Annotated in this window: 49 protein-coding genes, 2 tRNA genes, 1 other RNA gene and 2 pseudogenes (2 of these 54 running past the window's edge); 19 read left to right on the top strand and 35 right to left on the bottom strand. The window is 73.4% G+C overall.

From position 1 onward, the window contains the following. Positions 1-1,679, bottom strand: partial view of a heavy metal translocating P-type ATPase gene (locus tag EDD32_RS08080; RefSeq protein WP_123920352.1) — the 5' portion only. It extends 310 nt beyond the left edge of the window; only the first 1,679 of its 1,989 coding nucleotides appear in the window; its start codon is at positions 1,677-1,679; the stop codon falls past the left edge of the window. Between the two features lie 11 nt (positions 1,680-1,690). Continuing rightward, positions 1,691-2,119 carry an ArsR/SmtB family transcription factor gene (locus EDD32_RS08075; RefSeq protein WP_123920350.1) on the bottom strand — a complete coding sequence of 143 codons (429 nt, stop codon included), beginning with the start codon at positions 2,117-2,119 and terminating at the stop codon, positions 1,691-1,693. A gap of 254 nt (positions 2,120-2,373) precedes the next feature. Here EDD32_RS08075 and mobF point away from each other — a divergent pair, with 254 nt between their 5' ends. The 4 genes from mobF (at position 2,374) to EDD32_RS08055 (ending at position 7,810) form a co-directional block, all read left to right on the top strand. Beyond that, positions 2,374-5,910 (top strand): MobF family relaxase, encoded by a 3,537-nt coding sequence (mobF, locus tag EDD32_RS08070; RefSeq protein WP_246006262.1) that lies wholly within the window; start codon positions 2,374-2,376, stop codon positions 5,908-5,910. Between the two features lie 92 nt (positions 5,911-6,002). Next, positions 6,003-6,449 (top strand): hypothetical protein, encoded by a 447-nt coding sequence (locus tag EDD32_RS08065; protein ID WP_123916493.1) that lies wholly within the window; start codon positions 6,003-6,005, stop codon positions 6,447-6,449. Positions 6,450-6,665: 216 nt separating this feature from the next. Further along, positions 6,666-6,983 (top strand): hypothetical protein, encoded by a 318-nt coding sequence (locus EDD32_RS08060; protein WP_123916491.1) that lies wholly within the window; start codon positions 6,666-6,668, stop codon positions 6,981-6,983. Between the two features lie 341 nt (positions 6,984-7,324). Continuing rightward, on the top strand, positions 7,325-7,810 hold the full coding sequence (locus tag EDD32_RS08055) for an NUDIX hydrolase (protein WP_123916489.1): 486 nt from the start codon (positions 7,325-7,327) through the stop codon (positions 7,808-7,810). Between the two features lie 255 nt (positions 7,811-8,065). On the opposite strand, the gene EDD32_RS08050 is transcribed toward EDD32_RS08055, so the two are convergent. The 9 genes and pseudogenes from EDD32_RS08050 to trxA form a co-directional block, all read right to left on the bottom strand. Then, a complete protein-coding gene (locus tag EDD32_RS08050) occupies positions 8,066-8,602 on the bottom strand; it encodes a DsrE/DsrF/DrsH-like family protein (protein WP_123916487.1) in 537 nt (178 codons plus the stop codon). Between the two features lie 16 nt (positions 8,603-8,618). Further along, positions 8,619-8,933, bottom strand: coding sequence for a TusE/DsrC/DsvC family sulfur relay protein (locus EDD32_RS08045; RefSeq protein ID WP_123916486.1), 315 nt, complete (start codon positions 8,931-8,933; stop codon positions 8,619-8,621). 14 nt (positions 8,934-8,947) lie between these two features. Continuing rightward, complete coding sequence (gene sqr / locus EDD32_RS08040; protein WP_123916484.1) at positions 8,948-10,192, bottom strand: type III sulfide quinone reductase, selenoprotein subtype; 1,245 nt, start codon at positions 10,190-10,192, stop codon at positions 8,948-8,950. 435 nt (positions 10,193-10,627) lie between these two features. Then, entirely contained in the window at positions 10,628-11,749 is a 1,122-nt protein-coding gene (locus EDD32_RS08035; protein ID WP_211338770.1) for a sensor histidine kinase, read from the bottom strand. Continuing rightward, complete coding sequence (locus EDD32_RS08030) at positions 11,746-12,435, bottom strand: response regulator transcription factor (RefSeq protein ID WP_123916482.1); 690 nt, start codon at positions 12,433-12,435, stop codon at positions 11,746-11,748. Before EDD32_RS08030 ends, EDD32_RS08035 begins: the two co-directional genes overlap by 4 nt. A gap of 410 nt (positions 12,436-12,845) precedes the next feature. Then, positions 12,846-13,112: pseudogene (locus EDD32_RS20010) on the bottom strand (class I SAM-dependent methyltransferase); the annotation flags it as partial. 101 nt (positions 13,113-13,213) lie between these two features. Further along, a complete protein-coding gene (locus EDD32_RS08020) occupies positions 13,214-13,477 on the bottom strand; it encodes a metal-sensitive transcriptional regulator (RefSeq protein WP_123916480.1) in 264 nt (87 codons plus the stop codon). A gap of 74 nt (positions 13,478-13,551) precedes the next feature. Then, a complete protein-coding gene (locus EDD32_RS08015; protein WP_123916478.1) occupies positions 13,552-13,938 on the bottom strand; it encodes a DUF302 domain-containing protein in 387 nt (128 codons plus the stop codon). Positions 13,939-14,020: 82 nt separating this feature from the next. Then, positions 14,021-14,401, bottom strand: a complete 381-nt coding sequence (trxA, locus tag EDD32_RS08010) for a thioredoxin (RefSeq protein WP_123916476.1) — start codon at positions 14,399-14,401, stop codon at positions 14,021-14,023. Between the two features lie 291 nt (positions 14,402-14,692). Here trxA and EDD32_RS08005 point away from each other — a divergent pair, with 291 nt between their 5' ends. After that, entirely contained in the window at positions 14,693-15,079 is a 387-nt protein-coding gene (locus EDD32_RS08005) for a rhodanese-like domain-containing protein (protein WP_123916474.1), read from the top strand. Continuing rightward, a complete protein-coding gene (locus EDD32_RS08000; protein ID WP_211338769.1) occupies positions 15,079-16,803 on the top strand; it encodes an FAD-dependent oxidoreductase in 1,725 nt (574 codons plus the stop codon). Before EDD32_RS08005 ends, EDD32_RS08000 begins: the two co-directional genes overlap by 1 nt. 3 nt (positions 16,804-16,806) lie before the next feature. Here the strand turns inward: EDD32_RS08000 and EDD32_RS07995 are convergent, their stop codons facing one another. From EDD32_RS07995 to EDD32_RS07980, 4 genes are all read right to left on the bottom strand, one after another. Continuing rightward, the gene (locus EDD32_RS07995; RefSeq protein ID WP_123916472.1) at positions 16,807-17,406 is read right to left on the bottom strand and encodes a copper resistance CopC family protein; all 600 of its coding nucleotides are present in this window, start codon (positions 17,404-17,406) and stop codon (positions 16,807-16,809) included. An 8-nt stretch (positions 17,407-17,414) separates the two neighbouring features. After that, complete coding sequence (gene lepB / locus EDD32_RS07990; RefSeq protein WP_123920342.1) at positions 17,415-17,957, bottom strand: signal peptidase I; 543 nt, start codon at positions 17,955-17,957, stop codon at positions 17,415-17,417. Positions 17,958-17,959: 2 nt separating this feature from the next. Next, positions 17,960-19,591, bottom strand: coding sequence for a multicopper oxidase family protein (locus EDD32_RS07985; protein WP_123916470.1), 1,632 nt, complete (start codon positions 19,589-19,591; stop codon positions 17,960-17,962). A gap of 462 nt (positions 19,592-20,053) precedes the next feature. Then, entirely contained in the window at positions 20,054-21,136 is a 1,083-nt protein-coding gene (locus tag EDD32_RS07980) for a copper resistance D family protein (protein WP_123916468.1), read from the bottom strand. A gap of 87 nt (positions 21,137-21,223) precedes the next feature. Between EDD32_RS07980 and EDD32_RS07975 the strand changes: the two genes are divergently transcribed. Further along, a complete protein-coding gene (locus tag EDD32_RS07975; RefSeq protein WP_123916466.1) occupies positions 21,224-23,059 on the top strand; it encodes a S9 family peptidase in 1,836 nt (611 codons plus the stop codon). Continuing rightward, positions 23,056-23,685 (top strand): trimeric intracellular cation channel family protein, encoded by a 630-nt coding sequence (locus tag EDD32_RS07970; RefSeq protein WP_123916464.1) that lies wholly within the window; start codon positions 23,056-23,058, stop codon positions 23,683-23,685. Before EDD32_RS07975 ends, EDD32_RS07970 begins: the two co-directional genes overlap by 4 nt. A gap of 8 nt (positions 23,686-23,693) precedes the next feature. On the opposite strand, the gene EDD32_RS07965 is transcribed toward EDD32_RS07970, so the two are convergent. From EDD32_RS07965 to ffs, 8 genes are all read right to left on the bottom strand, one after another. Next, positions 23,694-25,199, bottom strand: coding sequence for an MFS transporter (locus tag EDD32_RS07965; RefSeq protein ID WP_123916462.1), 1,506 nt, complete (start codon positions 25,197-25,199; stop codon positions 23,694-23,696). Further along, positions 25,196-26,419 carry an amidohydrolase gene (locus EDD32_RS07960; protein WP_123916460.1) on the bottom strand — a complete coding sequence of 408 codons (1,224 nt, stop codon included), beginning with the start codon at positions 26,417-26,419 and terminating at the stop codon, positions 25,196-25,198. The genes EDD32_RS07965 and EDD32_RS07960 overlap by 4 nt, the downstream gene beginning before the upstream one ends. Positions 26,420-26,540: 121 nt before the next feature. Beyond that, the gene (locus EDD32_RS07955) at positions 26,541-27,635 is read right to left on the bottom strand and encodes an aspartate-semialdehyde dehydrogenase (RefSeq protein ID WP_123916458.1); all 1,095 of its coding nucleotides are present in this window, start codon (positions 27,633-27,635) and stop codon (positions 26,541-26,543) included. Next, the gene (locus EDD32_RS07950) at positions 27,632-28,909 is read right to left on the bottom strand and encodes an aspartate kinase (protein ID WP_123916456.1); all 1,278 of its coding nucleotides are present in this window, start codon (positions 28,907-28,909) and stop codon (positions 27,632-27,634) included. The genes EDD32_RS07955 and EDD32_RS07950 overlap by 4 nt, the downstream gene beginning before the upstream one ends. Positions 28,910-29,031: 122 nt before the next feature. Beyond that, complete coding sequence (locus EDD32_RS07945; protein ID WP_123916454.1) at positions 29,032-29,811, bottom strand: TSUP family transporter; 780 nt, start codon at positions 29,809-29,811, stop codon at positions 29,032-29,034. A gap of 1 nt (position 29,812) precedes the next feature. After that, positions 29,813-30,412 (bottom strand): recombination mediator RecR, encoded by a 600-nt coding sequence (gene recR, locus EDD32_RS07940; RefSeq protein ID WP_123916452.1) that lies wholly within the window; start codon positions 30,410-30,412, stop codon positions 29,813-29,815. Positions 30,413-30,422: 10 nt separating this feature from the next. After that, a complete protein-coding gene (locus EDD32_RS07935) occupies positions 30,423-33,074 on the bottom strand; it encodes a DNA polymerase III subunit gamma and tau (protein ID WP_123916450.1) in 2,652 nt (883 codons plus the stop codon). 62 nt (positions 33,075-33,136) lie between these two features. Next, positions 33,137-33,233, bottom strand: an RNA gene (gene ffs, locus EDD32_RS07930) — signal recognition particle sRNA small type. 170 nt (positions 33,234-33,403) lie between these two features. Between ffs and EDD32_RS07925 the strand changes: the two genes are divergently transcribed. The 5 genes and pseudogenes from EDD32_RS07925 to EDD32_RS19905 all read left to right on the top strand — a co-directional run bounded on the left by EDD32_RS07925 (position 33,404) and on the right by EDD32_RS19905 (position 37,739). After that, a tRNA-Ser gene (locus tag EDD32_RS07925) sits at positions 33,404-33,491 on the top strand. Between the two features lie 656 nt (positions 33,492-34,147). Continuing rightward, entirely contained in the window at positions 34,148-34,789 is a 642-nt protein-coding gene (locus tag EDD32_RS07920; RefSeq protein WP_123916448.1) for a phosphatase PAP2 family protein, read from the top strand. Positions 34,790-34,991: 202 nt separating this feature from the next. Further along, on the top strand, positions 34,992-35,219 hold the full coding sequence (locus tag EDD32_RS07915; protein WP_123916446.1) for a phosphatase PAP2 family protein: 228 nt from the start codon (positions 34,992-34,994) through the stop codon (positions 35,217-35,219). A 212-nt stretch (positions 35,220-35,431) separates the two neighbouring features. Further along, positions 35,432-36,419, top strand: a pseudogene (locus EDD32_RS07910) (HAD-IC family P-type ATPase); the annotation flags it as partial. 126 nt (positions 36,420-36,545) lie between these two features. Then, on the top strand, positions 36,546-37,739 hold the full coding sequence (locus EDD32_RS19905) for a peptidoglycan DD-metalloendopeptidase family protein (protein ID WP_123920340.1): 1,194 nt from the start codon (positions 36,546-36,548) through the stop codon (positions 37,737-37,739). On the opposite strand, the gene EDD32_RS07900 is transcribed toward EDD32_RS19905, so the two are convergent. From EDD32_RS07900 to EDD32_RS07890, 3 genes are all read right to left on the bottom strand, one after another. Continuing rightward, positions 37,736-39,079, bottom strand: coding sequence for a sensor histidine kinase (locus EDD32_RS07900; protein ID WP_123916444.1), 1,344 nt, complete (start codon positions 39,077-39,079; stop codon positions 37,736-37,738). The genes EDD32_RS19905 and EDD32_RS07900 overlap by 4 nt on opposite strands. Position 39,080: 1 nt before the next feature. Beyond that, a complete protein-coding gene (locus EDD32_RS07895) occupies positions 39,081-39,749 on the bottom strand; it encodes a response regulator transcription factor (protein ID WP_123916442.1) in 669 nt (222 codons plus the stop codon). Between the two features lie 177 nt (positions 39,750-39,926). After that, positions 39,927-40,898, bottom strand: coding sequence for an AfsR/SARP family transcriptional regulator (locus EDD32_RS07890; RefSeq protein ID WP_123916440.1), 972 nt, complete (start codon positions 40,896-40,898; stop codon positions 39,927-39,929). A gap of 366 nt (positions 40,899-41,264) precedes the next feature. Between EDD32_RS07890 and EDD32_RS07885 the strand changes: the two genes are divergently transcribed. After that, positions 41,265-41,588 (top strand): type II toxin-antitoxin system VapB family antitoxin, encoded by a 324-nt coding sequence (locus tag EDD32_RS07885; RefSeq protein ID WP_123916438.1) that lies wholly within the window; start codon positions 41,265-41,267, stop codon positions 41,586-41,588. A gap of 20 nt (positions 41,589-41,608) precedes the next feature. Then, positions 41,609-42,223 carry a LytR C-terminal domain-containing protein gene (locus tag EDD32_RS07880; protein ID WP_170175246.1) on the top strand — a complete coding sequence of 205 codons (615 nt, stop codon included), beginning with the start codon at positions 41,609-41,611 and terminating at the stop codon, positions 42,221-42,223. An 83-nt stretch (positions 42,224-42,306) separates the two neighbouring features. On the opposite strand, the gene EDD32_RS07875 is transcribed toward EDD32_RS07880, so the two are convergent. After that, a complete protein-coding gene (locus tag EDD32_RS07875) occupies positions 42,307-43,647 on the bottom strand; it encodes a uracil-xanthine permease family protein (protein ID WP_123916434.1) in 1,341 nt (446 codons plus the stop codon). 120 nt (positions 43,648-43,767) lie between these two features. On the opposite strand from EDD32_RS07875, the gene EDD32_RS07870 reads away from it, so the two are divergent. After that, complete coding sequence (locus EDD32_RS07870; protein ID WP_123916432.1) at positions 43,768-44,502, top strand: glutamine amidotransferase; 735 nt, start codon at positions 43,768-43,770, stop codon at positions 44,500-44,502. Between the two features lie 116 nt (positions 44,503-44,618). Further along, a complete protein-coding gene (locus EDD32_RS07865; RefSeq protein ID WP_123916430.1) occupies positions 44,619-45,611 on the top strand; it encodes a bile acid:sodium symporter family protein in 993 nt (330 codons plus the stop codon). 134 nt (positions 45,612-45,745) lie between these two features. On the opposite strand, the gene EDD32_RS07860 is transcribed toward EDD32_RS07865, so the two are convergent. After that, positions 45,746-47,569, bottom strand: coding sequence for a choice-of-anchor I family protein (locus EDD32_RS07860; protein ID WP_123916428.1), 1,824 nt, complete (start codon positions 47,567-47,569; stop codon positions 45,746-45,748). A 180-nt stretch (positions 47,570-47,749) separates the two neighbouring features. Here EDD32_RS07860 and ribA point away from each other — a divergent pair, with 180 nt between their 5' ends. Beyond that, positions 47,750-49,117 carry a GTP cyclohydrolase II gene (ribA, locus tag EDD32_RS07855; protein WP_123916426.1) on the top strand — a complete coding sequence of 456 codons (1,368 nt, stop codon included), beginning with the start codon at positions 47,750-47,752 and terminating at the stop codon, positions 49,115-49,117. 185 nt (positions 49,118-49,302) lie between these two features. On the opposite strand, the gene EDD32_RS19785 is transcribed toward ribA, so the two are convergent. Genes EDD32_RS19785 through EDD32_RS07840 form a run of 3 tightly spaced genes read right to left on the bottom strand, consistent with a single transcriptional unit; the run spans position 49,303 to position 51,864 of the window. Beyond that, positions 49,303-50,514 carry a glycosyltransferase family 4 protein gene (locus EDD32_RS19785; RefSeq protein WP_123916424.1) on the bottom strand — a complete coding sequence of 404 codons (1,212 nt, stop codon included), beginning with the start codon at positions 50,512-50,514 and terminating at the stop codon, positions 49,303-49,305. Then, on the bottom strand, positions 50,511-50,891 hold the full coding sequence (locus EDD32_RS07845; protein WP_123916422.1) for a 6-pyruvoyl trahydropterin synthase family protein: 381 nt from the start codon (positions 50,889-50,891) through the stop codon (positions 50,511-50,513). Before EDD32_RS07845 ends, EDD32_RS19785 begins: the two co-directional genes overlap by 4 nt. A gap of 13 nt (positions 50,892-50,904) precedes the next feature. Continuing rightward, the gene (locus EDD32_RS07840) at positions 50,905-51,864 is read right to left on the bottom strand and encodes a zinc-dependent alcohol dehydrogenase (protein WP_123916420.1); all 960 of its coding nucleotides are present in this window, start codon (positions 51,862-51,864) and stop codon (positions 50,905-50,907) included. Positions 51,865-51,963: 99 nt separating this feature from the next. Between EDD32_RS07840 and EDD32_RS07835 the strand changes: the two genes are divergently transcribed. Then, entirely contained in the window at positions 51,964-52,794 is an 831-nt protein-coding gene (locus EDD32_RS07835) for an HAD hydrolase family protein (RefSeq protein ID WP_123916418.1), read from the top strand. Positions 52,795-52,801: 7 nt separating this feature from the next. Here EDD32_RS07835 and EDD32_RS07830 read toward each other — a convergent pair whose 3' ends face one another. From EDD32_RS07830 to EDD32_RS07815, 4 genes are all read right to left on the bottom strand, one after another. Next, positions 52,802-54,178 (bottom strand): MBL fold metallo-hydrolase, encoded by a 1,377-nt coding sequence (locus tag EDD32_RS07830; protein WP_123916416.1) that lies wholly within the window; start codon positions 54,176-54,178, stop codon positions 52,802-52,804. 145 nt (positions 54,179-54,323) lie between these two features. Further along, a complete protein-coding gene (locus EDD32_RS07825; RefSeq protein WP_123916414.1) occupies positions 54,324-55,646 on the bottom strand; it encodes a DUF2252 domain-containing protein in 1,323 nt (440 codons plus the stop codon). A gap of 62 nt (positions 55,647-55,708) precedes the next feature. Next, complete coding sequence (locus tag EDD32_RS07820; protein ID WP_123916412.1) at positions 55,709-56,209, bottom strand: CarD family transcriptional regulator; 501 nt, start codon at positions 56,207-56,209, stop codon at positions 55,709-55,711. A 301-nt stretch (positions 56,210-56,510) separates the two neighbouring features. Beyond that, positions 56,511-56,519: transfer RNA gene (locus EDD32_RS07815), tRNA-Ser, on the bottom strand (it continues 80 nt past the right edge of the window).

The following is a 56,519-nucleotide window of genomic DNA, read 5'->3' as shown; positions in this document are numbered from 1 at the left end:
ACGTCGGCGCCCATCGCACCCATTGCCACGCCCAGGTCCGCGGTGGCCAGGGCCGGGGCGTCGTTGACGCCGTCGCCGACCATCGCGGTGGCCCTGCCCGAGTCGCGGAGCTGGCCCACCAGGCGGGACTTGTCCTCCGGGCGCAGGTCGGCGTGGACCTGGGTGACGCCGGCATCGGCCGCCAGGGCCTTGGCGGTGGTGGCGTTGTCGCCGGTGAGCATCGCGACGGTGTACCCCTGCGCGCGCAGGTCGGCGACGACGTCGGCGGCCTCGGGCCGTAGCTCATCGCGCACGCCGATCGCGCCGATCACGGCGCCGTCGACCTCGAGGAGCACGGCGGTGGCGCCGGCCTGCTGCATGCGGGTGACGTCCGCGGCCAGCGTCCCGGGCTCGACCCAGCCCGGGCGGCCCAGCCGCAGTACCTGGCCGGTGATCGTGCCGGTCAGGCCGGCGCCGGTCACGGCCTCGACGGCCTCGGCGGCGGGGACGGTGTCGGCGGCGGCCAGGATGGCGCGGGCGAGCGGGTGCTCGCTGCGCGCCTCCAGGGCGGCGGCCAGGGACAACACCTCCTCGCGGGTGTGGCCCGGCGCCGCGGCGACGTCGATGACCACCGGCTCGTTGCGGGTCAGCGTGCCGGTCTTGTCCAGGGCGATGGTGCGCACCGTGCCCAGTGTCTCCAGCGCGGCGCCGCCCTTGACCAGCACCCCGTGCTTACTGGCGGCCCCGATGGAGGCCACGACCGTGACGGGCACGGAGATGGCCAGCGCGCACGGGGAGGCGGCGACGACCACGACCAGGGCCCGCTGCAGCCACAGGCCGGGGTCGCCGACAATGGCGCCGAGGACGGCGATGAGGACCGCGGCGATGAGGATGCCGGGCACCAGCGGCTTGGCGATCTTGTCGGCCAGGCGCTGGGTGGCGCCCTTGCGGGACTGCTCGGACTCGACGATGTGGACGATGCGGGCCAGGGAGTTGTTCTCGGCCGTGGTGGTGACCTCGACCTCCAGGGCGCCGGTGCCGTTGATGGCGCCGGCGAAGACCTCATCGCCGGGGCCGGCCTCGACCGGCATCGACTCCCCGGTGATCGCTGAGGTGTCCAGGGCCGTGCGGCCGGCCCGGACGATGCCGTCGGTGGCCAGGCGCTCACCGGGCTTGACGAGCATCCGGTCCCCGACCACGAGCTCGGCGGGATCGACCACCAGCTCGGTGCCGTCGCGGCGGACGGTGGCCTCGCGCGGGACCAGGTCGAGCAGGGCGCGCAGGCCCTTGCGGGTCTTGGCGACGGAGTACTCCTCCAGGCCCTCGCTCAGGGAGTACAGGAAGGCCAGCGTCGCTGCCTCCTCGACCTGGCCCAGGACGGTGGCGCCGGCGGCGCCGATGGTCATGAGCAGGTCGACGCCGATCTTGCCCTTGAACAGCTTCTCGAAGGTCTCCGGCACGAACGTCGCCCCACCGGCGACCAGGGCGGCGATGCTCAGGCCGAGCTCCCACCCCTCTTGACCCGCCCGGCCCAGCAGGAATCCCGCGAGCAGCAGCACCCCGGACAGCACACCGAGGCGGATCTCCCGGACCTGCCAGATGTGGTCGACGTCCTCGTCGTCGTCGTCATCGTCGTCGTCGTCACGGGCGGCGTTGACGTCGTCGACGTGGTCCTCGTCCTCCGCGTCCCGCCGGGTCATCTTGGTATCGCTCACTGCTCACTCTCATCCGCGCGGTGGGACTTCAGGTCTTCCGGCGCCGGGTTCCCGGAGGTGCCGATGCCGTAGTTGGGGCACAGCGCGACGACGTACCCCGTGGCGGCCAGCAGCTGCTCCGCGGCCGCCAGCACCTCGAGCAGCTCGGGGGCGGTGGTCAGCGAGAACATCGACGCCCGGCCCTGCGGGCGCGAGTCCACCAGGCCGCACTCGCGCAGACACGCCAGGTGCGCGCTCACCGTCGACTGCGCCAGCCCCAGGTGCTCGGTCAGGTCCCGCACCCGGTGCTCCCCCACCGTCAGGTGCTGCAAGATCGCCAACCTGGTCGGATCCGACAGGCCATGGAACAGCGCGGCGGCCGGCGCCAAGGTTGCCGGGTCCACCGCACCCCGCTCCTGCTTTACATCAAGCCTTTGCGTTGGCATCGACACGGCACGATGTTAGCGCCGTACGGCATTCGGGAGCAAGTTGACCCGCCTGTAGCCCAATCGGAGGTCCATATCAGGGGCGGCTTCTACGGAACCGCGCCCGCAGGTGAACCCCTCGGTGAGAGTCGCAGTACCCGTGTCCAGCGCTTCTGGTCGGCTCAAGGCGCTAACTGAGCGGTGCGCACCTGTTTCCGAGCTCGCCGGGCAGGGCGTTTGCTCCGTGCACCTGCGCTTACTGGCGGTTGCTGCGCGTGCCGTCGCCAATTCGCAGTTCTCCCTACTGCCCGCTGTCCCGCGCGAATGGACGTATGCTACCTTCGGTAGTTGCAAGTACACGCGACGAGGGGGTCGGCGTGCGCGGCGGAGTGATCCTGTTCCGAGGGACGGGGACTGCCGCGCGTCGTTACCTCGAGGCGGACCGCTCGCGGGCGGACGAGTACTACCTGGAGGCCGGCGCCGCGCAAGCGGAGTTCTCCGTGGTCGACGGCACCGGGATGGCGATGGATGATCGCCCGCTGACACCCGTGGAGTATGCGGGCTGGGTCGATTGGGTCGACCCGATTAGCGGGGAGGCGATGGGTATGGCCCGCCAGGCTGGCGGTGGCCGGCAAGGGTCTCCGCGGTTCGCGGAGATGGTCGTGAACACTCCCAAGTCGCTGTCGATCGCCGCGGCGCTGCATCCGGAGGTGTCGGCGGCGCTGGATGCCGCGCAGCGCGACGCCGTGGTCGCGATCCGCTCGTGGCTCGGGCAGCACTCGGTCACCCGCGTCGGCCCGCGCGGGAACCAGGAGGTCGTGCCGGTCGAGCGGCTGCAGACGGTGGGCATCTCGCACCGGACGTCTCGCGCCGGTGACCCGCACCGGCACATCCACCTGCAGATCGGCACCCGGGTGTGGGCCCGTGGCGCGTGGCGCGGCCTGGACACCGCGGCCCTGTTCCGCCAGCTAGGGGCGATCCGGGCGCTGGGCACCGCGGTGCTGGCGGCCCACCCGCAGTTGGCCGCAGTGCTCGACGCCCACGGCCTGACACTCGATCCGGTCTCCGGCGAGGTGGCGGAGCTGGAACCGTTCAACGCGGTGATGAGCAAGCGCGCTGGCCAGGTCGCACGCAACCTCGCGGTGTTCATTGCGCAGTGGGAGGCCGCCCACCCCGGCCGGGAGCCCGGCCCGGGGGTCAGTGCCCGATTACAGGCGATGGCCTGGGATCACCAGCGCCCGAGCAAGAAGCCGTCACGGCTCGGCAGCGAGGCCGGCTGGCGGCGCGAGCTAGACGAGGCCGGTTACACCGCGGACCTCCCACGCGTGCACTGCCGCCCACCGCGCGAGCTGGACGAGCTGCGGGTGCAGCAGGTCGCGAACCGCGCGCTGGACCGGTGCGCGGCCGCGGCGTCGACGTGGACCCGGCACACCGTCCAGGAGCACGTCACGCGCCTCATCACCGAGGCCGAGGTCCGCGCGACCCCGCAGGCGGTGTCCGAGCTGATCACGATCACCACCCGGCTCGCCGTTCAGGATTGCCTGTCGGTGCTGCCGCCCGGCGCCGCGGCGCCGGACCATGTCGCGCACCTGACGAGCCTGCGCGTGATCGCGGTCGAGACGCACCTGCGCGACCTGCTGGCCGCCCGCACCACCGCCGACGCACCCCCGCCGCCCAACATGATCCGGGTGGCGCACGGGCGCGGCCTGGACGCGGAACAGGTCCGCGCGGCCGCCGCTATCGCCTCCGACGCTGCGCTCGTGGTCGTGGAGGGCGCGGCCGGGGCGGGTAAGACCACCATGCTCGGCGCCGCGATCCGCGCCGCCGCCGTTCAGGGCCGCCCGACCCGCATCGTGACCCCGACGAAGAAGGCCGCAGCCGTCGCCGCGCAGGAGCTCGGCGTCCCGGCCGGCAGCGTGGCCAAGCTCGTCCACGCCAACGGGTGGCGGTGGAACGCCGACGGCGTCTGGACCCGCCTCGATGTTAGTGACACCGACCCGGACACCGGCACCGCCTACCCCGGCCCACCACCGGCGGCGCGACTGCATCCGGGCGAGCGGATCGTGGTCGACGAGGCCGGGATGCTCGACCAGGACACCGCCCTGGCCCTGCTGACCATCGCCGGCGAGGCCGGCGCGACCCTCGCCCTGGTCGGTGACCGCGCCCAGCTGCCCGCCGTCGGCCGGGGCGGCGTGCTCGACCTGGCCGCCCAGCTCGCCGGCACGACCTACGACATGGCAAGCGTCCACCGCTTCACCGACCCCGCCTACGCCGACCTCACGGTGCGCATGCGCGCCGGTGAGCACCCCGCGGAGCTGTTCGACCACCTGGACGCGCTCGGCCTCGTCCGCGTGCACGAGAGCACCGATGCCGTGCAGGAGACCATCGCCGCCACCGCGCGGGACGGCGAGGCGATCACGACCGCGACGAACGAGGAGGCGCGCGAGCTGAACGCGCGAATCCGCGGCGAGCGGGTGCGCCGGGGCCTGGTCGATGACGCACGTACCACGGCCGGGTCCGACGGATTGTCGATCGGCATTGGAGACGTGATCCAGACCCGTCGCAACGACAGCGTCCTGAAGATCGCCAACCGGCAGACCTGGACCGTGAGCCGCGTCGAGGACGACGGCGCGGCCTGGGTGACCGAGCACGGGAGCGGGCGCAGGCACCCGCCCGCCGTGCGGCTACCGGCGGAGTATCTGGCCGAGCACGCGCACCTGGCCTACGCCGCCACCGCCTACGGGGTGCAGGGCGTGACTGTGACTGCGGCGCACACGGTGCTGTCCGACGCCCTCGACGCCGCCGGGGTCTACGTCGGCATGACCCGCGGCCGCGCTCAGAACATGCTCCATGTAGTCGCTGCGGATCTGGATGACGCCCGGGAGCAGTTCGTTGCCGCGCTTGAGCGTGACCGCGCTGACCGCGGCCTGTGGGAGGCGACCCGCGCTGCGCAGGACGCCGTCACGGGCCTGACCGCCGACGGGCCGGTGCTGCTTGTCGCCGCCGAGCGGGCCCGGCTCACCCAGCAGATCGCGCACGCCGATGAGCAGGCCGCCGCCTGGAAGGACGCTGTTGCCGCGCTCGCCCGGCAGACCGCCGCCCACCAGACCGAGTACGCACGTCACGCCCAGATCCTCGCCGCCGCCGACGCACACGCTTCTCGGGTCCGGGACCAGGTAGCCGCGCGGCTGCTCGCCGAGGCCAGCGCAGACGCCACCGACTACCAGACCGCCCAAGAGCGCATGTGGCATGCCAGCCGCGCCTTGCAGGGCTCAGGCCGGTTCGGTCGGCGGGCCGCAGCCCGAACCGCGCGTGAGGCCGACCTGGCACACCAGGCGGCCGAGGACGTGATGCTGCGACGTTGGGGGGCGGTGCCGCCCGCGATGGTCGATACCCACTCCTGGGCCGAGGCCGTCGCCGCGCGGCGAGCCGACGCCCACCCCCGAGTCGTCGAAGCGCGGCAGGACGCCGCCCACGCACACCGGCAGCTACAGGAACTCACCGCCCGCCACGCGGACGCACGGGCGGCGCTGTGGCGCAGCATCGGCAACGGCCAGCCGCCGAGCACCGTCGACGCTCGCGCCGCTGAGTGGCGCCGCCGCGCGGACGAAGCACGCCACCTACTCGCCGCGACCGACGCCCTACCCGTCACCGCGGCCGCGCAACTCCTCCTCCAGACTGCCAGACCCGCCGCTTCCAAACGGATGCCCGGAGCCACGCTGAAGGCACGAGCGCTCGAAGCCCACGGCCAGGCATCGCCGCCTCCCGCGCGTCGGCTCGGTCCTCGCCGTGACCTCGGGCCGCGCCTGTAGGCACTGGCAGAGCCTCACGTTTGGTGTATCGCCACCGATGAGTCCACTAGGGCAGACGTCCTGTCCAAACCCACTCTCGGGAGGGGATGCTCATGAACATCGGCCCCATCGTCGCGTCGAACAGCACAACCCACGCCCAACCCTTGGCACATGTGCGCCCCACGCTGCACGGCGACATGAAGAGTGGATACCTCACCACCGCCGACATTGCTCTGATCAAGGCCGGCACAAACACCGAGTTCAACTGGCCCCCTGGCGAGGGCGAGGGAGCTCCCGAAGCGGCCTTCGAGCTAGCGATGCTGCGCCACCGGCAAATGCTGAACGGATCAGTCCTCGCAGAACTCAAGGCCACCGACCTCGTGGCGCTACGTCGCGCGGGGATCATTAACCAAGAGTTCCTCACCAACGGGCTGGAATATCTCCGCTCCGGCGACAAGAGCACGGACACCACCGAGCGCACGGACTTGACCCGCCGGGACGGACACGGCCCGAGCATCCAGTCCGGCACAATCGCCGCCGACGGATCTGTCTACCTGTGACGCCGGAGGTTCGTCCGCGCTAGCGGCGGAGGGAGCGCCGGGGTCTACGACTTCGCCTGGCTTCCGGCCAACGCGGTCTCTCGCTTCACTCTGGGAACCTCGGGCCATGGCCCCCTTGCCGGCTGAGACACTCGAGGAAGCAGTGCGTGGCTTTCTCGCCAATATTGATCCCGAGACGGGGTACCTGAGCGACTCGTGAAGGGCTGGAGGTTCGGGATGACGGACGAGTGGCTCGAGCCTGCTCGTGACCTCGAGGAGGAGCAGCGGGAGGCACTTGAGGGGGGGCTCCTCTCACTGACCAAGTCCGCACAGGCGGGTGGTGACTGGTCGACAGAGCGGGTCGGAAGCGCCGTGCAGGCCGCGCACAGTGCCGGTCTCTCGCCCGACCACATTGCGGTCGAGGCTCGTATGTCGATCAACGAGGTGCGCAGCTTCCTCAACCTGCCGCTGGGGCGCCGAGGGCCCCACGACTGGAGAATTCGCCTCTCCGATCAGCTAGAGGCGCCGGTGGCCGGGTCACCCGACGGCAAGTAGGCACACAGTCGCTCAAGGTGTTGCCGTGCGCCGCCACCGGCGTCGAACCTCTCCGCAGAGGCTTCCAACCACGCCGAGCCGCTCACCCAGGAATCACCCCGAGGGCGCACCGGACGGCCCAGCAGACACCCTGCGGGCCCGTGGGACCAGCGGAAACACCGCACACGGCACGTTCGGGACGAAGAGGTCGTGGGTTCGAATCCCGCCACCCCGACAGACGGAAGGGCCGCAGATCCGCGCACGCGTGGGTCTGCGGCCCTTCCTCTTCCCCGCCGGAGGGTTGACCCAGGGGACCTCCGCGCGCAGGGAGTCCGGGGGTGCAGGCCACTAGGCTCGGTGCCGTGCCCGTCCCGCCCTTCGTCGCCCACCTCCGCTCCCACATCGGTCACGACCTCCTGTGGCTGCCCGGGGTGACGGGCGTCGTCCTGGACGACGACGACCGGCTCCTGCTCGGCCGTCGCGCCGACAACGGGCTGTGGGCCCTCGTCTCGGGCATCCTCGAGCCCGGCGAGGAGCCCGCCGTGGGCCTCGTGCGCGAGGTGGAGGAGGAGACCGGCGTCGTCGCCGAGGTGGTCGCGCTGGCCCACCTGTCCTCGACCCACCGCGTGACCTACCCCAACGGGGACGAGTCGCAGTACCTGGACCTGACGTTCCTGTGCCGCTACGTCGACGGCGAGGCCCGCGTGGGCGACGACGAGTCCACCGAGGTGGGCTGGTTCCCGCTCGGGGCGCTTCCCGACGACGTCACCGCGACCTCCCGCGAGCGACTGGCGCGCACCCTGGCGTTCCGCGAGGACCCCGCTCGCGGGCCGTTCTTCGCCCGCTGAGCCACATCCCGCCGCAGGCAGGGCTCCACTCGGCCCGCCGTCCCGGCCCGGGCGTCCCGGCCCGGGCGTCGGGGACCCGTCGCACCCCGCCGGGCACGACGAAGCGGGGGTCCCCGTCGTCGTCGCCGCCCCTGAAGGCGTACCCCCGGCCCACACCGGTGACGACGAGGGAACCCCCGCCCCTGCGCCGGCGGCGGTGAGGCCCGCAGGCCCGCCGGCGTCGGACCGGGCGGCTGGGCCGCCCGGTCCGGGTCCTCAGATGAACAGCAGCTGGGCGCCGCCCGTCATCTCGATGAAGTCCGCGGCCGTGATGATCCCCTCGATGTCGTCCCGGAAGTCCGAGGCGTCGAGCTTGTTCATGTCGGCCGAGAGCTGGCACGCCCAGAGGTGACCCCCGGCGGCGACGATCTGGTCGAGGAAGTCCGGCACCGTGGGGATGCCGAGGTCGTCCATCTGCTTCTTCATCATCTTCGTCGTCATGCGGCTGATGCCGGGCGCCGGCGCGAGGGCCTGCGGCAGCTTCATGTCCCGGATGGGCAGGTGCATGGCGGTGTTGGCGACCGGGGAGAACGTCAGGTCGTTCATCCGGGACTTCATGATCATGTCGAAGCCCCAGAAGGTGAAGAAGAAGTGAGTCTCGATGCCCTCACCGAGGGCGGCGTTGCCGAGGATGAGCCCCGGGTAGGCCATGTCGAGGTTGCCCTTGGAGCAGATGATCGCAAGCTTCCGGTCGGTCTCCTCGTCGTCGAAGTTCGGGACGATCGCCGGTGCGGTGACAGGTGTGGTGGTCATGGTCGGTGTGCCTCTCTCAGACGCAGCCGTGCGGCTTGGGCAGCCCGGCGATGTAGGACATCTTGCGGCCCGGCTTCTTGGGGAACAGGGCGAACTGCTCCTTGACCGGGATGCCGCCGACGGTGTTGATCCGGCGGGTCGTGGCGGTCTCGCCCTGGGCCTTGAAGTCGTCGCGCAGGAAGTGGACGACCTTCCAGTGCTGGTCGGTCATGTCGATGCCGATCTGCTGGGCGAGCGTGCGGGCGATGTCCTCGTCCCACTCGTCGTACTCGGTGAGGAAGCCCTCGTCGTTGACGTGGACGGGCTTACCGGAGATCTCGATGACGGGCATGGTTGTCGTACCTCTCAGACGTTCGTGCCGGCGGTCTCCTTGCCGGCCATGGACATGTGGGGGGAGACGGGCATGGGCAGACCGCGCATGAGCACGTTCCAGTACAGGTGGCGGAACGCGAGCTTGCCCCAGTGGTTGGCTCGGGTCTCCTTCAGCAGGCTGAGGGGTCCGACCTTGGGGTAGGGGTAGACCCCGGTCAGCGGCTCGGTGTCGTAGTTGAAGTCGATGAGCAGGCCCTTGCCGTGGCCGGACTCGATGAAGCAGTTCGCGTGACCGTCGAAGAGGTCGGTCATGGGCCGGCCGTGGACGTGGTCGACGAAGTTCTCGGTGAACCCGTCCACCGCGAAGTGGGCTACCGAGCCGGCCTTCGAGGCGGGGATGTTGCTGGCGTCGCCGACCGCGAAGATGTTCTGGTACCTCGTCGAGAGCAGGGTGCCCTTGTCGACCGGGACGTAGTTGAGGTCGTCACCCAGGCCGGAGCGGGCCACGAAGTCGGCGCCCATGTTGAGCGGGATCGTGACGAGGAGGTCGAAGGGGATCTCCCGCTCGTCCATCGAGACCATGGTCTTCGTCTCGGGGTCGATGTGCTCGATGTAGAAGTCGGGCTCCATGTGGATGTTTCGGTCCTCGAACATCGTGCCGAGATGGGCGGAGGCGACCGGCTTCGTGAACGCGCCCTCGAGCGGGGTGGCGTAGACGATCTCGACCTTGTCGCGCATGCCCTTCTCCTCGAAGAAGGCGTCGGCGAGGAAGGTGAACTCCAGCGGCGCGACCGGGCACTTGATGGGCATCTCGGTGATGTGGACCACCAGGCGGCCGCCCGTGAAGTCGGCCAGCGCCTCCCGCAGGGCGATCGCGCCCTCGAGGGTGAAGAACTCGTGGATGCTCTTGCGCCACTCGCCCTCCTCCATGCCGGGGGTCTGGTCCGGCCGGGGGGTGGTGCCCGTGGCGATGACGAGGTAGTCATAGTCGAGGGTGCGGCCGTCCATGAGGTCCACGCGCTGCGCCTCGGGGTCGACCTTGTCGATCTCCCCCATCACGAGGTCGACCCCGCGCGGCAGGTACTTGTCGCGCGGCCTGACCAGCTCGTGCGGCTCGTAGACGCCGAACGGGAGCAGGAGCAGCCCCGGCTGGTAGAGGTGCTGCAGGTCCTGGTCGACGACCGTGATCTGCCACTTCTCCTTCTTGAGCTTGCGGCGGAGCTTCACCGCGACCATCGTCCCGGCGGTTCCGCCGCCGAGAATGACCAGACGCTTCATCGTCGTCCTCCAGGAGTGGTGTGGCCTTTCGGGGTGACATGATGATCATGCGCGCCCGGTTTGCCGGTTTACCGGGCCGTACGTCCTACCCCCGGGGGTATTTGGCCGAAGCGAGCGAAAGGTCCCTTCTGTGACGTGGCTCACGCCAGGGACGGCTGGCGCTGCCGCCGCGCTGCCGCCCGCGCCGTCACCGCGCGCACGCTGACGGTGAGCCCCTCCGGGGCGACGATCGGCCACGGCCATCACGTCGGACGACGGCGACCGCAGGGACGGCGACCGCAGGGACGGCGACCGCGGCGAGTCAGCGGCTCCCGGGTCACTCAGCACCTCCGACCCTGCGCGCTCACCGCAGACCCACTCGCTCACCGCAGACCCACTCGCTCACCGCAGACCCGCGCGCTCCGGCAGACCCACTCGCTCACCGGAGCCGGACCGCTACCCGCCCAGCGGCACCCGCAGCTCGAACGTGGAGCCTCGCCCGGGCCCTCCGGACGACGCCGTGACGTTGCCCCCGTGGGCGCGGGCGATGCCGCGGGCGATGGTCAGACCGATGCCCGAGCCGGTGTGCCGGCCCGCACGGGCGTCCGCGCCGCCCGGCACCCGGTAGAAGCGCTCGAAGACCCGCTCGAGGTCGCCGGCCGCGAGTCCGGTGCCGGTGTCGCGCACGCTGACGACGGCCTCGCCCCCCGCCCGCCGGGAGGTCACCTCGACCACCCCGCCCGCAGGGGTCGCGGCGAGGGCGTTACCGACGAGGTTGGTGACGACCTGGGCGAGGCGGTCGGCGTCGGCGGTCACCGGCAGCGGGCCGCTCGGTGCGGGCACCTCCAGGCGCACCCCGGCGTCGTCGAGCTGGGCGCGCAGGCGTTCGGCCGCACGCACGGCGAGCCCGGCCAGGTCCACCTCCGCCGCCCGCAGCTCCAGCCGCCCCTCCTCCGCCCGGGACAGGGCGCTGAGGTCGTCGGCGAGACGACGCAGACGACGCACCTCCGCGCCGAGTTCGGTGAGGACCTCCGGACCCGGCTCGAAGACGCCGTCGACCATGCCCTCGACGTACCCGTCGAGCACGGTCAGCGGGGTGCGCATCTCGTGGGCGACCTCCCCGAGCAGCCGCACCCGGCGGGCCTCGGTCTCGGCCAGCCGCTCACCGAGGGCGTTCACGTCCTCGGCGACGGCGGCGAGCTCGAGCTCGCGCGGGACGGTGACCCGCCGGTCGTAGCGGCCCTGGGCGAGGGTGTGCGTCGCTGCACTCACCGCACGCAGCGGCCGCATGACCCGGCTCGAGGAGTAGGCGCCCGCCAGGACGGCCGTGACGATGCCGGCGAGCACCCCGACGAGGACGGCGTTGTTCATCGCCGAGACGGTGACCTCCCGCAGCCCGGCTCCGCCGACGCCCGGCCCGCCGGCGGGCCCACCGGCCCCACCGGGCCCGCCCATCATCCGTACGTCTCGGTCGTACATCTGCGGGGCGAGGAACCGCACCAGCAGGTACGTGGTGAGCCCGCCGATCGCGGCGACGAGCGCGTGGCTCAGGAGGAGCCGGACGGAGAGCCGGTTCACGTCGGCTCCAGGAGGAGCTTGTACCCCACGCCGCGCACGGTGCCGATGATCCGGGGCGAGGCGGCGTCGTCACCGAGCTCCTTGCGCAGGCTCCGGACGTGGACGTCGACCACGCGCTCGTCGCCGTAGAAGTCGTAGCCCCAGACGCGCTCGAGGAGCTGACGGCGTGAGAAGACGCGGCCCGGGGAGCCGGCGAGTGCGGCGAGGAGGTCGAACTCGAGGGCCGAGAGGCTCACGGCCCGGCCGTCGACGTGGACCTCGTGCGCCACGGGGTCCACGACCAGGCCGTCGAGCACGAGCCGGGCGCCCTCCTCGGTACCGCCACGACCGCGGCGGAGCACCGCCTTGACCCGGGCGACGACCTCGCGGGGGCTGAAGGGCTTGGTCACGTAGTCGTCCGCCCCGACTGCGAGGCCGACGAGCTTGTCCGTCTCCTCGGCGCGGGCGGTGACGAGGACGACGTAGACGTCGGAGAAGGTGCGGATCCGCCGGAGGACCTCGATGCCGTCCACGTCGGGCAGCATGACGTCGAGCAGGACGAGGTCGGGTCCGGTGCGGCGCACGCGGGCGACCGCCTCCTCACCGGTGGCCGCCTCGGCCACCTCCAGGCCCTCGCCCTCGAGGTAGCCGCGCAGGACCCGCCGGATGCCCGGCTCGTCGTCGACGACGAGCACCTGCCTGCCCATGTGAGCCCTCCTGACCCGCCGACCACGCACCGCGGCCCTCCTAGCGTGCCAGCCCGGGAACCGGCCGGGGGCGGCGTGGTGCCCACGAGCCTGCGCCGCGCGCGTGTCACCCGTGGGGGCCCGCGCGTGAAGGGTCGGTGAAGGGCGGGGCGGGCGCGCCGGCGGGGCTCAGGTTCGCAGGACGACGTGCAGGACGGTGTCCAGGGCGACGGCGTCGCCCACGGCCCGCTCGGCCCGTTCGGCGCGGACGACGTCGAGCCCCTCGAGGCCTCGAGATCGGCGAGGAGGTCCGCGACGGTGAAGAGGACGTCGGGGTCCTGCGGACCGCCCCGCCCGGCGGTGAGGTTGGCCAGGTCGTGCCCCGCGAGGAGGAGCGAGCCGCCCGGCGCGAGGGCCTGGGCGGCACCGCGCAGCAGGGTTCGGTGCTGCGCCCGCGGCAGGTGGAGGTACATCAGCAGCACCGCGTCGAAGGCGGCCCGCGGCGGCGGGTCGGCGAGGACGTCCGCCTGACGCCAGTCGATGGGCGCCCCCGGCAGGTGGGCCTGTTGGAGCGCGCGGGCCTTGCGGATCGCCTCCCCGGAGAAGTCGACCGCGGTGACGCGCCAGCCCCGGCGCGCGAGCCAGACGGCGTGCCGGCCCTCGCCGGTGCCGAGGTCGAGGGCGGCGCCGGGCGGCAGGTCGCCGAGGACCTCGACCGCCCAGCGGCTCGGCGCGGCCGACCAGACCAGGTCGGCCGCGGCGTACCGCGCGTCCCAGGCCGCGGCGCCGTCGGTGGGCGTCAGGCGAGCGAGAGAAAGAGCTTCTCGAGCTTCTGGACGTCCACCGACTCCTCACCGTCGGAGTCCACGAGGCACTGCCGCATGCTCGTGGCGATGATGGCGAAGCCGGCACGGTCCAGCGCTCGGGAGACCGCGGAGAGCTGGGTCACGACGTCCTCGCAGTCGCGGCCCTCCTCGAGCATGCGGAGCACGCCCGCGAGCTGGCCCTGCGCGCGCTTGAGGCGGTTGATGACCTTGCCCATCTCGGTGGGATCGAGCTCCATGACCGCCCCCTTCTGCGTCCCGGGACCCCAGGATACCCCTGTGGGTACGGCCGGTCCGGCCGTGACGGGCTGCGTCATCCCAGCGTGCCCAGCGCGGCCCGCAGCCGGGTCGCGGCGTCGTCCGCCACCGCGGCGAGGTCGTCGTTGCCGGTGACGCCGACCATGATCTGCGGGTCGAGCGCCTCGACGACCGTCGCCCCGTCCCTCTCCCGCACGACGACGTTGCACGGCAGGAGCAGTCCGACGGACTCCTCCACCTGGAGCGCACGGTGCGCGAGCGGCGGGTTGCACGCCCCGAGGATGACCTGCGGCGGGATGTCCGCGTCGATCTTCTTCTTGAGGGTGGCGGCCATGTCGATCTCGGTGAGGATGCCGAAGCCCTGGGCCCCGAGGGCCTCCCGGACGGCGGCGACCGCCTCGTCGAACGGCATGGCGGTGGTCACGGTGATGCCGTAGCTCATGGTGGGTCCTCTCGTCGTTCGGTCGTGGGCGCCGGCCGGTGTGGCCGGCGTTCGTCCGGTCCGGGGACCGGCGTCCGTCCGGTCAGGAGACCGGCTGCTCGGCGGTCTGCTGCGCCGCGATCTGCGCGCGCACGTCGTCCATGTCCAGCCCCTCGACGGCGTCGATGAGCTGCTCGAGCGCGGGCGCGGGCAGCGCGCCGGCCTGGGAGAAGACCAGGATGCCGTCACGGAAGGCCATGAGGGTGGGGATGGAGGTGATCGACGCCTGGGCGGCGAGCATCTGCTCGGCCTCCGTGTCGACCTTGCCGAAGACGATGTCGGGGTGGTCCTCGGACGCCTTCTCGAAGACAGGCGCGAACATGCGACACGGGCCGCACCACGCCGCCCAGAAGTCGACGAGGACGATGCCCCCGTCCAGGACGGTCTTCTCGAAGCTCTCGGCGGTCAGGTTGACGGTGGACATGTGTTCTCCTTCATGATCAGTCGATACCCTACGGGGTATAACGCACCGGCGCCCGCCATATTCCGTCCTCCCGATCGTGCCGTCCGGGTCCTCTGCCCGCACCCCGGCGGCCGGTGCCATAGTGGTGGCACACAGGGGTCGACAGCGGTGGGGCGCACGGGTCGCCCCCGCCGGCCGGAGCGGCCCAGCGGCGGGACCTCGGTCCCGGTGGGGCCGTGAGGGTCCTCACCGCCGCGAGCCGGAATTTGTCATACCCCCCTGGGTATTGTCGATGGTGACGAAAGGACAACCATGACCACTCCTCCTCCCTCCTCCCCCGGCCTCCTCGCACGCCTCAAGAGCCTTTTCGGCGCAGGCGCTGACGACGGGCGGCTGCCCTCCACCGTCGACGCCGCCCGCGCGCTGGAGCTCGTCGGTGACGGCGCGTCCCTCCTCGACGTCCGCGAGCGCCAGGAGTGGCGCAGCGGTCACGCGCCGCAGGCGGTCCACGTGCCCCTGGCCGAGGTCGGTGAGAAGGCCCCGCGGCGCCTGGCCAAGGACAAGCCGGTCGTGGTCGTGTGCGCCTCCGGTGCACGCTCGCGCTCGGGCGCCAAGCAGCTGCGCGGCCTCGGGTTCGACGCCACCAGCCTCAGCGGCGGCATGGCGGCGTGGCAGCGTGCCGGCGGGGCGGTCCGCTGATGTCCGCGCCCCCCGTGCGGCTCGTCGTCGTCGGTGGCGTGGCCGGCGGCATGAGCGCCGCCGCGCGCGCCCGCCGCCTCGACGAGCACGCCGACATCGTCGTGCTCGAGCAGAGCGACTACGTCTCGTTCGCCAACTGCGGCCTGCCGTACCACCTCTCGGGGGAGATCGCGCGCCGCGACGCGCTCCTCCTGCACACCCCCGCGACCCTCGCGGCCAGCCTCGACCTCGACGTCCGCACCGGGCACCGCGTCACCGGGGTGGACCGCGACGCCCACCGCGTGAGCGTCGTCGGGCCGGAGGGCACCTACGACCTGCCCTACGACGCCCTCGTCCTCGCCCCCGGTGCCGTGCCGGTCCGACCCCCGATCGCGGGCCTGGACCACCCGGCCGTGCACTCCCTGCGCACCGTCCCCGACGTCGACGGGCTGCGCGCCGCCGTGGACTCCGTCCTGGCCGGACGGGCAGAGGGCGACGCGCCCTCCGCCGTCGTCATCGGGGCAGGCTTCATCGGCCTCGAGGCCGTCGAGGCGCTGGCCGCCCGCGGCCTGGAGGTCCACCTCGTCGAGCTGGCCGACCACGTCCTGACCCCGCTGGACGCCGAGCTGGCACCGCTGCTCGCGGACGAGCTCACCCGTCACGGCGTGAGGCTGCACCTGGGTGTCTCCGCACAGTCGGTGGCCGCCACGGACGAGCCGACCGAGTACGGCGACGAGCTCGCGGGCACCCTCGGCCAGGTCACCGTCACCCTCTCCGACGGCACCGCCCTGCCCGCCGACCTCGTCGTCGTCAACGTCGGGGTCCGGCCGGCCTCGGCGCTGGCCAAGCAGGCCGGTCTGGACCTCGGCCCTAGCGGCGCCATCCGCGTCGACGCCGACCAGCGCACGTCCGACCCGCACATCTGGGCCGTCGGGGACGCAGTGGAGGTCGTCCAGGCCGGGACGGGCGCCGGGGTCCCGGTGCCGCTGGCCGGTCCGGCGAACCGGCAGGGCCGGCGAGCCGCGGACTCCGTCCTCGGGCGGCGCACCACCCCGCAGAAGGACGTCCTGGCCACCTCGATCGTGCGGGTCTTCGGCCTGACCGCCGCCACCACCGGCCTGAACCAGGCGACGCTGCGCCGCGCAGGGATCGACCACGAGGTCATGCACATCCACCCCGGCCACCACGCGGGGTACTACCCGGGCTCGGAGCAGATCCACCTCGTGGCCAGCTTCGCCCCGGACGGCACCCTGCTCGGCGCCCAGGCGGTCGGCCGCGCCGGTGTGGACAAGCGCATCGACGTCCTCGCCACGGCGATCCGCGCCGGCATGACGGCCGACGACCTCGCCGAGCTCGAGCTCGCGTACGCCCCGCCGTTCGGCTCGGCCAAGGACCCGGTCAACATGCTCGGCTTCGTCGCGCAGAACGTCCTCGACGGGACGATGCCGCAGTGGCAGGCCTGGGACCTCGAGGACGTGCGGCGCGACACGCTCGTCCTCGACGTCCGCTCCCACAAGGAGTACGGGAGCGGTCACCTCGAGGGAGCCCTCAACATCCCCCACACCGAGCTGCGCGACCACCTGGAGCAGGTGCGCGAGGCCGCCGCGGGGCGGCCCGTGAGCGTGCACTGCGCCAGCGGTGTCCGCTCGTACCTCGCCACCCGGGTGCTGCTCGGTGAGGGCTTCGACGCCCGCACCCTCTCCGGGGGCTGGCTCACGCTGGCGGCGGTCCACCCGGGCCTGTGAGGCTCAGGGGCGCCGGACCACCAGCCACCCGGCGACGACGGCGCCCACCGCCACGATCCCGGCCACGAACGGGGTGACGGGGGTGCCGTCGGCCGGCCCGTCGACCGGGCCGGGGCCCACGGCTGCGTCCTCTGCGACCGGCGCCGTCGGGCGGGTGGGCTGCGGCGGCGGGTCGGGCTCCGCGGTACCGGCCGGGGACGGGGCCACCGTGAACCCGAGCTCCCCCGTCACCGGGTGCCCGTCCGCTGCGGTGACCTGCCAGGCCATGCGGTACTTCCCGGGGGGCAGCCGCTCGGGGAGGGCCGCGGAGAGCCGGGCACCCTCGACGACCGGCGGTGCGGAGGTGACCGGTCCCGCCGGACCGCTGACCACCACCTGGGCGCCGACGGCCAGCGGCGGTGCGGTGAGCACGAGCTCCACGGCCGCCGGGACGAGCTCCACGGCCGCCGGGGTGGGGCCGGCGCTGCCGTCCGCCGGGACCGAGGAGCGCAGGTCCTCGTGGGCGTACGCCCCCGTGAGCGGCCCGAGGACGAGGAGGACGAGGACGGCGGCCGCGGCCAGGGCGCGCGCGGGCCACGCCGTCCGCCTCGTGCGTGCGCGCACCGGTGCCCCTACCCGAGGGTGTGGACGACCCGGCCGGTCACGTCCTCGAGGTCGACGGGACCGAAGACCCGCGAGTCGATCGAGCCGAACCGGTTGTCCCCCAGGACGAACACGTGCCCGGCGGGCACCCGCACCGGACCGAAGTACGTCGCGTCGATGCGCGCGTGGTCGACGTAGGGCTCGTCCACCACGGCGCCGTTGACCACGAGGAGCGCGTCGTCGATGCGCACCTCGTCGCCACCCACAGCCACGACCCGCTTGAGCAGCGCGGTCCCGTCCTCAGGACTGACGAAGGTCACGAGGTCACCGCGGTCCGGGCCCCCCAGGCGCCAGGTCACCCGGTCGACCACCACGTGGTCCCCCGAGGCGACGGTCGGTGCCATCGAGTCCGACAGCACCGGGTACCACCCCACCACGAAGACCCGGAGCAGCAGGGCGGTCCCGACGACGACGACGACGGTGACGAGCAGGCCTCGCCGTGCCCCCGGCCCGGCAGGTCGCGCTGGGCCGGCCGGAGCCGGCCCCGCGCCTGTCAGCGGCTGGGCGTGCATCGTCACGCGTCGTCGTCGGGGACGCACTGGGCGGCCTCGATCGGGTCGTTGGGGTCGGGGTAGCCGGGGTTGCCCACCTGGAACTGGGCCATCATGTCGTGGTCCTCGTGCGGCAGGTTGTGGCAGTGGACCATGTACCGGCCCTCGTGCGGCCCGAACTTGATGAGCAGCCGGACGGTCTCGCCCTCACCGAGGTAGACGGTGTCCTTCGGGCCCTGCTCGTAGTCGAAGGCCGGTCGCCCGTTGCGGGAGAGGATCTTGAAGTCCACGAGGTGGATGTGCACCGGGTGGAACCATCCGCCCGAGGAGTTCTCCAGCGTCCAGACCTCGGTGTCGTTCAGGCCCGGGTTGGCCAGGACCTGGGTGAAGCCCGACGCGATGACGTCGTCCCACCGCTGGTCGCCGATCGTCCACACGCCGAGGTCGTTCTTCTTGAGCCGGAAGTGGCGCTTCTTCACCGACCACGACTCCTGGAGGTCCATCGTCTCGCTGCTCACCAGCGTGGTGGGCAGGGTGTCCCACGTCGGGTCGGGACCGAGCACCCCCTGGGCGTCGTAGCGGGTCTTGGTCGGCTCGACGTTGAGGACGTCGAAGGCCATGATCCGGTCGGTGTAGTCGTAGTCGACGTTGTTCTCGTTGGAGGAGTTGCGCAGCTCGACCCGGCGCCCGCGGTGGCGCCGGAAGTCGATGAGCACCTCGTAGCGCTCGGCCGGTGCGTGGCGCCAGGAGGTCACCTGCCTCGCCGTCGGCACGAGTCCGCCGTCGGTCGCGACGACGGTCACGGGGTCCCCCGTGCTGAGCCGGAAGCGGTACGAGCGCGAGATCGAGGCGTTGAGCACCCGGAAGCGGTAGATGCGCGGCTGGACCTTCATGACCGGCCAGGCCACACCGTTGACGAGGATGACGTCGCCCCACAGCCCCGAGGTGGAGTTGTCGTCGAACGCCAGACGCCCGGACTCCTCGAACATCGCGTCGCCGATGGTCAGCGGCACGTCGAAGTCGCCCTGCGGGAGGAGCTCGCGCTCCGCCTCGTCGTGGATGTGGTACTGCGCGGCCAGGCCCGAGTAGACGTTGTGCGCCGTGTGGTGCGAGGCGTGGTCGTGGTACCAGATCGTCCGCGCGGGCTGGTGGTTGGGGAACTGGTAGTACTTCTTGTACGCCGGGTAGGTGAGGTCGTTGGCGTAGCCGTCGAACTGCGGCAGCGAGGCCGAGCCGTGCAGGTGGGTGGACGTGTCCAGGGTGTGGCCCCACTGCGGGTGGACGAGCGGGAGCTTGTTCCGGACCCGGAGGTTGACCCGCACGCCCCGGTCGACGCTGATCGTCGGTCCGGGCACCGTGCCGTTGTAGGTCAGGACCGGCGTGAGCAGGCCGCCGCGGACGAGGCGGGCCAGGCCGGTGGTCTGGCTCACCTCGTACTTGTGCAGCGGGGCCCCCTCGGCGTCGACCGTCCGCTCGTACGGCGTCAGCACCGGGGGCCGGTAGAACGCCGAGGCGTAGCGTGCGGGGAAGTTGCGGTCCCGCAGCTTGCTGGCCGACTTGCCCTGGAGGGTTCCGCCCCAGGGGCCGGCGAGTGCGACCGCGCCCAGGCCGCCGACGGCACCGATCTTGAAGAGGTCTCGCCTCGTCACTTCCATCGGATGACTCCTTGTCCTTCCCCCCCACAGAGATGGACGCCCCCGCGCCGGCACACTGTCCGGCGGTCGTGGAAACCGTAGGTCGGCCAGACTGGGAAAACCTTGGGAACCACTGGTGAAACGGTCGCGCAACGTCCCGCAAGGTCCCGCAACGAACCGTCCCCGGCGACGGGCGCACGGCGCCCCCTGAGACTGCGGCACGGTGCCCCCCGCGACTGCTGCAGGGTGTCCCCCCGCGACTGCTGCAGGGTGTCCCCCGCGACTGCTGCACGCCGTCGGGTGCGGAGGAGAAGCCAGGCGGGGTGGGTGGGGCCCGTGGGACTGCCGCCCCGCGGGCGCGCCGGGCCGGCCGGGCGGCGCGACGGTGGCACCGACGGGCGGTGCCCGTCGGTGCCACCCGACCTCTCCCTCACCAGTCACGGTCTGCCCCGGCGGCCCCTGCGCGGCCGGGAACCGTGCGTGTCAGACCGGTGGTGCGGTGGTGGAGAGCCCGACGGCGACGCCGACGGTCGCGGCCATGACCACGACCTCCAGCGACGCCAGCCTCAGGAGCGTCCGGGGACGCCCGTCCTGGAGCGCGGGGAGGGTCCGCACCCGGTGCATGGCCCCGAAGGCGCCGAGCACGCCCAGGGCCGCGAGCTTGACGACGACCAGGCTGCCGTAGGGCGTGGACCACAGGTCGTCCAGCCCGGTGAGGCGCCCCGCGGCGGTCACGGCCCCCGAGAGCGCCACGAGGGCGAGACACACCCCCGCCATCGGGCTGAACCGCCTCATCGCCGGGCCCAGTGCCGGGCCCCGCCCGTGCAGCACCAGGGCCAGCAGCCCGCCCACCCACAGAGCGACGGCCGGGACGTGGACGACCAGAGCCGCCAGCGCCAGACCCGGTTCCTCCCCGTGGCCGAGGTGGCTCGTGAGCAGCGGCGGGACCAGGCCGACCAGGGCGAGGAGCAGCAGTGCCTGCGCGACGAGGCGGCTCGCCCCGTGCGCGCCCACGGCGACGACGAGCGCGACCGCGGTGGTCGAGACGAGGGCGCGCGCGGCGGGCACGGCGACGAGGTCGGGCAGCCCGCCCGAGCGGACCAGCTCGACCACCCCCACCCCGACGATCTCCGCGCACGTCACCAGCAGCAGGACGGACGAGGCCGCCGCCCACACCGCCGCCCACCGGCCGGCCAGGGTGCCGAGCCGGCCCAGGCGGTCCCGGGCCAGGTCGGCCGGCAGGAGGGCCGCCATGACGAGCAGGACCCCGACGGTGCCCACCGCCGCCACCTCCGAGACGGCCCGGGCCAGCAGCAGGACGGACTCGTTGAGCGGGCCGGCGTCCCGGATCCCCGGGACCGGGACGTCCCGCTCCCCCAGGAGGAGGGCCGCCGCTGCAGCGACGACCAGCGGGACCACCGACAGGAGCGTGCGCCGGGCCGCACGGCCCCGGGCCGAACGGGGCCGGGGGCCGCCCTCGCTCGGCCCGGGGCCGCTCCGGTCCGGGCTGAGTTCGTGGCGCGCGCGGAGGGGGCGGTGCGCCGGCACCTGGGTGCTGGTCCTCATCGCTGTCCCCCGACTTCTGGCCCGTCCCCCTTGCGGCGCACGCTAGGGCAGCGAGGTTGGGGAAACCTTTGGACCTACCCTGACCACATGACCGCCGACCCCGATGCCTGGCCCCGCCCCGTCTGGGAGATGCGCCTGCGCGCCGCCCAGGTCGAGCTGCCCGAGTGGGCCGAGCACGCACCCGACCGGGCCGTCGTCGTGGCCACCCACCGCGGGATCCTCCAGGTACACTCGTGGGACGTCACGACCGGACGGCTCGTCGTCGCCACCGACCGTGACCAGGGCACCACCGAGTGCGCGATCGACCCGTACGGGACGTGGGTCTGGTGGTTCGACGACACCGCCGGGGACGAGTGGGGCCGCTGGCGCCGCCAGCCCTTCGGCTCCCCGCCCGGGCACGGGGTGGAGACCCCCGTCGACCTGCCCGAGGCCTACGACGCCGGACTCCTCCTCGCCCGCGACGGCACGGTCGTCGTCGGGCGCACGGACGAGCGCGGGACCCACGTCCACCAGCTCGTCGTCGGCGCCGGGGAGGCCGGCACCGCGCCCGTGCTGCTCTACTCCCACCCGAACGACGCCGGCGCAGCGGCCCTGTCCCACGACGGCAACCTCGTCGCGATCGAGCACTCCGAGCGCGGCGACAACCGCCACCCCGCGCTGCGGGTGGTCCGCACCGACACCGGCGCGGTGGTGGCGGACCTCGACGACGGCCCCGGCATGGCCCTGACCGCCCACGACTTCGCCCCCCGCGACGGCGACCTGCGCCTGCTCGTCGGGCACGAGCGCCGCGGCCGCGCCGAGCTCGCGGTGTGGGACCTCGGCACGGGCGACGTGCACGACGTCCACCTCACCGGTGACGACGGACGACCGCTCCCCGGCGAGGTCACCGCCGCCTGGTGGTACCCCGACGGGCGGACCGTCCTGGCCGCCGTCGACCACCGCGCGCGCTCCCGGCTGTACCGCCACCCGCTGGGCACCCGCACGACCACCCCCGTCGGACCGGTGGACGGGTCCGTCTCGGAGGCGGCACCCCGGCCCGACGGCGACGTCTGGCTGCGCTGGTCCTCGGCGGCCACCCCCCGCACCGTGCTCTCGGCCCGCACGGGCCGCGAGGTCCTGGCGCCCGCGGGGCTGCGCGCGGCGCCGTCCGTCCCCGTCCAGGAGGTCAGCGCGCCCGGCCCGGGCGGGCCGGTCCACGCCCTGCTGCGCCTCCCCGCGGGCGAGGGGCCCTTCCCGGTCGTGGTGGACGTCCACGGCGGACCGGCGTGGCACCGCTCGGACGCGTTCTCCCCGCACCTGGCGGCGTGGGTCGACCACGGCTTCGCCGTCGTCAGCGTCAACTACCGCGGCTCGACCGGTTACGGCTCGGCCTGGCGCGACGCCCTCGAGGGACGCGTGGGGCTCACCGAGCTCGAGGACGTCGCGGCCGTGCACGACCACCTCGTGGACCGCGGGCTGGTCGACCCCGCCCGGTCGGTCCTGGCGGGGGCGTCGTGGGGCGGCTACCTCACGCTCCTGGGCCTGGGCACCCAGCCGGACCGCTGGACCCTGGGCCTGGCGGACGTGCCGGTGGCCGACTACGTCGCCGCCTACCACGAGGAGATGCCCGACCTGCAGGCCTTCGACCGGTCGCTCTTCGGCGGCTCGCCGGAGCAGGTGCCCGAGGCCTACCGGGTGGCCAGCCCGATCACCTACGCCGGCCGGGTCCGCGCGCCCATCCTCATCACCGCCGGCGAGAACGACCCCCGCTGCCCGATCGGCCAGATCGACAACTACGTCCGAGCGGTGCGCTCGCGCGAGGACTACGCCGGCCCGGTCGAGCTGTACACCTACGGCTCGGGCCACGGCTCGGTCGTGGACGACGAGGAGGTCGAGCAGCTGCGCCGCCAGCTCCGGTTCGTCGCGGCCCACCTCAACCCATGAGCCCCACCGACATGGTCCTCGCGCTCGACGTGCTCGGGACGTTCGCGTTCGCGGTCAACGGCGCGTTCACCGCGTCCCGGAAGGTCCGGCTCGACATCGTCGGCATCCTCGCGCTGGGGATCATCACCGCGGTCGGCGGCGGCATGATCCGCGACGTCGTCATCGGCGACGTCCCGCCCGCCGCCTTCACCCGGTGGTACTACCTCGCCGTCGCCGCGGTCGGCGCCCTCGTCGCCTTCTTCATCAGCCGGCCGCCCCGCCTGCTCTACCGGTCGATGCTCGTCCTCGACGCGGTCGGGCTGAGCCTCTTCTGCGTCGTCGGCGCCCTCAAGGCCGTCGAGTTCGGCCTCTCCCCAGCGCCGGCCATCGCGCTCGGCGCGGTGACCGCCGTCGGCGGCGGCACCATCCGCGACGTGCTCATCGGCGAGATCCCCTCGGTCCTGACCAGCGGGCTCTACGCGATCCCCGCCCTGCTGGGCGCCTCGGTCGCGGTGGCGACGGTCGGCACGGGGGTCGGCGCAGCCGGCGCGGTGGCGGGCGCCGTGCTCTGCTTCGGCATCCGCATGGTGGGGCTCCGGTACCGGCTCAACGCCCCGGCGGCCAGGCACCACCGGGACGGCGACTGACCGCGCGCTCAGTCGTGGTACTTCTTGCCCTTCGGGACGGTGACGGTGATGGAGATGATCGCGATCAGCGCCAGGACGACGTTGAACATGAAGGTGACCATGCCGGCCTGACGGACGGCCGCGTTCTCCTGGATGCCCTGGGTGTGGAGGAGCTCGCCGACGATCGTGACGCCGTCGCCGAGGAAGGAGGTGAAGATCGTGAGCGACAGGGCCGCCCCGATCGCACCGCCCAGCGACGAGGCCATCTTGTAGATGCCGGCGCCCGCACCGGCCTGGGCCGGTGGGAGGTTGGACAGGGCCGCATCGGTCGACGGGGTGGCGTAGAACGCCAGCCCGAGCCCGAAGAGGGTGTACGCGATGACCGCGAGGACGGTGTACGGCCCGACGAGGATGTTGGTGGGGATGAGGAGCGCGCTCGCTATGGCGACGATCGTCGCCCCCCAGATCATCGGCTTGCGGGGCCCGAAGGCCCGCAGGAGACGCTCACCGACCCGGATGAAGGCGATGATCGCGACGGCGTAGCCGAGGGTGAGCAGGCCGGCCTTCCACGGGTCGAACAGCTCGGGGCGGGCGATCTGCAGCATCTGCTGGCTCACGATGAGCATGCCTATCGTGGCGTTGAGGACGAAGTTGGAGATCGTGGCGCCCGTGAAGGTGACGTTCCTGAACAGGGCGAAGTCGATGAACGGGTTGTCCTGCCTGCGCTCGAAGACGACGAAGGCGGTCACTCCCACCACGGCGACCGCCGCGAGCGCGAGGGTGGTGGGCTCGGTCCAGCCGAGCTGTCGGCCGAAGATGAGCAGGATCATCAGGGCCAGCACGGACACCATGAAGATGGCGAGCCCGGGGACGTCGAACCTCTTGTGCTCCTGCTCCGTGGCCTTGCTCTCCGGTGTCCCCCAGATGAGGACGATGGCCAGGACCGAGATGACGACGGAGGCGTAGAAGATGATGCGCCAGCTGAAGTTGGAGGCGACGAAGCCGCCGAAGATCGCGGCGAGGCCGGAGCCGCCCCACGAGCCGATCGACCACATCGACACGGCCCGCTGGCGGCCGGGCCCGTCCCAGTAGGCCTTCACCAGCGCCATCGTCGCGGGCATGATGCAGGCGGCCGACAGGCCCTGGACCGCACGACCGGTCAGCAGCAGGGGAAGCGCGAGCCCACCGTCGGCGAAGATGATGAGGACCGAGCCGACGATGCCGAGGACGTTGCCGACGACGGCGATGCGCACACGTCCGACCCGGTCCGCGAGACCGCCCATGAACACGATGAACAAACCCGAGAACAGCGCCGTGATCGACACGGCCAGGTTCATCTGGTCCAGGGTGACGACGGGGTTGGCGACCTGGTCGATCGGGGCGCCGTTGATGTCGGTGAGGATGGAGCGGGCGACGGTGCCGACGGTGCCCGCGAACATCCAGAAGGTGAGGACGCCGAGAACGATGCCGGTCAGCAGGCGGTCGTTCCCCTTGAAGCCCTGTGCCGCCCTGGGGACGGCTGGAGCGGTGGTCATGGCTCGTCCTTTCCGAGGTACGCCAGGGTCGCGACGACGATGGCTTCGGTGCCGGCGCTCAGCGTGGGCTGGATGACAGGCGCGAACATCGGCGAGTGGTTGGGCGGCCCGGGGCGTTCCGGTGGGAAGCCCCCGACCCCCCAGTACGTGTAGGGCGTCCCGAACGCGTCCGGGACCCGGCTGAAGTCCTCGCTCGCGGTGATCCGGCCGAGGTCGACGACGCGGTCGTCGCCGAAGTGGGCCCGGAACGCCGCGGTGACGGCGGCGGTCACCTCGGGGTCGTTGTCGGTCAGCGGGAACTGGTCGTAGTACTCGAAGGTCGGCGGCTCGGGCGAGCCCGCGGCCTCGCACTCCGCCCGGACGATCCGCTCGACGGCGTCCACCACCTGCTGCCGCACGCCCATGTCGTAGGTGCGCAGGTTGACGAGCAGGACGGCGCGGTCCGGGATGATGTTGCTCTTCGACCCTGCGACGCTGCTGCCGACCGTCACCACGGCGAACTCCCCGGGCCTGACCTCGCGCGAGACGATCGTCTGCAGCCGCAGCACGATCGAGGCGGCGAGCACCACCGGGTCGACGCCGAGGTGCGGCATCGACCCGTGCGAGCCCTTCCCGAACACCGTGACCCGGATGCTGTCACCTGCTGAGAGGACCGGTCCGGCGCGTGTGCCGAGGACCCCGGCCGCGTGGTTGAGGACGTGCTGACCGAAGGCGACGTCGGGTCGCGGGACCTTGCTGGTGAGGCCGTCGTCGACCATGGCGCGCGCCCCGGCCGCCGTCTCCTCGGCCGGTTGGAAGAGGGCGACGAACGTGCCGTGCCAGGCGCCCGGGCGCGCGGCGAGGAGCTCGGCCGCCCCGAGCAGGCAGGTGATGTGGACGTCGTGACCGCAGGCGTGCATGAGGCCGACGGTGGCCCCGGAGGGGTCCACGGTCGTCGCCGTCGACGCGTAGGGCAGGCCGGTCTGCTCCGTGACCGGCAGGGCGTCGATGTCGGCCCGCGCGAGCACCGTGGGCCCCTCGCCGGTCGTCAGCACACCGACCACCCCGCCGCCGACCCGCTGGACCACGTAGCCGAAGGACTCGAGCCGGCGGGCGATCTCCGCCCCGGTCTCGACCTCCTGCGAGCTGAGCTCAGGACGGGCGTGGAGGAACCTGTAGAGGTTCTCCTGCCACGCCGTCGTGGTGGCGAGGCCCTCGAGGACTTCAGTGGCACGACCCATGGCCGATCATCTCCCCGGAGCGAGCTGGCCCCTATGACGCTAGTCCCGCCGCGACGGGTCGGACAGGGACGTCCGTCTCGGTCAGCGGGTCAGCGGGTCAGCGGGTCAGCGGGTCAGCGAGTCAGCGGGTCAGGATCTCCTGGGCCAGCAGCTCGGCGATCTGCACCGTGTTGAGCGCGGCGCCCTTGCGCAGGTTGTCGTTGGCCACGAACATCGCCAGGCCGCGACCGTCCGGCACGGACCGGTCCTCGCGGATCCGTCCGACGAAGCTGGGGTCTGCGCCCGCCGCCTGCAGCGGTGTCGGGACGTCGGAGAGCTCGACCCCGGGGGCCGTGGCGAGCAGCTCCGTGGCGCGCGCCGCGGTGATCGGCCGCGCGAACTCGGCGTTGATCGACAGCGCGTGGCCGGTGAAGACCGGCACCCGCACGCAGGTCCCCGCGACCGCGAGGTCGGGGAGCTCGAGGATCTTGCGGGACTCGTTGCGCAGCTTCTGCTCCTCGTCCGTCTCCCCGGAGCCGTCGTCCACGAGGGACCCGGCGAGGGCGACGACGTCGAACGCTATCGGTGCGACGTACTTCTCCGGCGCCGGCATGGTCACGGCGGAGCCGTCCAGCGCCAGGGCGGAGATGTCCTGCTCGACGGCGGCGCGGACCTGGCCCTCGAGCTCGCGGACCCCGGCGAGGCCGGACCCGGAGACCGCCTGGTAGGTGGAGACGACGAGGCGGCGCAGGCCGGCCTCGGCGTCGAGCACCTTGAGGATCGGCATCGCGGCCATCGTCGTGCAGTTGGGGTTGGCGATGATGCCCCTCGGGCGCTGCGCCAGCGCGTGCGGGTTGACCTCGGAGACGACCAGCGGGACGTCGGGGTCCTTGCGCCAGGCGGAGGAGTTGTCCACGACGACGGCGCCGGCGGCGGCGAACCGGGGGGCGTGCTCGCGCGAGGCGGTGGCCCCGGCGGAGAAGATCGCGATGTCGATGCCGGTGAGGTCCGCCGTCGCGACGTCCTCGACGACGACCTCGCCGTCCTGCCACGGCAGGACCTTCCCCGCCGAGCGGGCGGAGGAGAAGAACCGCACGGTCGCGGCGGGGAAGCCGCGCTCGGCCAGGAGGGTGCGCATGACGGCACCGACCTGCCCGGTGGCGCCGACGACGGCGACGCTCACGCCCGCTCGGGCGCCGCTCGCGGTGGGGGCGGCGTCGGTCTGCTGGACGCTCATCGGCCGGTCCCTCCGTAGACGACCGCCTCGGACTCCTCGGTGTCGAGGTCGAAGGCGGTGTGGACCGCCCGGACCGCGACGTCGAGGTCCTCGGCGCGGGTGACGACGGAGATGCGGATCTCCGAGGTCGAGATCATCTCGATGTTGATGCCGGCGGCCGACAGCGCACCGAAGAGCTGGGCCGAGACGCCCGGGTGGGAGCGCATGCCCGCCCCGATGAGCGAGAGCTTGCCGATCTGGTCGTCGTAGCGGACCTCGGCGTACTGCAGGTCGTCCGCCGCCGCCTCGATCGCCCGGAGGGTGGCGGGGCCGTCGGACTCGGGCAGCGTGAAGGAGATGTCGGTCAGCCCGGTCGCCTGGGAGGAGACGTTCTGGACGATCATGTCGATGTTGGCGTCCGCGGCGGCGACGATCTCGAACAGCCGGGCGGCGATGCCGGGGACGTCGGGCACGCCGACGACCGTGATCTTGCCCTGGCTGCGGTCGTGGGCGACGCCGGAGATGATCGGGGCTTCCATGGCTTCCTCCTCCTGGTCGCCGACGGTGGTGTCGGTGACCCAGGTGCCTTCCTTGGTCGAGAACGAGGAGCGCACGTGCAGCGGCACGCCGTAGCGGCGGGCGTACTCCACGGCGCGCAGGTGCAGGATCTTCGCACCCTGGGCGGCCAGCTCGAGGGTCTCCTCGTAGGTGATCCGGCTGATCTGGCGGGCGCTGGGGACGATGCGCGGGTCGGCGGTGAACAGCCCGTCGACGTCGGTGTAGATCTCGCACACGTCGGCGTGCAGCGCCGCGGCGAGCGCCACGGCGGTGGTGTCCGAGCCGCCGCGGCCGAGGGTGGTGACGTCGTTGAGCTCGTTGACGCCCTGGAACCCGGCGACGATGGCGACCTGGCCGTCGCCGACCGCCCGGTTGATCCGCTCCGGGACGACGCCGACGATCGAGGCGCGCCCGTAGCGGGTGTCGGTGCGCAGTCCCGCCTGCTGGCCCGTGTAGGAGCGCGCCTTGACGCCGAGCTCGTTGATGGCCATCGCGAGCAGCGCCATGGAGATGCGCTCCCCGGCGGTGAGGAGGATGTCCAGCTCGCGCGCGGGCGGCTCGTCGGTGACGCGGGCGGCGAGGTCGAGGAGGTCGTCGGTGGTGTCGCCCATGGCCGAGACGACGACGACGACGTCGTTGCCCGCCGTCCTGGTCTCGACGACACGGCGGGCGACGCGCTTGATGCTCTCAGCGTCGGCGACGGACGAGCCGCCGAACTTCTGCACGACGAGGGCCACTGGGTCTCCGGACGGGTCGGGGCGGGCGCCCCGTCGGGGGCGCTCCGGTGCGTTCCGGGCAAGTCTAGAGCCGTCTCACGCTCCGGTCATCGCCCGATCCGCATGGTGAGCAGTGCCGTGACTCACCCCAGATCCTGCACCGTCTGCCACCCCAGACGCACGACCAGGAGCGACACGACGACGATGAACACGACCCGGACGAAGGCGCTGCCGCCGGACACCGCCATCCGCGCCCCGAGGTACGCGCCGAGGAGGTTGGCGGTCCCGACCGCCAGGCCCAAGCCCCAGATCACCGCCCCGTGCGGGACGAAGAAGATGAGGGCGCCGGCGTTGGTGGCGAAGTTGACGATCTTCGCGATTGCGGACGCCGGCAGGAACGCGTAGCCCAGCACGCCGACGAGGGCGATGACGAGGAAGCTCCCGGTGCCCGGGCCCAGGACGCCGTCGTAGGCGCCGATCGCGACCCCGAGGCCGAGCGCGGCCCCGACGTGCCGGTTGCCCTCCCACCGCAGGTCCGTGGTGCGCCCGACCTTCGGCCGGGCCAAGGTCCAGGCCGCGACGGCCACGCACGCGAGCAGGATGATCGGCGTGAAGGCCTCGGCGGGGATCCGGCTGGCCGCCGCGGCGCCCCCGACGGCCGCGACGAGCGCGGCCAGCGCCATCGGGGCGGCCGTGCGCAGGTCCGGGCCGACCCGGCGGTAGAACGTCGCCGCACTGACCGACGTCCCCATGATCGAGCCGACCTTGTTGGTCGCCAGCGCCTGGACCGGCGTGATCCCCGGGACGAGGAGGAGCGCGGGGAGCTGGATGAGCCCGCCACCACCGACGACCGCGTCCACCCAGCCGGCGGTCAGGCCCGCGAGGACCAGGAGCGCCAGCGCGAGCAGGTCGATCTCGGGCACGTCAGCTCTCGACCCGGCGACGCCCCTCGAAGGCCCGGCCGAGCGTGACCTCGTCGGCGTACTCCAGGTCACCGCCCACGGGCAGGCCCGAGGCGAGCCGGGAGACGGCGATCCCCATGCCCCGCAGCATCCGCGAGAGGTAGGTGGCGGTGGCCTCGCCCTCGATGTTCGGGTCGGTGGCGAGGATGACCTCCTCGATCTCGTCGCTGGCGAGCCGGGTCATGAGCTCACGGATGCGCAGGTCGTCCGGGCCGACGCCGTCGATGGGGTTGATGGCCCCGCCGAGCACGTGGTAGCGGCCGCGGAACTCCCGGGTGCGCTCGATCGCGACGACGTCCTTGGCCTCCTCCACCACGCACAGGACGGTGGGGTTGCGCCGCGGGTCCTGGCAGATCCGGCACGTCGCCTGCTCCGCGACGTTGCCGCAGATGTCGCAGAACCGGACCTTGTCCTTGACCTGGGTGAGGGCGGCGACCAGCCGCGCGACGTCGTCCTTGTCCGAGGACAGGATGTGGAACGCGATGCGCTGGGCGCTCTTGGGCCCCACACCGGGCAGGCGGCCGAGCTCGTCGATGAGGTCCTGGACCGCGCCCTCGTACATCCCGGCCACGCTACGGCGCACCCGTCTCGGGGTTCAGGGTGATCTCGTCGATGATGCGCCCGCCCAGCAGCTTGGCGAGCAGGGGGGCCCCGACGAGACCGGAACCCTCGGCGTCGGGGTCATCGAGGGACGCGACGTCGTCGGCTGGAGAGACCACGGCCGTGCGCGCAGTGGGGACGCGGGTGGCCGTCGCCGTGGCGGGCCGAGCCCCCGTCGGACCACGCCGGGGGTCCTCGGGCGGGGGCGCGTCGTAGTCGTCCTCCGGCGGCTCGGGCGGGAAGTCCTCGTCGGCCGCTGACGGCGCCGGGGCGGCTGTCGACGCGCCGGCCGGTCCACCGGAGGCGGGGCGACCCCCGACTGCGGGAGCCGTGGCTCCGGGCGGAGCGGTCCCGGGCGCCGCGGTCCCGGGCGCCGCGGACGACCGGGGCTCACCACCGGTTCCGGTGCCCAGGGCGCGCCCACTCGTCGCGGGGCCACCGTCAGGCGCCTGCCCACCGGCGGGCCCGTGGCCGTGGCCGTGGGCCACCGTCCCGTCGGCCGGCGCCGCGGCCCGCGGGCCGCCGGGAGCCGCCGCGGGCTGCGCCGGACCCGCCCAGCTCGAGCGGGCCGCGTCCACCGCGTCCGGGCGCGACGGCGTGGGCGGTGCCGGCGTGGACCCCCGCGGCCCACGGGGGGCGTCCCGGACGACCGGCTCGACCCGGAGCGTCAGCCCGAGCGTCTCGGCGAGGGCCTGCTGGACGTGCTCGGCGTGGGGGCCACCTCGGAAGGCGGTGGCCAGGCCCGCGGTGTCGAAGACCAGTCGGAGCGCGCCGCCGGAGATGTCGCCCACCTGGGCGTTCTGCGAGACGAGCGCCCACGTGGTGCGCTTGAGCCGGGCGAGTGTGGCGACGACCTCGCTCCAGCGGTGCCGGACCATCTCGGTGTCCGGCGCCTCATTCTCCTGTGCCGTCGGGGCGACCGGTGCAGGCGGCGCCACGGCCCGGGCGGACCGGCCCTCGTCGGGACGGCTCGCACCGGCCTGCCGCGACGGGTCCGCCGAGCCGGTCCCTGCAGCGGCGGCCGCAGCGCCGGCGCCACGGACCTCGGCGCCAGGGACCTCGGCGCCAGGGACCTCGGCGCCAGGGACCTCGGCGCCAGGGACCTCGGCGCGCGCGCGGGCCTCGGTACGACCCTCGGCGGGGGGCCGGCCCCCAGCGCCGGCAGGCCCCGCGGAGCGGTTCTCGGCCTCGGTGCGCGTCCGGGGAGCGCCCGGTGCGGTGGGGGCGGGCGCGGTTGGGGCGGGTGTTGGGGCTGCGGGTGCGGCCGGGGCGTCCGCGCGGACGTCGCGCTCGGCGTCCGCGGGTCGGGTCCCGGACGGCGCCGGTTCCTGCGGTGCCGCACCGGCGGTCGACGGCCGTGCCGCCGGGCCGGGCTCGGCGGTGGGGCCGGGCTGCGCCGGGGCCGGCACCGGCACCGTCGCGACGGGCCCGGTTGAGGTCAGGGGGGCGGGGAGGGGGGTAGCTGCCGGCGCCCCGCGCTCGAGCCGGTCGAGCCGGGCGGCGAACCCGGCGTCGCCCGCGTCGGCGCCGGGCAGGAGGATGCGTGCGCACAGCAGCTCGAGCTGCAGGCGCGGTGACGTCGCCCCACTCATCTCCGTGAGGGCGTCGTTCGTGAGGTCGGCGGCCCGCGTGACCTGTCCGGCACCGAGGTGCTGGGCCTGGGCGCGCATCCGCTCGAGCTGGTCCGCCGGGACACCACGCAGGGCTGCGGCCGCGTGCTCCCCCGCCATAGCGATGACGACGAGGTCGCGCAGACGCTGCAGGAGGTCCTCGACGAAGCGCCGCGGGTCGTGGCCTGTGCCGATCACCCGGTCGACCACCCGGAACAGGCTCGCGCCGTCCCGGGCGGCGATGGCGTCCACGACGTCGTCGAGCAGTGCAGCGTCGGTGTAGCCGAGGAGGGCCACGGCACGCTCGTACTCCAGGCGGCCGTCCTGCGCGCCACCGATGAGCTGGTCGAGCACGGAGAGGGTGTCGCGCACCGAGCCGCCGCCGGCCCGCACGACCATCGGCAGCACCCCGCCGCCGACCTGCACCCGCTCGGCGGTGACAAGCTCCTCGAGGTAGGCGAGGAGGACGTCCGGCGGCACCAGCCGGAAGGGGTAGTGGTGGGTGCGCGAGCGGATCGTGCCGATGACCTTGTCCGGCTCGGTGGTCGCGAAGATGAACTTCACGTGCTCCGGGGGCTCCTCGACGAGCTTGAGCAGGGCGTTGAAGCCCTGCGGCGTGACCATGTGGGCCTCGTCGAGGATGAAGATCTTGTACCGGTCCCGGGCCGGCGCGAAGCTCGCCCGCTCGCGCAGCTCGCGCGCGTCGTCGACGCCGTTGTGGCTCGCGGCGTCAATCTCGACGACGTCGAGCGAGCCGGAGCCCGAGCGCGCGAGCTCGACGCACGAGTCGCACGTCCCGCACGGTGTGTCGGTGGGGCCCTGCGCGCAGTTGAGGCAGCGGGCGAGGATGCGCGCCGACGTCGTCTTGCCGCAGCCACGGGGGCCGGAGAAGAGGTAGGCGTGGGTGACGCGGTCCGCCCGCAGCGCCGCCATCAGCGGTTCGGTCACGTGCTCCTGGCCGATGACCTCCTGGAAGGTCTCGGGCCGGTAGCGGCGGTACAGCGCGGTCGTCACGGGTCGACACTAGCCGGGCCGACCCACACCCGGCACACCTGCCTGCCGCACCGGTGGAGGACGCAAGGGACCCCCCGTGCACCCGCCAGAGCTCACCTACCCTTGCTGCCTTCCGGCCCTGGGGGAGTTCGGCAAGATGACGCCGCACGAGGGGTCGCCGAAGAGTCTAGCGGACGCCGGGCGGTGCCCAGGGGCCCTCGCGACCCGGCCCGTCGGGCCGGCCCGGCGTGACCAGTCGCACTGCGTCCTCGGCGCCCGGACGGTTCGGCCAGTGGCGCGAGTTCAGGTATCCTCGTCCATCGGAAGTCAGCCGCGAGGCGTCTTTCCCAGGAGGATTCGCCTAGTGGCCTATGGCGCACGCTTGGAAAGCGTGTTGGGTGCAAGCCCTCGGGGGTTCGAATCCCCCATCCTCCGCCACGGGAACGGCCGGTGACCTGCTCTCACGTAGGAAGCCTGCCCTCCCGCCGACCTCGCGTACCGAGCCGGCCGCGGGCGGCTCCAGCGGGTGTCGATCCGGAGGAACCGCCCCCAGGACGTGGACGTCCATCGCGGCCGTATCGACGATGCGGGCACCGTCGGTCCTGACTCCCTCTCCGTCGACGGGCTGTCGACCGATCGTCAGTGGACTGTCGGGATCGTGCGCCAGTGTCGGAGGCGCACCCGAGGGCGTCATGTCGCGCAGCACCGGGTCCGTCGTCACCACCCGGTGTCGGCCCACCAGCGAGCGAGGCGACCACCGGAGCTGGTCGAGTTCCCCACGTCCACCGACGAGCGGAGAAGGGGACGAGATGTCGAACCGTGACAGCAGGCAACTGCACAGGGGTGCCAGGAGATGACCACGCCGACCGTCCGGAGGAGCCCGCCCGGCCCAGCCGTGCGGAGACGGGTGAGGAATGTCTGGTTCCTCATCCTCGCGATGACCGCCGTCTCCGTGGTCGGGGTCGACGACGTCGCGGTCGCCGGTGACGAGCCCCGTCCACCACGGTCGTGACGCACCGGGATGCGATCGGCACCCAGGCGTTCACCGCCGCGGCGTTGACGCCGGCCGAGGGCCACACGATCTTCTTCCCTACGTGGCCATCGCGGTCTACGACTCGGTGATGGCGGTGGAGGGCGGCTACGAGCCGTTTGCCGTCGGGGTCGACGCGCCCAGGAGAGCCTCCGCCGAAGCGGCGGTGGCCGCAGCGGCCCGTGGCATCCTCGTGCACTACCTCCCGGCGCAGGCCGCCACGATCGTCGATCCGGCGTACACCGGGTCGTTGGAGCTGATCCCCGACGGCCAGGCGAAGTCCGACGGCATCGCCGTCGGCGAGGACGTCGCTGCTCAGCTGATCGCTCTGCGGGACGACGACGGGTTCCGGGAGCCGGTCACCTACACGCCGCCGACCCCACCGGTCCCGGGCGTCTGGATCCCGACCGCGCCCTCACCTGCGATCGGTCCCTACCCCGGCCTCATGGTGCCGTTCCGCCTCGACTCCGCCGACCAGTTCCGCCCGGACGGACCACCGGAGCTGCGCAGCCGCCAGTGGGCACGCGAGTACAACGAGGTCAAGGACGTCGGCTCGAGCACGAGCACGACCCGGACAGCCGACCAGACCCTGGCGGCCAGGCTCTGGGCCGAGGCACCGGTGCAGCAGGCCCGTGGCTCGTTCCGGACGTTCGTGCTCGACCACGAGCTCGACATCACACACGGTTCATGGGAATGGTCTCGGTGACCTACGCCGACGCCCTCATCGCCTGCTTCGACGCCAAGTACCACTACGCGTTCTGGCGGCCGTCACCGCAATCCGGGCCGGCGACACCGACGCCAACCGCAGGACCGTCGCCGACCCGGCGTGGTCATCCGTGCTGCCGGGGGCGCCGAACCATCCCGAGTACCCGAGCGCGCACTCCCACATCACCCCCGCGGGGGGCGATGTGATCGCCGGCTTCCTGGGAACACGGAACATCGACTTCACCGTCCCCAGCCTCACGGGCCTCGGTGACCGTCACTTCGCCCAGGTCAAGGACCTGGAGTACGAGGTGGGCGACGCCCGCATCTGGGGCGGCATCCACTACCGCTCGGCCGTGGAGGACGGGGCCGAGATCGGCGAGCAGGTGGCACGCCAGGTGCTCGCGGACCACTTCCACCGGTCGAACGACTAGCTGCACCCGGCCTCCGACCGGCGTGAGCCCGCCTGCGACGTCATCGCACTTGTCCGGCGTCAAGTTGCGGCCCGCCACGTCGCAGGCGTGCTCGAGGAGCGCCTGCGGGGAGATCGCCCAGCGCTGCACGCCCTCGTCGGCCGTCAGCGTCACGACGGTCCGACCGCCGTCGAGGGTCGCCACGGCGACGTCCGACTGGGACGGCAGCCGCCTCGGCGCTCGACAGCCTCGCCGCCCTGCTGCCGGACGAGGCGGAACGGTTCGACGGCGACCGCATCGTGACCATCTCCCCCGCCGAGCTCGCGGTCGGTGACGTCGTGATCGTCCGCCCCGGCGGGCGCGTCCCGGCCGACGGCGAGGTGGTCGAGGGCAGCGCCGACGTCGACGAGTCGATGATCACCGGCGAGTCCCGACCCGTGAGCCGCCCTCACCGAGGGCCGCCCCGCCGTGCCCCACCTCGCCGCGGCACCCGGACGGAACGAGGCCGACGTCCTCGCCCTGGCCGCCGCCGCCGAGACCGCGAGCGAGCACCCCCTCGCCCGGGCCGTCGTGATCGAGGCCTCGAGCCGGTCGCTGACCGTGCCGACCGCCCGGGACTTGCGTGCCGTCCCCGGCCTGGGCGTCCGGGCCACCGTCGACGGCCGCACGATCGAGGTCGGCGGACCGGCCCTGCTGGCGGAGCGGGGCACCGAGCCGCTGGCCGACGCCGAGGCCGTGGCCCGTGCCGTGGGTGCCGAGCTAGGAGTCGACCAGGTCCTCGCCGGGGTCCGGCCCGAGAACAAGAGCGAGAAGGTCGCCGAGCTCCAGCGGGGCGGCCGCACGGTGGCCATGGTGGGCGACGGCGTCAACGACGCCCCCGCCCTCGCCCAGGCCGACGTCGGCATCGCCATCGGGGCGGGCACGGACGTGGCGATCGCGTCCGCCGGTGTCATCCTCGCCAGCGACGACCCCCGCTCGGTCCTCTCGGTCATCCACCTCTCCCGGGAGAGCCACCGCAAGATGAAGCAGAACCTGTGGTGGGCCGCCGGCTACAACCTCGTCGCGGTGCCGCTCGCGGCCGGGGTCCTCGCCCCCGGTGGGCTTCGGCATGCCGATGGTGGTCGGTGCCGCTCCTCATGTCGCTCTCGAACCGTGGTCGCCCTCAACGCGCAGCCGCTGCGGCGTCTTGACCTTCGGCCCGAGGCGAGCGTCGAGGCGATCGGCCCCAGCGCGGTGCCGGCCCCGGGGTCCCACAGGACCCCGGCGCCACTGCCGTCCACAGGCCCTGGCGAGCGGGTGACCGCTCCCACAGTCATTGGGGCTAGATTTTCGCAACTCGAGCCCGTTATGGTTTCGTTATCTTCAGTCGGGCGCCGCGAGGGGGCCCGTGCGCCGCGATCGACGTTGGGCCTCTCTCGGGGCCGTCCGAGGAGGCTACATATGCAAGGCAGTGCTGCGCCGAACGGCACGCACCTGACCCGTCGACAGATCCGTGAGGCCGAGAGGGCCCGCGAGGCGACTCGCACGCAGGCCGAGGCCGGCACCGTCGACGATGCGGCCCAGCACGGCACCTCCGGGGCAACCCCCGCCCGGGGAAGCGCCTTCATGGCCGACCGGGACGCCAATCAGACGCTCACGATCGTCCGACCCGTCGTCGCTCCCGCCAGCCGGCGCGATCTGCGTCCGGCCGCCGAGGCTGCGCCTTCCCGACGCAACCGCACCATGGCCCCGAGGGTCGCCGTCCTGGGCGCACTGGGCGTCCTGACGATCGCCATCCCCGTCGGCGGTCTCCCCGCGACGGAGGACTCGGCGAGCGCCGCCCCCGCCTCGGTCTCGGCCCAGGCGAGCATCCTGGACTTCCTCGACGCGCGCGAGGCCGCCGCCTCCATCACCGGCGCGGCCCCGACGAAGCTCGTCGCCAGCCCCGCGGCCTCCGCCCGGGCCGAGGTCGCCGCCGCGTCACGCGCCAGCGAGCGAGCCGAGCTGCCCGAGGAGGCCCTCACCGGGGCGAGCGGCGCGGCCGCCGCGGTCGTCGAGCCCGAGCCCGAGCCCGAGCCGGAGCCGGCCCCCGCACCGGAGCCCGCCCCCGCGCCGGAGCCGGCCGTCGTCATGCCCCTCGACGCCGGGGCGTACCGCATCACCTCCGGCTACGGCATGCGCTCGTTCCCCATCGCCGGCATGCACACGGGGACAGACATGGCGGCTCCGCTGGACACGCCCATCCGCTCGGTCGCCGACGGGGTCGTCACGTACGTCGGCCCCGGCAAGGACGGCCGGTCCTCGATGCTCATCACCATCGAGCACGAGGTCGACGGGCAGTGGGTGGAGACCTGGTACAACCACATGTTCGCCGACGACCTCTACGTCAGCGAAGGGCAGGCCGTCCAGGCCGGCGAGATCATCGCGGGCGTCGGCAACAACGGCCGTTCCACCGGCCCGCACCTGCACTTCGAGGTGCACGTCGACGAGAACCTCACCACGGTCGAGCCGCTCTCGTGGCTGGCGGAGAACGGCGCGGTCGACTTCTCCGAGCTCGGCTAAGCCGGACCTAGCGCGGCACCACCGACGAGCACCGCGGTCACCTCGGTGCCCTCGCCGGGCGCCGAGCGGACCTCGAGGGTCCCGCCCGCCTCTTCCAGCGTGTCCCGGATGAGCCGCAGCCCGAGGTGGCCGTCAGCCGCGCCGCCGCGCGGGTCGAAGCCGGCTCCGTCGTCGCCCACGCGCAGGACCACCCGGCCAGGGTCCGTGCTGAGGCTCAGCGTCACGCTCCCCGCGCCGGAGTGCTTGAGGACGTTCCGCAGCGCCTCGCGAGCCACGCGGTAGAGCATCGCGCAGCGCTCCCGGTCGAGGTCGGACTCCTCGGGCAGGTCGACGGTCACGACCATGCCCCGCTCGAGGAGCGGCTGGACGAGCTGGCTGAGTGCGCCGGGCAGGCCGAGCTCGTCGAGGTCGGGCGGGTAGAGCTCGGCGGTCATCGCCCGCAGGGCCCGGACGTTGTCCTGCAGGATGATGCGTGCCCGCGTGAGGAGCGGCCTGCGCTCCTGCTCGCTCCGCAGCTCCTCCCCCTCGATCGCGTAGGACAGGCCCGCGAGGTCCTGGATGACCTCGTCGTGGAGGTCACGGGCGATGCGGCGGCGCTCGAGGTCGGACGCCTCGACCGCCCGCTGGAGGAGGCGTCGCCGCACCGCCTGGTGCCCCTCGAGCCGCCGGGCGAGCTGGACCGCGGGGACGAGGAGCGCCAGCTGGAGCACCGCGAGCGCCGCGACGACCGCCGGGGCGGTGGCGAGGACGACCCGGTTCTGCTCGTCCCGGACGAGGGCGCCGTCGTAGTACCCCTCGAACATGAGGCGCTGCCCGTCGTCGGTGAACGCCTCGACGTAGACCTCCACGAGCTCGCCGTGCTCGGTCTCGAAGGCGTTCTCGGCGTCGTCGTGCACCTCGATGGTCGCGTCGGAGCCGGAGGGGTCGAGGATCGCGCGGGCCGACTGGTCCGGACCGAAGTTCTGACCGATGAGCTCGTCGACGTCGGAGTAGACGATCGTGCCCTCCTCGTCCCACAGCTTGGCCCGCAGCAGGGTGTCGTCCAGCCAGGGGGCGAGGCGCTGGTCGAGCTGGGCGAGCGCGTCCGCGTCACCGGCCAGGAGCGACTCGGTGACGAGGGGCGCCACGGCGAACTGGGCGAGCCGCTCGGTGATCCCGACGGCGTCGTCGAGCGCCTCGACCTCGGCCTCGTGGCGCAGCCACAAGGTGATCGGGACGGTGACGACGAGAAATGTGAGGAGCCCGAGTGCGGTGAAGTGCTGGACCGCGGCCCGGACCTCGGACCTGTCCTCCTTCTCGTCCCTTCGCCACCTCGGCTCGCGCTCGACGGGCCGGGCCATGTCAGCGGCCGGCCAGCAGACCCATGTGCGTCGCGGTCACCACTGCCTCGAGCTGGGAGTGCGCCCCCAGCTTGGCGAGGATGGACTTGACGTACCCGCGGCACGTGTTGAGGGAGATGCCCAGCGCCTTGGCGTTGCCGCGGACGTCCTTGCCGGTCGCCATGAGCCGGAGCACCTCGAGCTCGCGCTGGGTGAGCGTGGGCACGGGCACCCCGCCGGTCGGTGCCCGGCGGGCGCCGAGCTGCGCGAGGAGCGAGGGGTGCACCACCATGCTGCCGCGACGGGCGTGGCGAAGGGTGTCGAGCATCGTCGCGAGGGAGCCGTCCTTGGGCAGGAACGCGCAGACCCCCAGAGCGGCGGCCCGCTCGAGGACGCCGGGAGTGGGGTCGCCGGTGAGCATGACCACCCGCGCGGTGGTGGACATGGCGAGGATCTGCTCGGCCACGCCGAGCCCGTCGCCGTCGGGCAGGTGGTAGTCCAGCACCACGACGTCGGGCGCCGTCTCGAGGAACTGCTCGACGCCGGACTGGGCCGTGGCGGCGCAGCCGACTCCAGCGAGGTCAGGTTCTCGCTCGAGTGCGCCGGCGAGAAGCTCGGCGAAGGTGGTGTGGTCGTCAACGATGAGGATGCGCGTGAGGGCGATCCCGGTCCCCAGTGTTTCCGTGCTCATGACTGCGAATCCCCACTAGTCGCCCCCCCGACGGACGCTATGTGATGGGTAGGAGTATGGATCAGCGAGCCCGCTCTGCATAGGGCTTTGACCGGTTCCTGCCCAGGTTACCCGCACCGGAGCCACTATTTGCCCCACCCGGTAGGGGCATGGGCGGTCCGTCCGCCATGGGGCGCATCAGGTGGAGGCGAGCGCCCTCCTGAGGAAGGAGTCGACCACGGTGCCGGCGGCGCGGAGCGACTCCCGGACCGCTGGGGCGACCGGCCGCGCGGTGTCCGGCGCGACGTCGGAGGTCCGGGACAGCTGCTCCTGGATCGCGAGCAGCGCGGCGAGGGCCTGGGAGAAGTCGTCGGCACCGTCGGCGGTGGCCTGCAGGAGGCGGACGAAGGTCGCCTGGAGCTGGGGACCGGGAGCGCACCCGACCTCGCGCTCGAGGACCCGGCGGCACCGCTCGTAGGCGCGCAGCCCCTCGGCGGGACGACCGTCCAGCTCAAGAGAACGGATCAGCAGGCACCAGGCCCGCTCGTCGAGGGGGTCCTCCTCGACCGCTGCCCGCGCCCACCCCACGGCTGCGGCGAAGCGACCGGTGCCCACCGCGAGCTCGGCGGCACGTACCCGCGCGCTGTGCACCCGGGCGGCGTGGAGGTCGCGGGCGGCCTGCACCCACGAGGGGCGGACCTCGTCCGCGAGCAACGTCACCGAGCCGAGCCGCAGCGCCTCCACGACGAGGCCGTAGGCGGCGTCGGGATCGGCGGTCGCCTCGCCGGCCCGGAGGACCGCGTCGAAGTCGTCGAGGTCGAGGTCGACGGCGTCGCGGTCCAGGACGTACCCGCCGGTGGTCGTGCGCAGCGGACCCGACCGGCCCGCTCCCGGCTGGAGGTGGCGACGCAGCACGCTGACGTAGCTCTCGAGGGTGGCGGTGCCCTCGGCGGGCGGCCGCCCGGCCCAGATCGTGTCGACCAGCTGGTCCTTCGACACCGGCGATCCGAGGTTGAGGACGAGGATCTCGAGGATCTGGCGAGGCTTGGGGCCCCCCAGGCCCGCGGCGTCGAGTGTCGTCGTCCCGCGGCGCACGGAGAGGTTGCCCAGGACCCGCACGCTCAGACGGGCGGCGGGCGTCGGAGCCGTCGCGGTCGCGGTCGTGTTCATGGTCGAACCCCCACGGGTGATCCCCCACCGTCCCCCCTGCGCTCCCATGCTGACCGACGGCGGCAGGTCTGTCGCAGCCCCGGCTTGGGGTGGCCCGATCCCCAAAATTGAGGGTGGGTCGCCGTCCGTCGGGCGCAATCCGACGGCCGACCCGGGCCGTATCACCTCGTGACGGCCGATCCTGAGGCCGGTCAGGTCGTACCCGCGGTAACACCCCGGGACCTCGGCATCCCCCCAAGTGCCGAGGTCCCGGGTCCCGGCACTCCCCCACGTGCCGGCGGTCCCGGGCTCCGGCACCCCCCACGTGCCGGGGCCCGGAGCGGCGCCCTGGTGAGAACCGCGCCGGACGGGCCGTACGATCTCCGGATGATGTTCAGGGCTGTGGGGGACGGTCGCCCGTACCCCGACCACGGACTGACCTCCCCCCGCGACTGGTCCGTCGTGCCGCCGCGGCAGGTCCGGCTCGACCAGCTGGTCACCACGAAGAGCGAGCTGGACCTGCGCTCGCTCCTGGCGACGGACTCCACCTTCTACGGCGACCTCTTCGCCCACGTCGTCGCCTGGCGCGGCACCCTCTACCTCGAGGACGGTCTGCACCGGGCGCTCCGCGCAGCCCTGCAGCAGCGCCTCGTCATCCACGCGCGGGTGCTCGAGCTGGACGAGGCGGGGCGTCCGACGACACACGCCTGAGTGCGGATACGGTGTCTCCCGTGACCGCCACCACCGACGAGGCAGCCGTCCGCCGCGCCGCGCGGCGTCGTCGCCTCCAGCAGCGCCAGACCGTCGTCTTCGGAGGCCTGGTGACGGTCCTGCTTGTCGCCGGTCTCGTGGCCGGCGCCGTCTGGACGGGTCTCCTGCCGGCGCCGTTCACCCGGGAGTTCTCCGCGGAGGAGTCCGCGGAGCAGAGCCTGGTCACGCCGTGCCCGCCCGAGGGGGCGGTGCCGGTCGAGCTGGCCTCGATCACGGCCAACGTCTACAACGGCACCGACCGCGCCGGTCTCGCCGGCGCCACCGGCTCCGCCCTGGGCGCGCTCGGCGTCGTGGTCAACCAGGAGGCCAACTGGCCGGCCGGCTCCTACGACGGTGTCGTCCAGATCGTCTCCGGCCAGCTGGGCGTCAGTGCGGCGTACTCCCTCGCCCGGCTCTTCGACGGCGCGACGGTCGCCCTTGACTCCACCCGGTCCGACGAGAGTGTCGACGTCGTGCTGGGACAGGGCTACCAGAGCGTCCTCAGCCCCGACCAGGTCGCCGCGCTGGACCCCGCCGCCCCGCTGGTCGCGCCCGAGGGCTGCACGCCGGTGAGCGAGCCGACCGCGGCGAGCTGACGGCCGAGCCGACCGGGTGCGGGCCGCGGCCACGCCGCCCGACGGGCCCGGCCGGCTCGCATCAGCGGTCGTGCCGGCTCGCATCAGCGGTCGTGCTGGAGCGCCCCCGGGTCCAGCTCGGTCCCGGCGGGCGCCGAGGCGGGGGTGGCCGCCTCCTGGCTGGTCCCGCGCCACCGGGCGACGGACCGCATGAGGTGGTACACCCCGATCGCGGCGACGGTGCCCAGGGCGATGCCCGCGAAGGAGGTCGACCCCACCGACCACGTGTAGTTCGCGATCCCCATCACCAGCGCGATGGCCGCGGTGTTGAGGTTGACCGGGTCCGAGAAGTCGACCCGGTTCTGGACCCAGATCCGCACACCGAGCATGCCGATCATCCCGTACAGCACCGTCGCGGCGCCGCCGAGCACGCCGGCCGGGATGGTGTTGATGAGCTCGCCGAACTTCGGCGACAGGCTCAGCACGAGGGCGGTGACACCGGCGACGAGGTAGGCGGCAGTGGAGTACACCCGGGTCGCAGCCATGACGCCGATGTTCTCCGCGTACGTCGTCGTGCCCGAGCCGCCGCCGGACCCGGCGAGGACGGTGGCGACGCCGTCGGCGAACAGCGCGCGGCCGGTGACGTCGTCGAGGTTCTGACCGGTCATCGCCGCGACCGACTTCACGTGCCCGACGTTCTCGGCGACGAGCACGAGGACCACCGGCAGGAAGAGCCCGAGCAGGGCCGGCTCGAAGGTGGGCGTGGTGAACTCCGGCAGGCCGAACCACGCGGCGTCGGCGACGGCGTCGTAGCTCACCTCGCCGCGCAGCGTGGCCACCACGTAGCCGGTCACGACACCGAGGAGGATCGAAAGTCGGCCGAGGATCCCGCGGAACGCCACGGTGATGAGGACGATCGCGGCCACCGTGACCAGCGCGGTCACGGGCGCCTGCTGGACGTTGCCCCAGGCGGCGGGAGCGAGGTTGAACCCGATGAGCGCAACGATGGTGCCCGTGACGACCGGGGGCATGACGATGTCGATCCAGCGCGCACCGGCGACGTGCACCACGGCACCGACGACCGCGAGGAGGACACCGACTGCGATGACGCCGCCCAGCGCCGAGGACATCCCGTACGAGGCGGTCGCCGCCGTGATCGGGGCGATGAGCGCGAAGCTCGAGCCGAGGTAGCTGGGCAGCCGCCCGCCGGTGATGACGAGGAAGAGCAGCGTGCCGACGGCCGAGAAGAACAGCGTCGTCGCCGGCGGGAAGCCGGTGAGCAGCGGGACGAGGAAGGTGGCGCCGAACATCGCGACCACGTGCTGCGCCCCGATGCCGATGGTGCTCGGCCAGCTCAGCCGCTCCCCCGGCGCCACCACCTCGCCGGGCGGGAGGTGCCCACCGTCCCCGTGGACCGTCCACCGGCCGAACCTCGTCGCTGCCATGTCACCCTCCGCTGCTGATCGCGCCGTGCGCCCACGCCGTCGTAGGGGCTGGTCGGGCGTCAGGGTAGCGCCGCGGACCGGCGCCGGTACCGGTCGTCCGTCCCGGTTACCCTCGTGCCCGTGAAACCGTTCCTGCTGCTGGCCACGCGGCCCGAGGACGCCGCCGCCGACGGCGAGTACGAGGCGTTCCTGCGCCACGCCGGTCTGCAGGAGCGCGAGCTCGTGCGGATCCGCGTCGAGTCGGTGCCGATCCCGACGCTCGACCCGGCCGACTGGTCGGGCATCTTCGTCGGGGGCAGCCCGTTCACCGGCTCGATCCCGCGCGAGCACAAGGGCGACACCCAGCTACGGGTCGAGGCCGAGCTCGCCCGGGTGCTGGACATGGTGGTCGACGTCGACTTCCCGTTCCTGGGGGCCTGCTACGGCGTCGGCACCCTCGGCAGCCACCAGGGTGCCTCGATCGACGGCACCTACGCCGAGCCCATCTCCGCACCGACGGTCGAGCTCACCGATGCCGGGCTCGTCGACCCCCTGCTCGCCGGTGTCGCCCCGGTGTTCCAGGCGTTCGTCGGTCACAAGGAGGCTGTGAGCCGGCTGCCCGAGCACGCGGTGCTCCTTGCCCGCTCGGCCAGCTGCCCGGTGCAGATGTTCCGGGTCAAGACCCACCTCTACGCCACCCAGTTCCACCCCGAGCTCGACCGGACGGGCCTCATGGAGCGGGTGCGGATCTACCGCGACGCCGGGTACTACGAGCCCGGCGAGGAGGCCGCCATCGAGACCATGGCGGCAGCAGCGACGGTCGACAGCGCGCACCGGCTGCTCCGCAACTTCGTCGAGCGCTACGCGCGGTACTGAGTCGAGCGCTACGCGCGGTACCGAGCCGTCGAGCGTTCGGCGCAGGGAAGGGGACGCCGTCTCGTTTTGCGAGACGGACCGTCCCGAATGCCGGTCACGGCGGATCATCGTCGCCCATGGACGCCAACACCACCACCCCCAGCGCCGAGGATGCGAGCGCACGCGTCGCCGTCACCCTCTTCCCCCTGCTCATCCTCGCCGGTGCGGGGGTCGCCTTCCTCACCCCCGACACCTTCACGGGCCTCGGGCTCGGGGCGTGGATCACCCCACTCCTCGGGATCATCATGTTCGGGATGGGCCTGACGCTCACGGTCCCGGACTTCAAGCTCGTCGTGACCCGTCCGTTGCCGATCCTTCTGGGCGTCGTCGCCCAGTTCTCGATCATGCCGCTGCTCGGCGCCCTCATCGCCTGGGCCCTGCAGCTCCCGGCGGAGCTCGCCGCGGGCGTCATCCTCGTCGGCTCGGTCCCCGGGGGCACGGCGTCCAACGTGGTCACCTACCTCGCCAAGGGGGACACCGCCCTGTCCGTGGCGATGACGTCGGTGTCCACCCTCCTCGCCCCGCTCCTGACGCCGCTGCTCGCCCTGTGGCTCGCGGGGACCTACATGCCGGTCGACGGGCCGGCCATGGCCCTGTCCATCCTCCAGATCGTCCTCGTCCCCGTGGCGCTCGGCCTGGTCGTGCGACTGCTCCTGCCCCGCGTGGTCACGCGGCTGCTGCCGGTGCTGCCCTGGGTCTCGGTCGTCGCGATCACCCTGGTCGTCGTCGCGGTCGTGGCCGGCAGCGCCGACCGGATCGTCGAGGCGGGCGCCATCGTGCTGCTCGCCGTCGTCCTGCACAACGGGCTGGGCTACGCGGTGGGCTACGGCTTCGCCGCCCTGACCCGGCAGCCCGAGCGCGTGCGGCGCACGGTCGCGGTCGAGGTCGGGATGCAGAACTCCGGTCTCGCCGCCGGTCTGGCCGCCCAGCACCTCAGCCCCCTGGCCGCCCTGCCCGGCGCGGTCTTCTCCGTCTGGCACAACGTCTCCGGCGCGCTGCTCGCGGCGTACCTGCGCCGCCGCCCGCTGCCGGCCGACGACAGGCGCGAGCCCGCCGCCGTCGCGTCCTGACCACCGTCCCGTTGCGTGGCCGCCACGCATCCGGCGGGCCCGGCAGCGAGCGAGGGCCTCGGCGCACCCACCGGTGCGCCGGGGCCCTCGGTCATCCCGTCGGCGGCTCGCCGCCGCCCGGCGAGCCCACAGGGTCAGCGAGCGGTACCGGGGCGCCCCTCGGCCCAGCCGGTGCGCTCGCCGGCGACCTCGCCCACGGCGAACACCGTCGTGGTCCCGGAGACCTCGTTCCCCGTGACGAGCAGCGGCCCGCCGGTCGGGGAGTCGGTGGCGGCGACGAAGACGAGGCCCTCGGGCCCGAGGTCACCGGCGTCGGCGAGAGCCTGTTCGCCCTCGGCGTCGTCCTGCTCGTAGGCGTCCTCGACCGAGACCGAGAAGGTCCGGTTGTTGACGTAGGTGACGAAGAAGGACTCCGCCGGGACGGTGACGTCGTAGACCATGACGCCACCGACGCGCTCGAGCCCGACGAAGGCGTAGGTGCGGCCCTGGACCTCGCCCACGGCCACGGCCTCCGGCTCGGGGCCCTTGGCGTCCGAGCGTGAATCGGTCTCGGTGGCGGAGTGGTTGGAGTTGAAGCCCGAGCCGCCGTCGGCCGTGACGCCGGCCAGGGCCTCGGCGGTGATCTGCTCCAGGTCGTCACCGGAGTCGAAGACGAGGTCGCCGTCGGTGCTCCACACGGAGAAGGACCGTGCGCCGAAGGAGTGCAGCTCCTCGACGCAGCTCCCGTCGGCGGAGAGGCCGGAGGAGACGGACACCTCGAGACGGCCGAGCGCGGCGAGGTCACCGGACGCGGCGAGGTCGGCCTCGGTGGCCGCGCACAGCGCCGGGGTGCCGTCCTCGCCCAGGTCACCCGCCCGCTGTGAGTCGACCCAGGTCACCTCGCCCTCGTCCCACTCGCGGGCGTCACCCTCGTTGGCGGTGACGAGGTACTCCCCGCCGCGCGTGGTGAAGGCGGCGACCGCGTCGGGCATGTACAGGCCCTGGACCGGCCGGGGAGCGATGTCGACCGCGTCGTCCCGGTCGGAGACGTCCAGGCCGTTCCCGGCGAGGGAGTGGTCCTTGGTGCCGAACGCACGGACCTCGGTGACCGTGGCGGAGGCGAGGTCCACCACGGCGAGGGCGTTGTTCTCCTGGAGGGTGACGTACGCGGTGCGCGAGCGGGCGTCGACGGTGACGTACTCCGGCTCGAGGTTCTGCGCCGCGAGGTAGCCCGCCGCCCCCTCGGGCGGGACCTCGGGGCCGAAGACGCGCACGCCGTCGGGCAGCTCGACGTCGCGAAGGCCCGCCTGGGCCACGGCGTCCTGGTCGGGGGCGGCGACCGCGCGGGGCAGGTCGACCACGGAGATGCTGCCCTCGGGGTCGACGGAGTAGTCCGCCGCGGGCTCGCCCTCGTTGGCCACGACGGCGCGGCGGCCGTCAGGGGTGACGGCGACCATGTCGGGCTGGGCGCCGACCGTCACCGAGCCGAGGACCTCCAGGCTCCGGGCGTCGAAGAACACGAGCCGGCCGGCGGAGACCTTGTCGGCGGCCTCGACGGCGACGACGCCCAGGCCGTCCGGGCGCACGGCCACGGAGTTGGCCACGGCGCCGGGCTCGACAGCGGTGTCCAGGACCGCGACGAGCGTGGGCGCCGAGACGTCGGAGGCGTCCAGGACGTCGATCGCGCCCTGCTGCGCGTTGACGACGAAGAGCCGGTCGGTGCCGGCGTGGTGGGCGACGATCTCGGCGGCCGAGGCGTCGAACACGCCGCTGTCGTAGGAACCCAGCGGGGTGAGCTCGAGAGCGGCGCCGTCGGCGGAGTGGACGACCGGCTCGGGCACGACCGTGGCGCCGGCCGGGCCGGCGAACGGCGGGGCCGCCAGGAGGGGCAGGGCGACGAGCGGCAGGGCGACGAGCGGCAGGGCGAGGGCACCGGGCGGCAGGAGCCGGGCGGTGCGACGGTGGGTGGGGACGGACACGGGACTCCTTCGGTGAGCGGGCCGGGCGCCCCCACGCTAGGGAGCCGCCATGACCACCCGGACGACACAGGGTGAACGGCCGACGACGCCGCGGTGACCTGGCGGGATGGTCGTGCCGGGCCCGCAGCCCGGGGCGGTCGCCGTCGTGCCGCCGCGCCCACCCTGTGCCATCGTGAGCCCATGTCTGCCGTCCCCCTCCCGCGCGACGGCGTGCGGCGCGTCGTCTCCACCACCCTCCCCACCGAGCACGGCGTCTTCGAGATGCACGGCTACGACGGCGCCGAGGGCCTGGGTCACGTGGCGCTCGTCATGGGCGACGTCGCGGCCGAGGAGGACCTCGCGCCGCTCGTCCGGGTGCACTCCGAGTGCCTCACCGGCGACGCTCTCGGCTCGTTCCGCTGCGACTGCGGCGAGCAGCTCTCCGCCGCCCTGCGCGAGATCGCGCTCGAGGGGCGCGGGGTCCTGGTCTACGTGCGCGGCCACGAGGGCCGGGGCATCGGCCTCCTGGCCAAGCTCGAGGCCTACGCGCTTCAGGACGCCGGCGTCGACACCGTCGACGCCAACCTCGCCCTCGGCTACCCCGCCGACGCCCGCGCGTACGACGAGGCCGCGGAGATCCTCCACGACCTCGGCGCCCGGCGCATCCGGCTGATGTCGTCCAACCCCGACAAGTCCGCCAAGCTCGCGGAGCACGGCATCGAGGTGGTCGCGCGGCGTCGGCTGCCGGTGCCCGACCGGCCGGAGAACGCCTTCTACCTCACCACCAAGCGCATGCGGATGGGCCACGACGACGCCCTGCCGGGTGTGTGGGGCGAGCTCGTGGCCGGCCGTGTGCCGGCCGCGGCCCCCAGCGCCGAGGACGCGGACCTGCTCGAGCGGTACGGGCCGCTCGTGGCCCTCGGCCCGGTGGCGACGATCGCCCAGCTCGGCCAGAGCGCGGACGGGTTCATCGCGGCCCGGTCGGGCGACGCCGAGGACATCACCGGTGAGGAGGACCACGAGCACCTGCACCGGCTGCGTGCTCTCGTCGACGCCGTCGTGGTGGGCGGCGCGACGGTGATCGCCGACGATCCCCGCCTCACCGTGCGAGCGGTCGAGGGGCCCCACCCCGTCCGCGTGGTCCTGGACCCCACCGGACGGGTGCCGGCCGGCTCGCGCGTCCTCACCGACGGGCTGGCTCCCACGCTCTGGCTGGTCGGCGAGTCGGCGGAGGTACCTGTGACGCGCGCCGAGGTGCTGCGCCTCCCGGTGGCCGACCGACGCTTCGACCCCGCCGCGGTGCTCGACCTCCTGCGCTCGCGCGGGCTCGGCCGGGTGCTCGTCGAGGGCGGCGGACGGACTGTCTCGGCGTTCCTCGCCGCCGGGCTGCTCGACCGGTTCTCGCTCACCATCGCACCGATCCTCATCGGCGACGGCGTCCCCGGTATCCGCTTCGCCGGCTCCGACCGGCTGGCCGGCGCCCTGGCCGCCCCCACCCGCCGGTTCGTCCTGGGCACCGACGTGTGCACCGAGTTCGACCTCGCCGCGGCGCGGGTGGGCGGAGCCTGACCGGCGGTGCCCCGGCGCCGGGCGCCGAGTCGCGACGCCGGGTCAGCAGCGCGGCGCCGACTCAGCAGCGGGCGGGTTCAGTCAGCACACCGTCTCGTCCTGACTCGCCCCGGAACCTACGATTTCACCCGGAACCTACGACCTCATCGGCACCGGACAGCCGAGAACGCCTCCACCGCTCGGATCTAGGACCGAGGCGGGATGCCGGACAGCCCGAGCGCGGCCGCCACTGCTCGCGCCGTGTCCTCCCAGGTGGGCAGGTGCGGTGCGGTCTCGAGCGCCGCTCGGCGCCACCGTGCGCGAACACCGGGGTCGACGAGCCAGCTCCGGAGGACCTCCGCCAGCCGCACGGGGTCGCCCGGCTGGACCGCGGCACCGGGGTAACCGCCGCTCCCGGGGTGAGCGCCGGGAAGCCCGCCGCTCCCGGGAAGCCCGCCGCTCCCTGGGTGAGCACCGGGTACACCGTCATCCCGTCGCGCCCCGGCCGACCGCCCGGCCTCACCACTGCCCCGCCCGAGCCCGAGCGCCTCCTCGGCGCCCGTGCCCGCCCCGACGACCGCCGGGATCCCGCGCGCGAGCGCCTCGACGACGACGAGACCGAAGGTCTCCGTCCGGGAGGGCAGGACGAGCAGGTCGGTGGCACGCCACTCCTCGTCCAGGGCCCTCCCGATGAGGGGACCGGGCAGCCGCACCCGTCCGGTGAGCCCCTCATCGGCCACCGATCGTGCCACCTGGGCGGCGTAGCCGGGCTCCGCGTCGCCCGGGCCGGCGACGGTGGCGGTCCAGGTGAGGTCGCGAAGCAGGCCCAGGGCGCGGACCAGACCGAGGGGGTCCTTCGTGGGCGTGAGGGCCCCGAGCATGAGGAGGTGCGGCACCCGGCCGCCCGGCCGCCCCGCATCCGCGCCCGGTCGCCCCGCATCCGCGCCCGGCACGACGGCGCCGGGCCTGGCCACGGCGACCGACGTGAGACCGTGCCGGGTCCGGAGGTCCTCCGCCGCCGTGCGGGAGGTCGCCACGACCACCGAGGCGAGGCCGAGCGACCGTGCCTCGAGCGCGGAGCGCTCGGCCCGCTTGTCGTCGGTGAGGCCGCGCTCCTCCGCGAGCGGCATGTGGACGAGGACGGCGACCCGCCGGCCCGCCCCGACGGCGGTCGCGACGGCGTCCGGGGCTCCGCAGGCCACGATCCCGTCGACCAGGCTCAGCGGCTGCGCGAGGAGGACCTCGGCCAGCGCCGCCCGGTCCAGCGGGTCCGCGACCGGCCACGTCCCGGGGAGCCGGTGCACCCCGACCTCCACGCCGAGCAGCCTCAGCGCCCGGACGAGCTCGTCGTTGTAGGTGTTCCCGCCGCTGGGGGCCTCACGGTCCCACGTGACGAGGGCGAGGCCCGCTCGGTTCACCCCAGGTCCATGGCGTACCCCGCCCACGCGTCCGGGTGCTCGCGCAGCACGACGTCCAGGCCGGCGTAGACCCCCGGCGCCAACCGCGCCGCCACCCGCTCGGCGACGACACGGGCGAGGGTCTCGGTGGTGGTCAGGGTGCCGGCGAGGTCGGGGTGGTCGTCGAGGTTGGTGTAGTCGAGGTCCGCGAGCGCCTCGCGCAGCAAGGTCGTCGCCTCACCGATGTCGATGACGATGCCGGCGTCGTCGAGGTCCCGCCGGGTGATCGTCAGCTCGACGACGAACGTGGCGCCGTGCAGCTGCTGCGCTGGTCCGAACGCGGGGTGGGGCAGGGAGTGGGCGACCATCATGTGGTCCCGGACGGTCAGGCGGTACATCGTTCTCCTTCGCTCAGTACTCGACGACATGGCACAGCGCGGAACGGTCCTCGGCGAGCCGGCCCATCGCCGACGGCAGGTCCGCGAACGGGGACCGGCCCGTGAGGAGCGCGTCGAACACCGGGTCGGCGAGGAGCCGCAGCGCCAGCGCGAGCCGGTCCGCGGTGGTCCGGCGGGCGCGTCGGGCGGCAGCGACCGCACCCACCTGGCTGGCCCGGACGGTGAGGCGGCGGGCGTGGAAGTCCGCACCGAGGGGCACCCGCGGCGACGCCGTGCCGAACCAGGACATCTCGATCAGCTCGCCCTCGTCGCCCAGCAGCTCGAGCCCGCGAGCCAGTCCGGCCTCGCTGGCCGAGGCGTGCACGACGACGTCGCAGTCGCCGGCGGCGGTCTCGGGCGCGACGAGCTCGACGCCGAGGGCCGCCGCGAGACCGGCCCGGGAAGGGTCCACGTCCACGAGCTGCAGCCGCTCGAGGGGGAACCGGCGCAGGAGCGCGGCGACGGCGGAGCCCACCATGCCCGCCCCCACCACGGCCACCCGGTCGCCGAGCCGCGGCCCGGCGTCCCACAGGGCGTTGACGGCGGTCTCGACGGTCCCGGCGAGGACCGCCCGGTCGTCGGGGACGTCGTCGGGCACCACCGTGACGGCAGCCGCCGGGACGACGTACCGGTCCTGGTGCGGGTGCAGGCAGAAGACCCGTCGGCCGACGAGCTCGGCCGGGCCGGCCTCGACGACCCCCACCGAGAGGTAGCCGTACTTCACGGGTCCGGGCAGGTCCCCGACCTGGAACGGCGAGCGCATGAGCCCGGCCACGGCGGGCGGGACGTCCCCGCGGTGGACCAGCAGCTCGGTCCCGCGCGAGACGCCGGAGCGCAGGGCGCGCACGAGCACCTCGCCGGGCCCGGGCTCGCGGGCGGGCTCGGTGCGCAGCTCCCCGGCGCCGGGCCCGGTCGTCCAGTACGCGGTCCACATGCGACCTGATTCTGCCCGGGGCCGGCGCCGGCGCACCCCGGCGCCGCGCCGCGGGGACCACGCACTACGGTGAGGTGCCGGACCCGGAGGAGCTGAACCATGGACCTGCCCGAGCACCTGGTGGACGTCGACGCGATCGCGTTCGACGTCGACGGCACCCTCGCCGGTGCCGACCACCGGGTGAGCCCGCGCACGCTGCGCGCGCTCGCCGCCGTCCGGGCCGCCGGTGTCGAGCCGGTCATCATCACCGGCCGGATCGCCGACGCCGCGCTCGCGATCCTCGCCGACGCCGGGATCGACGGCTACGTCGTCGCCGCCGGCGGTGCCGTCGCCCTCGACAGCCGCGACCGCCGCCCGCTGTGGACGGCCACGATGGACCCGGCCGAGACCCGGGCCGTCGTCGACTTCTGCGCGGGCCGGCCCCTCGAGCCGAGCCTGTTCACCGCCGACGCGATGGTCGTCGAGCAGGGCAGCGTGGTGCACGACCTCCTCGTCGCCGCGAACCCCGAGGCGACGACGCTCGCCGTGCCGGCCGCCGAGCTGCCCTACGACCGGACGACGAAGGCCGTGGTCTTCGGCGAGCCGGCGAGCCTCGACGCGGTGGACGCGGAGCTGCGGGCGGCGTTCCCGCGGATGGTCCGGTCGATGCCGACGGCGTTCGAGATGGGTGCCGAGGGCGCCGACAAGTGGGCCGCCCTCTCGGCGGTCCTCGAGCGGCTGGGGGTCTCCCCCGCCCGGACCGCGGGGGTGGGCGACGGGGAGAACGACCTGGTCTGGCTCACCCGGATCGGCTTCCCCGTGGCGATGGGCAACGCCCTGGCCACCGTCAAGGAGCTCGCCCACCTCGAGATCGGTCACCACGCCGACGAGGCGGTCGCCGAGCTGGTCGAGGGCCTGCTCGCCGCCCGGTCTGCCCGCGGCGGGGCCTGAGCCCCCGTCAGTCGAGCCGGACCCGCTCCCCCGGCCGGGGCACGGCCACCGTCCAGTCCAGCTCCTCGCGGATCCGGCCGGCCAGCGCCCGGGAGGCTGCGGTCTCGCCGTGGACGACATAGACCGTCTCCGGCTCCTCGGGCAGGGCCCGGAGCCACGCGACGAGCTCGCCGGCGTCGGCGTGGACGGAGAACTCCTCGTCGAGCACCACCTCGGCGCGGACCGGGACGTAGCGGCCGTGCATCTTCAGCTCGTGCGCGCCGTCGAGGAGCGCCCGCCCCCGGGTCCCGACGGCCTGGTAGCCGGTGAGCACCACGCAGCTACGCCGGTCGGGCAGCAGGTGGCGCAGGTGGTGGACCACCCGCCCGCCGGAGGCCATACCCGACGCGGAGACGATGATGCACGGCATGACGGCCGAGTCCAGGGCCATGGACTCCTCCGGCGTCGCCGCGGTGTGCAGCGCCGGCAGGTCCACGAGGTCCGGCCCGACGTCCTCGCGCATCTCCCCGCGTGCCGCCGCGCGGCGGTAGACGTCGAGGGCGGCCAGGGCCATGGGGCTGTCGACGAAGACCGGCACCCCCGGGATGAGGCCGCGGCGGGTGAGGTCCGACAGGGCGTGGAGAACGAGTTCGGTACGGTCCACGGCGAAGGCAGGGATGAGCACCGTCCCGCCGCGGCCGACCGTGCGGCGGATGGCGTCGGCGAGGACAGCGTGGCCGGTCCCGGCCGGGTGGACGCGGTCGCCGTAGGTGGACTCCACGACCACGGTCCGGGCGCCGGGGGGCGTCCCCCGCGGGCGCAGGACCGGGTGGGTGGGTCGGCCGAGGTCGCCGGAGAACAGCACCCGCGCGGCTCCGGTCGCCACCGACACGCTCGCCGCGCCGAGGACGTGGCCGGCGCGGGTGAAACGCACCGTCGTCCCGGGTCGGATCTCGGTGTCGGTGTCGAACGGCCGCCCGCGGAAGAGCGCGAAGGACCGCTCGGCGTCGGCCACCGTGTACAGCGGCAGGGGCGGGTCGTGCCGTGACCAGCCGTCGCTGCGGGCGTCCTGGGCGTCGCGCTCCTGGAGGTGGGCGGCGTCCCGCAGGACGATCTCGATGAGCTCGCGGCTGCCCTCGGTCATCCACACCGGCCCGTCGAAGCCCTCCCGCACGAGGGCGGGCAGGTACCCGCAGTGGTCGAGGTGGCAGTGGGTGATCACGACGTCGTCGATCGTGTCCGGCGGGACGGGGAAGGGCTCCCAGTTCTTCCGGCGCCACTGCCGCTCGCCCTGGTACAGCCCGCAGTCGAGGAGGAGACGGTGGCCGCCGCCCTCGAGGAGGAACTTCGAGCCGGTGACCGTCCCCGTACCACCGAGGAAGGTCAGGCTCTCGTGACCGGCCATACCCCACGGTCCCGCCGCTTCCCCCCGGGCGGAAGTGGCCATCGTCCCGCGGGGGCGCGACCCGCCGGGCGGTCCCGGCTCCGGGCCCTCCGCCCAGGGGATCAGCCGCCGGGCGGTCCCGGCTCCGGGTCCTCCGCCCAGGGGATCAGCCGCCGGGCCCCAGGCCCGGGATCCGTCCGTTGCGGAAGGCGTCGACGAACAGCGCGTGGTCCTCGCGGGCACGCGCGCCGTAGTCGCGGCCGAAGGAGACGATGTCGTCGACGAGCTCGTCCTCCGCGCCGGCGACCACGTCCGCGACGGCGTCCTCGGTCTGTAAGTCCACGAGCGGGGCGTGCTCGGCGTCGACGTCGGAGACGCAGTGCACCTTGGCCGTCGCCCGGCCGAGCTGCTCGAGGACGTCGGCGATCTCGTCGACGTCGGTCAGGCGGGACCAGTCGACGTCGGCCTCGTAGGGCGAGAGCTCGGAGACGACGAAGCCCACGCCGTCGTGCTCGCCGCCCTCCATCCGCACCCACCCGAGCCACGGGTCGGCGTAGGCCTGGAGCGTGCGCTGCGACACGGCCGTCCGGTGGCCCTGGTGCTCGAAGAACTCCTCCGCCTGCGCGTCGGGGGCGATGCGGCTGGCGGCGGGCACCCCGCCCTGCTTCATGGTGAGCACGACGTCGTTCTCCAGCGCCTGCGTGTGCCCCTCGACGAGGAGGTTGTACGCCGGCAGGCCGGCGCTGCCGATCCCGAAGCCGGCCTTGCCGACGACGTCCTTGAGCTCGTACGTCAGGCTCCCGAGCTGCTTGGACTCGGGGATGGTCTCCAGGTACGCCTGGTAGGCCCCCTCCACGACCGCTCGCTCGGCGGCCTCGAGCGCGCGCACGCCGGGACCGATGCGGAACCGGCGGGCGTAGTCGTCGACGACCGTGAGCTTCTCCAGCAGCCCCACCCGGGTGCGCAGCTGTGCGGTGAGGAGGGCGTCGTGGACGGCGCCGCGCGCGGTGTCCAGCCGCAGCGACCACTCGTGGTCCCGGTCGGTCTCGACGAACGTGCGGACCTGGTCGACGTAGGCCCGCAGGTAGGTGGCGGTGAGGCCGGCGATGTCGTCGTCGGACAGGGCCTTGGTCCAGCCCATGACCGCGAGGCTGGCGGCCATGCGCCGCAGGTCCCAGGTGAAGTGGCCGAGGTAGGCCTCGTCGTAGTCGTTGACGTCGAAGACGAGGAAGCCGTGTCCGTCCATGTACGTCCCGAAGTTCGCGGCGTGCAGGTCGCCCTGGATCCACACCCGGCCGGTGCGCTCGTCCGCCCACCGGTCCTCGATCTCGGCGACGTCGGCGTAGAACAAGCACGCGGTGCCCCGGTAGAACGCGAACGGGTCGGCCGCCATCGCGCGGAACTTGTGGCGGAAGGCGCGGGGGTCGGCGGCCATGAGGTCGGCGAAGGCATCGGTGAGGACGTCGACGATCCGCTCGCTGCGCTCCATCCCCGGCACGGTACCCGCGGCGGGGGTGGGGCGCGCCCCGCCGCGGCCGCAGGACCCGTGGCTCAGCTCGCCGTGGCGACGCGCCCGAGGATCGCCTCGTCGAGCCGGTGCTCCGCCTCCTCGTGCGGCAGCGCGAGCGCGACGCTCGCCTCGGCGACGAGCAGTGCGCGCGCCTCGCGGAGCTGGTCGCGCTCGCCGAGGGAGAGACCGTGCGCGTGCAGGCGGCGGGTGAGGTCGCGGACGACACCGGCGGTGACGAGCAGGTCCCCCACCCGCAGCCTGTCCTGGGTCGCCTTGTACCGGCGCGACCAGGCGGCCTCCTGAGCCTCACCCGGGCCGCCCAGGACGGCGAGGAGGCGTGCACGCTGCTCGTCGTCCAGGAGCGGGCGCAGGCCCACGTCGTCGGCCCGGTCGAGCGGTACGCCGATCTCCAGGGCGCTGCCCTGGACCTGCAGGCGCAGGTACGTCATCGGGATGCCCCTGACGGGACGGGTGGTGATCTCGATCACGGTGGAGGGGCCGTGGTGGGGATGGACGACTGTCTGGCCCTGGGAGAACTTCATCGCGTGACGCCTTCGCTGAGCGGGGCGCCGTGCTCGGCCGCAACCCCGACGCTGTCGGGGATCGGCCGTCCCTCGTCCGCAGGGCGGGGTGCGTCACGCGGACGGGGGAGCACGGAGGCACACGGACCCACGCGGGTGGGGCCGCTCACCTCCGCGAACCGGCTGCTCCATTGTCCCACCCGTCAGCGCGGTGGTGCCGGGGTGATTCGTGTCATACCGGCGGACGGCAGAACCCCCGCTCGGCACCCTTCCGGGCCCTCACGGGGGTTCTGTCACTGCGCGGGTCTGACCTCGGCCCTGCTGGCGGTAG

Source organism: Georgenia muralis, assembly GCF_003814705.1.
Classification (GTDB): Bacteria; Actinomycetota; Actinomycetes; order Actinomycetales; family Actinomycetaceae; genus Georgenia; species Georgenia muralis.
Note: the sequence above shows the minus strand (reverse complement) of the source record. Positions and strands in the feature narration are given on the sequence as shown.

Coding starts and splice junctions, on each gene's coding strand:
- EDD32_RS07820 (WP_123916412.1), bottom strand. CDS start 56,209: ATGAAGTTCTCCCAGGGCCAGACAGTCGTCCATCCCCACCACGGCCCC.
- EDD32_RS08050 (WP_123916487.1), bottom strand. CDS start 8,602: ATGACCACCACACCTGTCACCGCACCGGCGATCGTCCCGAACTTCGAC.
- EDD32_RS08000 (WP_211338769.1), top strand. CDS start 15,079: ATGTCCGCGCCCCCCGTGCGGCTCGTCGTCGTCGGTGGCGTGGCCGGC.
- EDD32_RS07965 (WP_123916462.1), bottom strand. CDS start 25,199: ATGACCACCGCTCCAGCCGTCCCCAGGGCGGCACAGGGCTTCAAGGGG.
- EDD32_RS08060 (WP_123916491.1), top strand. CDS start 6,666: ATGACGGACGAGTGGCTCGAGCCTGCTCGTGACCTCGAGGAGGAGCAG.
- EDD32_RS08020 (WP_123916480.1), bottom strand. CDS start 13,477: ATGGAGCTCGATCCCACCGAGATGGGCAAGGTCATCAACCGCCTCAAG.
- EDD32_RS07845 (WP_123916422.1), bottom strand. CDS start 50,891: ATGTACCGCCTGACCGTCCGGGACCACATGATGGTCGCCCACTCCCTG.
- recR (WP_123916452.1), bottom strand. CDS start 30,412: ATGTACGAGGGCGCGGTCCAGGACCTCATCGACGAGCTCGGCCGCCTG.
- EDD32_RS07830 (WP_123916416.1), bottom strand. CDS start 54,178: ATGGCCGGTCACGAGAGCCTGACCTTCCTCGGTGGTACGGGGACGGTC.
- EDD32_RS08065 (WP_123916493.1), top strand. CDS start 6,003: ATGAACATCGGCCCCATCGTCGCGTCGAACAGCACAACCCACGCCCAA.
- EDD32_RS07865 (WP_123916430.1), top strand. CDS start 44,619: ATGGACGCCAACACCACCACCCCCAGCGCCGAGGATGCGAGCGCACGC.
- sqr (WP_123916484.1), bottom strand. CDS start 10,192: ATGAAGCGTCTGGTCATTCTCGGCGGCGGAACCGCCGGGACGATGGTC.
- EDD32_RS08075 (WP_123920350.1), bottom strand. CDS start 2,119: ATGCCAACGCAAAGGCTTGATGTAAAGCAGGAGCGGGGTGCGGTGGAC.
- EDD32_RS07960 (WP_123916460.1), bottom strand. CDS start 26,419: ATGGGTCGTGCCACTGAAGTCCTCGAGGGCCTCGCCACCACGACGGCG.
- EDD32_RS07895 (WP_123916442.1), bottom strand. CDS start 39,749: ATGAGCACGGAAACACTGGGGACCGGGATCGCCCTCACGCGCATCCTC.
- EDD32_RS08005 (WP_123916474.1), top strand. CDS start 14,693: ATGACCACTCCTCCTCCCTCCTCCCCCGGCCTCCTCGCACGCCTCAAG.
- EDD32_RS07875 (WP_123916434.1), bottom strand. CDS start 43,647: ATGGCAGCGACGAGGTTCGGCCGGTGGACGGTCCACGGGGACGGTGGG.
- lepB (WP_123920342.1), bottom strand. CDS start 17,957: ATGCACGCCCAGCCGCTGACAGGCGCGGGGCCGGCTCCGGCCGGCCCA.
- trxA (WP_123916476.1), bottom strand. CDS start 14,401: ATGTCCACCGTCAACCTGACCGCCGAGAGCTTCGAGAAGACCGTCCTG.
- EDD32_RS07955 (WP_123916458.1), bottom strand. CDS start 27,635: ATGAGCGTCCAGCAGACCGACGCCGCCCCCACCGCGAGCGGCGCCCGA.
- EDD32_RS07840 (WP_123916420.1), bottom strand. CDS start 51,864: ATGTGGACCGCGTACTGGACGACCGGGCCCGGCGCCGGGGAGCTGCGC.
- EDD32_RS07980 (WP_123916468.1), bottom strand. CDS start 21,136: ATGAGGACCAGCACCCAGGTGCCGGCGCACCGCCCCCTCCGCGCGCGC.
- EDD32_RS07885 (WP_123916438.1), top strand. CDS start 41,265: ATGATGTTCAGGGCTGTGGGGGACGGTCGCCCGTACCCCGACCACGGA.
- EDD32_RS07900 (WP_123916444.1), bottom strand. CDS start 39,079: ATGGCCCGGCCCGTCGAGCGCGAGCCGAGGTGGCGAAGGGACGAGAAG.
- EDD32_RS07890 (WP_123916440.1), bottom strand. CDS start 40,898: ATGAACACGACCGCGACCGCGACGGCTCCGACGCCCGCCGCCCGTCTG.
- EDD32_RS07970 (WP_123916464.1), top strand. CDS start 23,056: ATGAGCCCCACCGACATGGTCCTCGCGCTCGACGTGCTCGGGACGTTC.
- EDD32_RS19905 (WP_123920340.1), top strand. CDS start 36,546: ATGGTTTCGTTATCTTCAGTCGGGCGCCGCGAGGGGGCCCGTGCGCCG.
- ribA (WP_123916426.1), top strand. CDS start 47,750: ATGTCTGCCGTCCCCCTCCCGCGCGACGGCGTGCGGCGCGTCGTCTCC.
- EDD32_RS07825 (WP_123916414.1), bottom strand. CDS start 55,646: ATGGAGCGCAGCGAGCGGATCGTCGACGTCCTCACCGATGCCTTCGCC.
- EDD32_RS08030 (WP_123916482.1), bottom strand. CDS start 12,435: ATGGGCAGGCAGGTGCTCGTCGTCGACGACGAGCCGGGCATCCGGCGG.
- EDD32_RS07975 (WP_123916466.1), top strand. CDS start 21,224: ATGACCGCCGACCCCGATGCCTGGCCCCGCCCCGTCTGGGAGATGCGC.
- EDD32_RS08015 (WP_123916478.1), bottom strand. CDS start 13,938: ATGAGCTACGGCATCACCGTGACCACCGCCATGCCGTTCGACGAGGCG.
- EDD32_RS08045 (WP_123916486.1), bottom strand. CDS start 8,933: ATGCCCGTCATCGAGATCTCCGGTAAGCCCGTCCACGTCAACGACGAG.
- EDD32_RS07835 (WP_123916418.1), top strand. CDS start 51,964: ATGGACCTGCCCGAGCACCTGGTGGACGTCGACGCGATCGCGTTCGAC.
- EDD32_RS07985 (WP_123916470.1), bottom strand. CDS start 19,591: ATGGAAGTGACGAGGCGAGACCTCTTCAAGATCGGTGCCGTCGGCGGC.